Origin of the sequence: Janthinobacterium sp. PLB04 (genome assembly GCF_021165895.1) — a bacterium.
GTDB lineage: Bacteria > Pseudomonadota > Gammaproteobacteria > Burkholderiales > Burkholderiaceae_D > Janthinobacterium > Janthinobacterium lividum.
The window spans coordinates 4219732-4276381 of the sequence record NZ_CP088968.1; the positions used below are offsets into that span (position 1 = coordinate 4219732).

The window sequence follows — 56650 nt, forward strand, 5'->3', positions numbered from 1 at the left end:
GTGCCAACAAGCTATTGCATGTGTACTCGACCATCGTGGGAAGCTTCAAGATCGAAGCGGGCAAATCGACGGATCTGGGCCGGCTGATCGTGACACGCGGCAATTTCGGCGTGCAATACGGCCGTAGCGCCCAGGTGGCATCGAATGCGGAATTGATCCGGCGCTTTGCCCCTGACTACAACGCCATGTTCGGCGCTGCTGCCGCTCCTGGCTGGAGCACGCCACGCCACGCCCAGGACGATGTCGAGCAATTTGCCCGCGCCCACCCGGCTGGGGCCGAGTGCACCACCGAAATGCCCGATGGCCGGGTGGCTGCCGCCAGCCGCATGGGTGCCGTCCTGATGCGCTCGACGCAAGGGCTATGGAGCATCCTCAATGCGCCATCGGTGGAGTCGCTGTCCTGCGTGTTTCCTGTCGACCTGCCCAATGCCGAATTGATTGCGGTAGGCGAATCCGGTTCCCTGCTCCGCAAGGCGCGTGACAGTGAGCAGCTGTCGCCTGTCGATACAGGCAACCTACCGCCCGGCAATCTGCTGCGCATCGGGGGCAACCCCAGGGATGGCTGGTACCTGATGCATCGCAAGGGAGACGAGTTGAACATTTTCCATGCGAGCCAGCTGGACGCTGGCGACTGGCGATCCGTGTACCACGCCACCTTGCCCGGATCCTGGCTGCATGGCCCGGGCTTGCTCTGGACGTGGCAAGATGCGGGCCGCATCGGCTATGCGCTGGAAAGCGGCTTGATCGGCGAACTCGATTACAGCACGGGCAAGTTGACCGAACGCTTTAGTCCGCACAAGAAAAACCTGACGCAATTTACCCATCAACCGAATGGGACGGAAAGCGTTCTGGTAGCGGCTGGCTTGGCGGGAAGATTTCCCGACGCCTATATTTCACGGGATCGCGGCCAGAACTGGAAGACGATCGTTTCGCCATTCAAAGTCCTGATGTCGCCCGTGGCGCCGCTCAATGACGGCAGATTGCTGATGGAAGCGGGCATGTATAACGAGGGCGCACTGCTGGTCAGCAGCGACGATGGTCGAACCTGGGGGCCGTATGCACCATATACATTGCGTCAGACGCCAATGATTTTCCCTTCCGGCCTTGCGCTCAATATCCAGGAAGATTTCAAGGGTCGCGTCAGCATTTACAGTTCCATGGACAATGCCAAAACATGGAAGCTCGAGCATTCAAACCAGGACCTGCTCTCCACGCTGCAACAACTGAAGCAATAGCATGCAGCATCGGCAGCCGCCGGCATGCCATCCGCAAAGCACAACGGCACAGGAATTCCTGTGCCGTTGTGTGGCCCGTATTGGCTGCGGCTTACTTTTTGTCCGTCGGCGGCACTGGCGGCACAAACGGGAAGGTGCCGAACAGATTCTTGCTCTGGCTCTGCATCTGTTCCTGCATCTGCACGAACAGGCTCTTGCTCTGGTCGATGTAATTGTTCATCATGCCTTGCATCATCGGGCCCTGGACATTCATGAACTGGGTCCACATTTCCGGGCTGAATGGCTTTCCTTCGAAACTGCCGGCCGACGTACCCGTGAATTTGTGCTGGATATCGGTGAACGCTTGCACGTTCTTTTCCAGGTAGGATCCCATCATGCCCTGCATGGCGTGGCCATAGTAGCGGATGATCTGCGACAGCACGCTGCTCGAGAACATGGGCGCGCCGTTTGCTTCCTCTTCCAAAATGATTTGCAGCAAGATGCTGCGCGTCAAATCTTCATTGGATTTGGCATCGACGACGGTAAACACCTCATTGTCCAACACCAGCTGCTTGACGTCCGTCAAGGTGATGTAAGAACTGGTTTGCGTGTCATACAGACGGCGGTTGGGATATTTTTTAATCAGGCGGTCTATACTTTTTTTTGCACTACTCATCACAAGTTCCACTTATTGCGCCGCAGCGCATACTGAGTTAATCCGAAAAAAAAGCGAACGTGGGTCCGCTTTCGCACCTGCCTACTTTTTCCATTATAGAGTGGAAAACGGCTCCATTGCACATCAGGGTAGTAGATTCCCGCATTTATTGCAACGCAACTAAGAGTAGATTCTTGACAAGACCGGAGATTACGCCGGTCTTGTCAGGCCAGAAGCTTTTGTAAACTAGTCCGCCCTGACTTTAACATACCGCCCCGGCGCCGGCTCGATTGCCGCGTGGCGTTTGTTGCCCGGCTTGCCCGGCGCCTTGACCTGCGTGCCGCCGTGTTCGGCCAGGAAGGCCGCCCATTCGGGCCACCAGCTGCCCACGTGCTCGGTCGCGCCTTCCATCCACTGCTCGGCGCTCAAGGGCTTGGCTTTCGCCGTGCGTGGCTGGTCATTGCTCCAGTAACTGCGTTTTTTCTTCGACGCCGGGTTGATCACGCCGGCGATATGGCCCGAAGCGCCAAGGATAAAACGGTTGGTTTTCGGTTTTTTCGGGTTCAGCAAGGCCGTGCTGGCGTAAGCCGCGCCCCACGGCACGATATGGTCTTCGCGCGAACCGTAGATGAAAGCGGGCGCGTCGATGCTGCTCAGGTCGACCTTTTCCCCGGCCACCGTCAGCTTGCCCGGCACTTTCAGGCTGTTTTCCAGGTAAGTGTTGCGCAGATACCAGCAGAACATGGGGCCAGGCAAGCCGGTGCCATCGCCATTCCAGTACAGCAAGTCAAACGCGGGCGGCTCCTTGCCCTTCAGATAATTCGACTGCACGTAGTTCCACACGAGGTCGTTCGGTCGCAGGCTGGAGAAAGTGCTGCCCAGGTCGCGGCCCGACATCAGGCCACCCTTGGCCAGGGTTTGCTCGCGCAGCGCCACTTGCGGCTCATCGATAAAGACGTCGAGCGCGCCCGTGTCGCAGAAATCGAGGAAGGTGGTCAACAGGGTCAGGCTGGCGGCCGGATTCTCGCCCCGCGCCTTGAGCACGGCCAGCGCCGTCGAGACAATGGTGCCGCCCACGCAAAAGCCAAACATATTGAGCTTGTCCTGGCCGCTGATTTCCTGCGTAACCTGGATGGCTTCGATCACGCCTTGCTCCACGTAATCGTCCCACGTCAGGTGCTGCATGCTCAGGTCCGGATTGCGCCAGGACATGAGGAACACGGTATTGCCCTGCTCCACCGCATAGCGCACGAGCGAGTTTTCCGGCTGCAAGTCAAGGATATAGAATTTATTGATACATGGCGGCACCATCAGCAGCGGCCGCTGGTGTACCGTGGGGGTGCTTGGCGTGTACTGGATCAGCTGGAACAAGGCATTTTCAAACACCACCGTGCCCGGCGTGGTGGCCACGTTGCGGCCCACTTCGAAGGCCGATTCGTCGGACTGCGAAATGCGGCCCTTGCCCATATCGGCCAGCATGTTGCTCAAGCCCTTGGCCAGGCTTTCGCCCTTGGTCTCGATCAGGGTTTGCTGGGCGTCGGGATTGGTAGCGAGAAAGTTGGCGGGCGACATGGCGTCGACGATTTGCTGCACGGCAAACGCAATCTTTTGCTTCTGGTGCGGCGTCGCTTCCACGGCGTCGGCCATGGCACTGAGAAACTCGGCGTTCAGCAAATAGGCGGCCGCATTGAAGGCCGACAGGGGGCTGGCGTGCCAGGCGGGTGCGGAGAAACGGCGGTCTTTCAGCTCCGGCGCCTTGCCGGCCATAAAGTCGGCCCACAAGCCCGTCAGCTTGGCCACGTAGGCATTTTTCAGTTGCTCGATCGCTTCCGGCTTGATGCTGGCGCCCGCATCCTGCAAAATGCCGGCAATCGGATTGCCCTGGGGCTGCGGTACCATGTTGAACCACGTCTTCCACTGTTCAGGATTGCTGATCTGCGCCATCCATTCCTTGGTCATCATTTGAGGATCGGGCATGTTCATAGCTATATAAATCCATTCAAGAATTGATAAATAATTACTTCCGGGCCACCTGCATGCAAACTCTTACTGACTGCCAATACCAATGATGCTCATGACCGCTGTTGCCTGGATCTATGTCGTCGGCCTCATGGCGCTGACGGAACCGTCCATCGTTGCCGGGGTGATGACCTTCGTGCTGTACTGCGTCATCCCGCTGTCCATCCTATTCTATCTGACGGGCTCAAGGAGACGCAAACGCAAGGCGGCGCGCATCGCGGAACTGCAGGCCCGCGCGCTGGCCTCAGCAGACGATAAAACAAAAACGGCAGACACATAAGTGTCTGCCGTGCAGATTATTTGCGCCAGATCAAGCTGGCCTGTCGTCCCGTGACGCCATCGCGCCGGTACGAGTAAAACTGCGCCGCATCGCTGACGGTGCAATATTCCCCGCCCGCCACTTGCGCCACGCCATCGCGCAGCAGCATGGTGCGCGCCAGCGCATAGATGTCCGCCAGATACTTGCCCGGCTTGCCAGCGATGGCGGCAAAGGCGCTGGACAACACTTGCCGCTCAGCATCATCTCGCGCGCCGTCGCGAAACGCTTGCAGCACGTCGTGTCCCACCTCGAATTGCTGCGGACCAATCGCCGGCCCCAGCCAGGCAAGGATATCCGTCGCACCCTGCGCGCGCATGCTGTCCACCGTGCGCTGCAAGACGCCGTTGGCCAGGCCGCGCCAGCCCGCATGGGCCGCACCGACGACCATACCATCCGTCGAGCAGAACAGCACCGGCAGGCAATCGGCCGTCATCACGACGCACACGGCGCCCGCCTGCGTGGCGATGCTGGCGTCGGCATCGGGCACGCAACCGTCCAGCTTCCCGGCATCGGCCACAGCCACGCCATGCACCTGCGACAGCCAGGCCGGCTGCGCTGGCAAGACGGTCGCCAGACGCGCGCGGTTGGCCAGCACGTGCGCAGGATCATCGCCCACGTGCGTGCCCAGGTTCAAGCCGCCGCCGCCCTGCCCGTCACCATACGGACCCTGGCTGACGCCGCCCGCGCGCACGGTCGCCAGCGCGCCCACGTTCGCGGGCAAGCCTGGCCAATGGGGAGTGATATAAGGCAAGGCAGCCGTCATCAGACCTGTTCCGGCTCGGGAATGCCGGCGGTGGCGATCAGCTGAGCGAAATCATCGGCCAGCGGCACAATCCACTCGCACGCTTCCAGGGTACCCGGATGCACGAGGCCCAGGCGGCGCGCCTGCAGTGCCTGGCGCGAGAAGACGGACACCAGGTGCTGCTTGCCGTACACGTAGTCACCAACCAGCGCAAAGCCCAGGTGCTGCATGTGCACGCGGATCTGGTGCGTGCGGCCTGTTTCCAGGCGGCATTGCATCAGGCTCACGGGACGGCGATCGAGTTCGCCGCTGCCGATCAATTCATAGTGCGTGATGGCAGGCTTGGCGGTGAAATTCTCCGAGACAGCCATCTTGACGCGGTCACGCGGGTGGCGCGCGATGGAGGCATCGATGGTGCCCGCCATTTTCGGCGTGCCCCACACGAGCGCGAAATACTCGCGCTTGACGGTACGCGCCTGCAACTGGCGCACCAGGTCCGTTTGCGAAGCGAGCGTCTTGCCGACGACCATCAGGCCGCTCGTATCCTTGTCCAGACGGTGCACGATGCCGGCGCGCGGCACGCCAGCCAGCTGCGGGCAGTGGTGCAGCAGGCCGTTGAGCAAGGTGCCCGACCAGTTGCCGGGCCCCGGATGAACGACCAGTCCGGCCGGTTTGTTGATGACGATGATATGCTCATCTTCGTGCACGATGTTCAATTCCATCGCTTCCGGCTTAAAAGCCTCGTCTTCCGGCGCGCTTTGCGGCAGAATGACGATCTTCTCGTCGCCATAGGCGGTCATGTTGCGTTTGGCAACTTTTCCATCGACGGTCACGAAACCGGCTTCCAGCCACAATTGCAAGCGGCTGCGCGAGTATTGCGGCACCAGCTGGGCGATGACTTTATCGAGGCGGTGGCCGCAGGCGTCCGGCGTCAGTTCCAATGTAATCGGGGCCATTTCCTCGAAGACGTCGTCGGCGGCAAAATCGCCGTCAAACGCCTCTTCGGCAGCATGGTCAGAAAGGGAGTCAAACGCGGGGTCAGCCAAATTAGGCTTCGGAGTTAATATCACAGCATTCCCATCGGCTATAATCAGCCTATTGTAAAATCTTGGTTAAAACCTTCTTGCAAAACGTCATGCAAAAAAAATTATCGTTGGTAGTCGCTTCAGTCGTTCTGCTCGGCATGTCCGCTTGCAGCTTGTTGCCTGAAAAAGTGGATGAGACCAAAAACTGGTCCGTTACGAAATTATACTCGGAGGCGCGTGAAGAAATGGCCGGGCAGCACTATGAAGCTGCAATCGGCCTGTTCCAGAAGCTGGAGGCTAACTATCCTTTCGGCAACTATGCTCTGCAAGCGCAGATGGAGATCGCTTACGCGTATTATAAGTCGGGAGACCAGGCGCAGGCACTGGCTGCCGTCGAACGCTTCATCAAGTTGCATCCGAACCACGCCAATGTAGACTATATGTACTACTTGCGGGGCCTGATCAGCTTTAACGACCAGATCAGCTTCCTGAACTTCCTGTACGAGCAAGACCCCACCGAGCGCGATCCGAAAGCCACGCGCGAAGCGTTTGCGGCCTTCAAGCAACTGGTCGACAAGTTCCCAAATAGCAAATACGCGCCCGATTCGCTGGCCCGCATGAACTATTTGATCGATGCCATGGCGAAATACGAAGTGCACGTGGCGCGCTATTACTTCCGCCGCGGCGCCTACCTGGCGGCCGCCAACCGCGCGCAAACGACGGTCAGCGACTTCCGTGCCTCGCCGGCCATCGAAGAAGCGCTGTTCATCATGTACCGCTCGTATGACAAGCTGGGCTTGACCGACTTGCGCGACGATGCCTTGCGCGTGCTGACCAAGAACTACCCGAACACGGCATTCCTCAGCCCGGAAGGGGTGAACAAGGAACGCAAGTGGTGGAAATTCTGGCAGTAAGTTGCAATAAAAAACCGGGCTAGCCCGGTTTTTTTACTTATTCGCCAACCTTGCGCCGGAACACCCAGCTCGTATCGTTCGACGCTTCCGGCACGAAACCATAGCCATCGACATCGAATTGCTTCAGTTGCTGCGGGTCGCGGATCTGGTTGACTGCCGCATAGCGGGCCAGCATGCCGCGCGCGCGCTTGGCGTAGAACGAGATGATTTTATACTTGCCGTTCTTCCAGTCCTCGAACACGGGCGCGATGACGGGCACGTCCAGCTGGCGCGGCTTGACGGATTTAAAATATTCTTCGGAAGCAAGATTGACCAGCACTTTCGCCCCCTGCTCCCTGGCCGTGCGGTTCAGTCCATTGGTGATGGTGTCGCCCCAGAACGCGTACAGATCCTTGCCGCGCGCGGTCGACAGGCGCGTGCCCATTTCCAGGCGGTGCGGGTGGATCAGGTCCAGCGGGCGCAGCAAGCCGTACAGGCCCGACAGGATGCGCACGCGCGACTGGGCATAATCGAGCTGGGCCGGCTGCAGGCTGCGGGCCTCGAAACCGGCATACACGTCGCCATTGAAAGCCATGATGGCCTGGCGCGCTTCCGCCAGCTTGGGCGTCCAGGAAGCGTAGCGGGCCACGTTCAAGGCGGACAAGGCGTCGGAAATGCCCATCAGGCTGCCCACTTCGGCAGGCGAGAACTGGCGCATGCGCTCGATCAGCTGGGCGGAATGGTCGAGAAAATCGGGGGTGCTGTGCAACGAGGTTGTTGGCGGCGTCTCCAGGTCGAGACTCTTGGCGGGCGAAAGCACGATCAACATAAATTATCACTACAGAATAGAATTGCCGACATGATACCTGCTCCACAAAAACTCGTCCTCGACACCAACGTTTGCCTCGACCTGTTCGTCTTCAACGACCCGCGCTGGGCGCCCCTGCTGGCGGCCATGGAAAGCGGCGCCGTGCACGCCATCACGCGCGAAGATTGCCGCGCGGAATATCTGGTCGTGTTGCACTACAAGCATCTGCCGCTCGATGAAGCCAGCCGCGCCGTCGCCGCCGCCCGCTTCGACGCGCATATCAGCGTGGTGGCGCCGCCCGTCTCCGGCGTGCGCCTGCCCGTCTGCACGGACAAGGATGACCAGAAATTCCTCGAACTGGCGCGCGACGCCAACGCCGACATCCTCATCACCAAAGACAAGGCCCTGCTGAAACTGGCCCGCAAGACGGCCAAGGCCGGCATGTTCAAGATCATGGTGCCGGAAGGCTGGGCATTGCCAGGCTGAGGCGCCAAAGCCCCACACGCAACGGGGCGCGCTGCGCTAGAATGGGGAACGATTCCACTTTCCGCACCGCGACCCTACCGTTCATGAACAGCCCGTCCCTGCCCTACCCGACTCCCGCCCTGACCACCCGCCTGCCTCTCGTGGGTACCACCGTGTTTACCCGCATGTCCAGCCTGGCGGCCCAGCACGGCGCCGTCAACCTGGGCCAGGGCTTTCCCGATTTCGATTGCGCCCCAGAACTGGTCGACCTCGTCAACGACGCCATGCGCGCCGGCCATAACCAGTATCCGATGATGACGGGCGCCGCCCCCCTGCGCGAAGCCATTGCCGCGAAGATCGCCAGCTTGTACGGCCACAACTATGACGCAGGCACGGAAATCACCGTCACGGCCGGCGCCACGCAGGCGCTCACCACGGCCATCCTGTGCTGCGTGCACCCGGGCGACGAAGTCATCGTCATCGAACCGGCCTACGACAGCTATCTGCCCGCCATCGCGCTGGCCGGCGGCGTGCCCGTGCTGGTGTCGATGCAGGTGGGCGAAGAGGGCTACTGCGTGCCGTGGGACAAGCTGGCCGCCGCCGTCAGCCCCAAGACGCGTTTGATCATCATCAATACGCCGCACAATCCGACGGGCACGATTTTGCGCCCTGCCGATGTGGCCGCGCTGGCCGACATCGTGCGCGGCACGCAAATTTTGATCCTGTCCGACGAAGTGTATGAACACATGGTGTACGACGGCGTGCCGCATGCGTCGCTCTCGCGCAACCCGGAACTGGCGGCGCGCAGCTTCATCGTTTCCAGCTTTGGCAAGACGTATCACGTGACGGGCTGGAAGGTCGGCTATGTGGCGGCCCCGGCCGCCTTGACGGCGGAGTTTCGCAAGGTGCACCAGTACAACGTCTTTACCGTCAACACGCCGATGCAGCACGGCTTGGCCGCCTACATGGCGGACCCGCAACCCTACCTGGACTTGCCCGCGTTTTACCAGCACAAGCGCGACCTGTTCCGCGACGGCCTGGCGGGCAGCCGCTTTACCCTGCTGCCGGCCGACGGCACGTATTTCCAGTGCGTGCGCTACGATGCCATTTCGCAAGAGACCGAAGCGCAGTTCGCCGAATGGCTGACGGCGGAAATCAAGGTGGCCGCCATTCCCGTGTCCGCGTTTTATGCGCAGGGCAAGGAATCGGGCATCGTGCGCTTCTGCTTTGCCAAGAAAGACGAGACCTTGCGCCTGGCGCTGGAGCGCCTGCGCAGCATTTAATGTAAATACGGCACTGCTGCGCTGCGGCGCAGAGAATGACTGAGGAACAACAACATGGTACAGCGTCGCATCGGCCCGGCCGACCTGGTTCCCGGCGAACCCCTGCCCTGGGATCTGTTTCTGGCCGACCATAGCGCCGGCCCGCAACTGCGCAAGGGACAGATCATCACGGATGGCGCGCAACTGGGGCGGCTAATGCAGCTGGGTCTGTATGTGGGCACGCCGGATCAGCCGTCCGTCTTGCGCCTGCTCAACGAGGCGGCGCAGCGCCTGGAACGCTTGCTGTTGGCCTTGCGCAGCGAAAACAATGCCGAGCGCGACGTGCGCGACATCGCCCGCGAACTGCTGCGCGCGCTGGAGCACGATGCCGATATCGCCCTGGCCAGCATCCTGCTCAATCAGATCGCCGGCAGCTACGCCGTGCGCCACTGCATCGAAACGGCCTTGCTGGCCATGCTGGTGGGCCGCAGCATGCACAAGTCCCACGATGAACTGCTGTTGATCGGCGCGGCCGCGCTGACGATGAACGTGGGCATGCTGCGCCACCACGACAGTTTCCAGGACCGGCGCGGCCCCCTGAATGACGACGAAATGCGCATCGTGCGCCAGCACCCGCAGGAAAGCGCGGAATTGCTGCGCTGCGCGGGCGTCGATGACGAGGAATGGCTGAGCTGCGTGCTCCTGCACCATGAAAACGACGATGGCAGCGGCTACCCGCAGGGGCGCACGGCCGACGAAATCCTGCAAAATGCCAAGCTGATCGGCCTGGCCGACCGCTATTGCGCCCGCGTCTCGGCGCGCAACTACCGCCGCTCCATCGTGCCCGACCAGGCACTGCAGCATATCTTCCTCGACCAGGGCGTGCCCATCGACGCGCTGCTGGGCGAACAGTTCGTCAACTTGCTGGGCAAATATCCGCCCGGCACCCTGGTGCGGCTGCGCAGCGGCGAGCTGGGAGTGGTGACGCAACGGGGCGCCGGCCACGTGCATCCGCTCAGCGACCCGCTGGGCGCGCCGCTGGCCCCCGCCGAGCTGGCACAACTGTCTCCCCGCGACACGGCCGACAGCCGCTACGCCATCGTGTCATCACTGCACGAGGACGATGCCGGCCTGCATTTCAGCATGCGGCATGTGTGGGGGGACGAGGCGAGGTTGTAGGCTGGCCGGGCAACGCCGGGCGCCAGGCACGGGGCACTTCACGGTTTCGGCGGGCGGATGCCCGTGTACTGTGCGCTGACCAGCAGCCATTGCTTGTCGACAAGCCGAGCGACATAACCGGCGCGCAGGGCGAAGCTGCGGGCGGCCCCATCCTGGTTGAGACGGTAGGACAGGCGCGCCGAGATGAGTGCCGTATCGCCAAACAGGCGCACCACCGGTTCATCGACCTGGAGCTGGGGACTCGGCCGCTTCTGCTCCGGCGCATAGAAGGCGAGCATTTTTTCACGCCCGTCCACCTCGCCTACCGGCGATATTTCCACATAATTCTCCGCCGTGATGGCGTTCAAGGCCACTTGATCAAAGTTACTCTGCGCCTGCGCATGGCGCTGTACCAAGGCGACCAGTTCGGCATCGGCGGGAGCCGCGTGCGCGCTGCCGATCACGCCCAAGGCGCCCAGCAAACAAGTGGAGAGGACATGTGGAAGGGTCAATTTCATGCGTATTCATCCTGATCGAGGTCATTGAGAAGCATCCGTTGCCTGCCGCGGCAATATCGGACACTCGCTGGCGGGCGGCGCATCGCGAGAAAGCCCACTGTATGCTATCCCCTTGCCCTTTTCTCGCGCCGGCCATTGCGACAAAGCGCTTGAATCGGGGGTTGAAACGCCATTTCGCCGGCCCGGGATGCGCATGGCGATGCCTTCAGATACGCCCGCAAGCCATGCCTCAGTTCGCGCCCGCAGGCGCATCCAGCATCTTCTGTTTCAGGTCGAGGTTGAGCGCCCACTGCTCTTCCACCGGAATGGCGCGCCGCGAGCTGGTCTTGAGGGAACCTTCTTGCGTCCACAGAAACGGATAAAAATTCAGGCAGAGTTCGCCGGGCAAGGGCAATTCGTCAAAATCCTGCGCATCGCCGGGCTGCCGGCCGTAAAACTGCCGCAACTGGCGAGTAAAAGCCCATTCGATGAACGCCGTGTAGCCGATCTCCAGCGCTTCCCACGCCAGGGTCTCGGGGGCGAGGTAATACAGCTTGCCCTGGTCTGCCCCGAGTGCGCCGCCGTTGATGGCAAAAAAACCGCCGAGCACGTCATCGGCCACCAACAGAAAGCCCTCGGCCTTTCCTTCGTTCCACGTAACAATGTTCCGGCCCAGCTTGTCATGGCCGGACCCCAATATCCGTAGCCAGCCGTCATCCACCAGGATGCCGCCGGTTTCATAGGCGATCGCGCCGAGGGGTGAACGCGTGGTGACTTGCAGGCTCAGCAGCACATCCTCCCTGCCGGCCGAGGGCGGCAGCAATTCCACCGGGATGTCGGCCTCGCTGGCCCATTGCCTGATCAGCGGAAACGCCGGGTCTTCACTATCCAATAATTCATTCAATGTACGCATGTCAGCTGACCTTATCGATGACCGCTTCCGGCGGTCGGAGTATGCATGGCGACGCTGGCACTGTCTGGCGGGCGGCGCCCTGCACCCTTCATTTTGCGGACGTCAAATACGCCCGCAATCCATGCGTGAGCACGAAAGGAAACACGCTCGCGTGATCTTCATCCGCGAAGACGCGCAAGCGCGTCTTCAGGCCGGGATACTTGTGCGATGTCAACTTCCCGTCGAACTCGCGCAAGTCGGCCACCATGTCAGCGTCCTCTTCCGAACGCGAACGCTTCTTGCCCGCCGCCAGCTTTTCCAGGCCGCCGATGCCAAAGAATACGGACGCGGGCAAGTCCTTGTGGCTGGCGGCATACGCCTGTTCGCGGTCGAACATGACGCCGGCGTCGTACCACAGCGACGGACTGCCGAGAATGTAGTGCTCGAAGGTGCGCGGTTCCGTCAGCAGGAATTGCAGGCCCAGCAGGCTGCCGTAGGAATGGCCGATAAACACCTTGCGCTGCATGTTGACGCGATAGTTGCTGGCGATGAAGGGAAACACTTCGCCCGAGATGAACTGGCCATACGCCTTCGCTTCGCCGAACGCCGGTTGCCGCCCCGGCATGTCCGAGCGGTAATCATGCTTGCGTGGCGTGGTGGGCGTGTAATCGCGGCGGCGGCTGTACACCCCGCCATCACCGTTGGCGTACGACAAGCCGACCACGATGACTTCTTCCATCCCCGCATGCTTGTTCAGGCGCTGCGCGATATTGCGCACGATGGCAAACGAATAATTGGCATCGACGACAAACAGCACCGGATAGCGTTTATTCCCCTGCCGATAGGAGTCGGGCAAGGCGACATACAGCTGATAATCGCGTTTCAGGGCTTGCGCACGGATATCGCGCACTTCCGTATTGTCCAGAACGTAGCTGGCAGGCGGGCTGGCGGGCGCGGCCACGGCGCTGTTGGCAAGGCAGCAAAGGACGATGAGCAGATGGAGAGGCTTCAATCTAGTTTCTTTCTTTGAGGTAAAAGTTACTTCGCCGTCGCCGCCGTCAGCTGCACCAGCTTGCGCTCGACAAACGCCTGCAACTGGGGAGATAAAGTTTGCAAGCCCTTGGCGCGCTCGAACGCCTGGCGCGCCTGGGCCGGGTGGTTATCGGCTTGCAGGGCGATGCCGAGGCCCATCCACCAGACGCTGTTGTCGGGCGCCGTCTGCAGGGCCTGCTGGTAGTGCTCGGACGCTTCACGGTAGCGCTGTTCGCGCTGCAGCACGCCGGCCAGGAAGGCATGGTATTCGCCGCTGTCGCTGGCGTACGGCAGGCTGCGCGTCAAGGTATCGAGGGCCGCCGCACCGCCGCTGGTCTTGTCCAGCTGCAAACGGGCCAGCATCATGGCTTGCGCCGGCTGTTTCGGGTCCAGCGCCAGGCTCAGCTGCAGCTGGCGGGCTGCCTCGTCCGGGCGCTGCGCTTCGAGCAGCAGGCGCACCAGGGTTTCGCGCGCGCCCTGGTGGCGCGGGTCCATCTGCAGGGTCTGCTGCAAGGCCAGCATGGCGTCGGAGACGCGGCCATCCTGCAACTGGGCCAGCGCGCGCCGGTATTCATTCTCCACGCGCTGCTGCGCGGTGACTTGCTTGCCGTCGATGATGCGTTCGCTGGCAGCGGGCAATGCTGTCCTTACCATCGGCGCGGCGGCGGGCTTGGCGGCTTTTTCCATGACGCGGCGCAATTCGGCGGGCCGCGCCTTGCTCGGTGCGGGGGCGGCCTCCTCGGCCAGGAACACGGGCTCGGGTTCCGCCGCCGCGACGGGCACGGGCGCGGGCGCGGGAGCAACGGCGGCAGGCGCCGGGGCCGACACGGGAGCCGACACAGGAGCCAAAACAGGCGTGCTGGCCACGCTGACCAGCACGGGCGGCACGGCCGGACGCTTCAGGTAAACCCAGCCCAGGGCGATGGCGGCGGCCGTCAGGCCGGCAGCGCCGCCGAAGACCAGCGCGCGCGAAACGCCCCGCTCGCGTTCGGGCACGGAGCGGATGCCGGCCGCGTCGCCGCGTCCATCGGGAGTGCCGCGGGCATCGAGGTCTTGCAACATCTTGTTAATCAGGCTCATCTACAGGCTCATCTTCGTCATCGGTTCAATAAAGTCCAGCTCACGCCGCAGGCGGCGGCCAGCACGCCGGCGCCGGCCAGCCATGGCCACGGCTTCCGCCAAAAGCGGCGCGGCTTGCTGGCCAGGGTATCGCTGGCGGCCAGCGCCACGTGGCGGCCGCTCACCTGCTGCCGCCCTTCGCCATACGCCACCATCAGCGCCTTGTGCGCCATGATGTTGATCAGGCGCGGGATACCGCCGGACGCCTGGTACAGCTTGCCCACGCCGCCACGGCTGAACAGGCGCGCGCCATCGAAACCGGCCACGCGCAGGCGGTGCGCCACATAGAAATCCACATCGTCGCGCGACAGCGGACCCAAGTGGTAGTGAAAGGTGATGCGCTGCGCCAGCTGGCGGATTTCCGGCAGGGCCAGCTTGACGTCCAGTTCCGGCTGGCCGAACAGCACGATCTGCAGCAGCTTGCGCTTTTCCGTTTCCAAATTCGTCAGCAATCGCAGCGCTTCGAGGCTGTCGACGGGTATCGCCTGCGCTTCGTCCAGGCACAGCAGCACGCGCTTGCCTTGCGCCGCCAGGTTGAGCAAGCGCAAGTTGAGGGATTTGAGCAATTGATGCTGATCAGCATCTTTCTCCAGCAATACATCGAGGTCGTCGGCCAGCGCCAGGATCAGCGAACGGGGCGGCAAGTTCGGATTCGGGATGTAGGCCGTGACGAAGTCCGGCCCCAGCGATTGCATGAACTTGCGACACAAAAAGGTTTTACCAGTCCCCACTTCGCCAGTGATCTTGATGAAGCCCTCGCCATTGCGCGCCGCCACCAGCAGGGTGTTGAGCGCCTTTTGCGACTGCGGGCCGTTGAAAAAGAAACTGGTATCGGGCGTGAGGCCGAACGGCGCCTCGCGCAAGCCGAAATGGGCCTGGTACATTTAGCGCCGCTCCGACGGACGGCGCGGGTCGAGCGCCTCGATGCGCTTGCCCGAATCGAGCAAGTCCTCGTTCCAGCTATTGGCGCCATCGACGATGGTCGGCTTGATCAGCACCACCAGTTCGCGCTTCTGGATCACCTGTCCCGTGTTGCGGAACAGCGCGCCCAGCACGGGAATATCGCCCGCGCCCGGCACTTGCGAGCGGTCCGCCGTGGTGGCCTGGCGCATCAGGCCGCCGATGGCGACGATGCGGCCATCCTGGCTGCGCACCATGCTGTCCATCTCGGACGTGCTCGATGCGGCCAGCGGCAGTTTCAGCGAACCGGCGCTGCCCAAGTCGATTTCCTTGCTGATGGTCGACACCTGGCTGACGGATGGGTGCACGTGCAGGAGGATGTTGCCATCCGCATCGATCTGCGGCGTCACGTCCAGCACCACGCCGGAAAAGAACGGTTGCAAGGTCACATTGGGGCTGGTCGTCGCGCCGCTGGCCGTCGTATTCGTGGTGGTCGACACGCCCGTCACGTAAAACTCGTCCGTACCGATCTTCAGCACGGCCTTCTGGTTATTCATGGTGGCGATGCGCGGGCTCGACAGCACGTGCACGGAGCCTTGCGATTCCAGGAAGGAAATCATGGCCGCAAAATTGGCCGTCTGGAAAGCCAGGCCAAACATGGAACCGGCCGAATTCGCCGCCGAACTGAGGCCAAAGCCGCTGCTGGCCGTCAAGCCGCTGCCATTCGTCATGTTGGGCGGCTGGCCGCCATTGAACGGCAGCGGCGCCAGGGTGCCGCCCGGCTGGATGAAGCCCGTCGAAATGCGGTTCGTGTGGCCGCTCTTGATCGAGGCAAACGAGGCCCAGTTGATGCCCGTCTGCGTGTTGTCGTTGAGTTCGACTTCGAGGATTTTCGCTTCCAGGATCACCTGGCGGTCGACGGACAGCTGCGTGGCCTTCAAATACATGTCGACATTGCGCAGCTCTTCCGGCATAGCGCGGATGACGATCACGCCCGACTGCGGGCTGAGCACCACTTGCCGCCCGCCTTCGGCGCTGCCGACGATGGCTTCCAGCGCCGCCTTCAACTCCGGCCAGAAATCTGCCGTGGACGAAGTCGTCAGGTTGCTGCTGTCCAGGGTACGGCCGCCCTGGCCGCCATTCGTTTGCTGGTTCTGCTCGTTGTTGTTGCCCTGATTGTTATTGCCGCTATTTCCGCTGTTGCCCGAACCGCCGGAATTGGTCGAACCGACCGAACCCACCGACGTCGACGAGACGCGCAGGTTGGAACTGCCGCGGCGCGCGCCCGTCAGGTAATTGACGTGGAACAAACGCGTCTGCATGGTCAGGGGCTTGATGTAGATCTGCGTGCCCTCGACCTTGTAATCGTAGCCATACAGTTCGCGCACGGCGTCGAGCGCCTGGAACAGGGTCACGTCCTTCAGATTGGCGGAAATCGTGCCGCCGATGTCGGGATGGACCAGCATGTTGTAGCGCGTGCCGGCCACGATGGAGGTGAAGAACTGGCGCGCCGGCACATTGTTGAACGCCACGTTGAAGCGCTCGTCGAGCGCCGCGCGGGCCTTCGGCAATTGCTGGGCCAGGGCCGCCACGGGCGGCAGCAGCGCCGCTTCCACGGCGTCCGGCTGGGCCGCTGGCGCCGTGGTGGCCGCCGCGCCCTTGACGGCATCGGTGATCGCATTGTAGGTGTCGCGCTTGACGGGCGCGACATTGCAGCCGCCCAGGCCCAGGCTGACGCTGATGACAGCCGCCATCGTACTGATCTTGAACATGCTCGCCTTGTGTTGATTGAGTTGCTTGGCCACTTCTTCTACTCCTGCTTGCGGTCGGTCTTGCGACCGGTCTTATTGTCGGTCTTGCTGCTCGGATACAGCTTGAAGGTTTCCAGTGATTTTCCACGCCGCAACACGACGGCCGTGTCGTGGATTTCCGTCACCACGGCATCGCCCACCTTGCCGCCGACCTTGACTGTCTGGCCATCGATGACGGCCAGGCGGCGTCCGCCCGGCTGGGTGGAGATGAGCACCGATTGCAGCTGCGGCCGGGCCGCGACGACGGGCGCGGCACTGGCCGGCGCCCACAGGGCCGCCGGCGGGCGCGTGGGGTCGTCCAGCGCCTGTGCCTGCGCGCCCGGCCATGCCAGGCTCAGTGCCAGGAAAGGCGCCAGCAGCGCGGGACCGAAGGTCAAAGTGCGATCCATGTATCGTCCATGCTGAGGGTATGTAAGGTCAGGGTCAGGGTGGCGCCCGGGTAGCTGGCAGAATCGAGGTGGGCGGCGCCCCAGAAGACGCGTGTCGGCATCGCTTGCAGCGCCTGCATGTATTGCACCATGTCGGCATAGCTGCCTTGCAGCACCACTTCCACGCCATGCTGGTGCAGCAAGGGTGCCGGGCTCGGTGCCTTGGCAGCGGCATCGCCGTTCGCGGCATCGGCCTGGCGCACGCCCACGGCGCTGGCGGGCAAGGTTTTCAGCGACACCACGCGCAATCCGGCATGCCGGCGCAGCAAGTGCTCGAGCAAGGTGACCATGCGCTCGGGCGCCACCAGGCCATGCTGCTGCTCGCGCAGCGCCTGCGCCAGCGACGCCGTTTCCGCCTGCAAAGCCACCAGGCGCGTGCGCGCTTCCTGGTCGGGATCGGTGGCGTGGGCGAGCATGGTCAGCTCGATTTCCTTGTTCGTCGCGGTCAACAGGCTTTGTTTTTGTGCAATGCTCGCTTCCAGCGCGGCGCGTTTCGCCAACAGGGGGTTGAAGCTCATGAAATAAAACACGAACAGGACGGCGGCCGCAGCGGCGCCAAACACCATCAGCCGCTCGCGCAGGCTGAGGGCATCGAAGGCGGTGGCCCATTTCTTCAGCAAGGGCAGCATCAGCGTGTTCCTCCAGCAACAGGTTTTGCCGGCGTGGCGGCACGATCCGCAGATTGCAGGCTGAACGCGATATAAGGCAGACCAGGCGTCTTGCCCTCGGCCACGGCCGGCTGCTCGGGCTGGCCGATGTCGAGGCTGGCGAAGGTCTTGCCTTTCAGTACCTCCTGCTGGCCCAGGCGCGTGATGTAGGCGGGCAGCAGCGACGCATGCAAGGCGCGGCCCTGCAAGCCGAAATCATTGCCGGCGCCGGCGATATCCACACCCGTCAGCCATACGCCCTCGACCCTGGCCTGCGCCAGCGCGCGGAAATAGCCGGCATAGCCGCGGGTATTGCCCAGCTTGCCGCTTTCCAGCACGTTTGACGCATCCTGCAGCAACTGGCGCTGCGCCTCGACGGCCGCCAGTTCCTGCGCCAGGGCCGGGTCTTTCTTGCGTGGAGGATAATCGCGCAGAATCTGGTCGCGCTTCGCCTCGCCTTGCGCCAGCGCCGCCTTGACGCCCGCTTCGCGCTGCGCCAGGCCGGTCAAAGCTTGCTGGGCCAGCACGCCCACGGCCAGCAGCGCCAGCGCCAGGCCGCCCAGGCCCAGGCTGGCCGTGCGCGCCGACATATGGTGTTTTTTCAGTTCAAACTGGGGATTGAACAGATTGATCTGCTGGCTCATGCGCCCTTCCCTTCGTGCCTGCCCGGGTGCAGGCCAACCTCGCGCAAGCCTGCGCCGATGGCCAGGAAATAGCGCGCCTGCATGGCAGGGTCGCGCAGCTCGGGGGCCTGCGACAAGTCCAGCACCGTGGCCAGGTCCAGCTGCTCGACGGGCATGTAGAGATTGTCGGCAAGATATGCGTGCAAGCCATCGGCCGCGCCCGTCATAAGCATCAATCGGGACAGCGAAATGAAATGGAACTGGCGGTCGAAGTGGTCGAAGGAGCGCTGCAGTTCCAGGGTGACGCGGTCGTAGTACTGGCTGGCGTCGGGCGACTGCAATTGCGTCACAGTCACGTCGATGCGGCGCGCCTGGTACAGTTCGCCATTGAAACTCATGGTCAGCAAGCCGCCGTCGCCATCGAAAGACAGCACGGCGATGCCGCGTCCCGGCGTTTCCAGCAAGGTGGCGATATTACGCTGCGCCATCTCGGGGATATCGATCACGGACAGGCCGATCTTGCATTCCGCGTATAGCGCCTGGCGGCGCGACACGGCGCTGTTGCGCGCGGCGACGGCAAACACGCTGCTGCCCCGCTGGGTACCGTTCGGGTCGCCGGGGATGTCGAACACGTCGATGGTGGCCTCGGCCAGGGGAAAGTCCAGCATGTCTTTCAAACGCCAGCCCACGGCCGTCTTCAGCTCTTCGCGCGGCACGGCCGGCGCTTCCAGCGACAGCAGCTGGTACTCGCCGCCAGCCAGCACGCTGGTGCAGTGGCGCGCTGCCGCCTGCAGCTCCTTGCCCAGTTTTTCCAGCACCTCGGCTGGCGCAGGCCGCGCGGCCGCCTGGTAACTGGCGCCCCGCACGCGCGGCATGCCGCCGGCGGGACGTTCGACAACGACAGCGCTGACGCCTTCGCGGCCAAACGCCGTGGCCAGCCAGCCATCGTACTTCTTTGCTCTTGCGAATAAACCCATGCGAACTATCCAGTGTAAGTGCCTGCCCGATCTTGTCGCGCAGATAATGCATCCAGCCAATTTTAATTCATGAAGCCAACTTTATTGTGTAAAAACAATAAATTAGCGATCTTTTTTTCACCTAGTTGACCTTACTGCGACAACACGGCTTGCAGGCGGCGCTGGACATAATCAGCGTTATTGCCCGCATTCGGACAGCCGGCGGCTCCTGGCTGGTTGCAAGCCGTGGCCGTGATGGTCCAGCTGGTCAAGGTGCCGGGCCCCGTGGCCGTGCTGCATTGCACGGTGACGCTGAAGGCCGACAGCGTCGTGCCGGCCGGCAAGCTGAACGTGCTGGCGCCGAGACATGCCGCGCCAGTGGTCAGGCCCGCGCTGATCTGTTTCTGCAAACCCCATTCGAGACCGGCGCGGGCGGCCTGTTCGGCGCGCACGCCCTGCACGTCCATGGCCGACTCCGTCTGCTGGAAGGTGGAGATATTCACCATCACGGCCGCCAGCGCGGCCAGTACCACCAGCAGGAAAATGGCCGTGACGAGGCTGAAACCGCGCATGCGGCCCGTGCGGTGGCGCAGCAAGTGCGTCATGGCGTGTTCCTCGCCTGCACCTGTTGCACCAGGCGCAGCACGCCCGTATTGCTGTTCGCCGCGCCCAGGCTCAGGCTGATATTCACCAGGCCCCGCTGCACATTGGCCAGCACGGTGTAGCTGAAGGCGCACCCCGTTACCTGGCGCGCCAGCAATGCGCCATTCGCCGCCGCCAGCGGCGCGCTGTTTTCCACCACCGGCTGGGTGGCCTGGATGGCATAGCCCGCGTAACGGGTCAAGGTGCCGGTCGCCAGATCGCACGCATAGGTCACGGGCGTCGACACCACCTGGAAACGGTTCGACGGCGACGGCAGCGGCGCCGGCGCCGTCGCGAAAGGATAGCTGCCAAGCGTGACGACATTGCCGGCCACGCCCGTCACTGCCGCGCGGTTGCAGCCGGTCGCCGCGCTGCAGGAATAGGCGTCGTTCGGCGTGTAAGCTCCCCCCAGGTTGTAGACGACGATCTGGTCGCCCACGCTGATCGCCTGGCGCGCGCCCAGCGCATTGGCGGGCATGGCGCCGACGACGCTAAAGCTGCCCGGAACGCCAGGGGCGGGAGGGGTCTCGAAGCTCAGCACATTGCCCAGGCCGGCCGGGTCGCTGTCGCTCAGGTAGCGTCCGCCCGTCTTGGTCAGCAGCAATTCCAGGAACAGGCCGTTGTTGGACACGCGCACGCTGTTGGGCAGGGCCAGGCGCACGTCGCGCGTCAGGCGCCGCGCCGCCGTATCGGCCGTGTCGGCCAATGCCGCGCGCGCCGCAACATCTATATAGCCCTGCACGGGCACGCGGATGAAGACGGCGACCATGGTGCCGATGATGCCCGTGATGACGATCACGATGACCATCTCGACGAGGGTAAAGCCGCGCGGATGGCGCCTGGCGTCAAGAAAATTTTTCATGGGATACTGTTCGGCGCATAGCGCACGCGATAGCCGTCGAGCACGATCTTCTGGTCGGCATACGGCACGGTCACCTGGATACGCAGGCCTTCCGTGGCGGGCAAACCGTTCAGGGCTGCCTGGGTGATCACCACGGAGGCAACGTATGCCTGGGGGGAGCCGGCAGCCCATACGGCGCCCTGCGCATCCGTCGTGTAATTCGTGGCCGTGCCATACGCGGTCACGTAATCGTTGACATTGTCAAAGGGACGCGGCGTGCCGCCCGTCTCCTGTCCGGGCACTTCCGGGATGGCGCAGCCGGCCGGACTGGTGGCCGTTTGCGCGGCCGGGTCCAGCGGATCGCAATAGGTAAAACGTGCCAGCTGGATTTCTTCCAGCATGCCTTCGGCAATCGCCAGCGCCTGCTTGCGCAGCTGCGGGTCGGCGCTGCGTTGCGTCGTCATGCTCATCACGCCCAGGATGGCGGCCGAGGCCAGGCCGACGATGACGATGAACAGCACCAGTTCGATCAGGGTCACGCCGCGTTCGCGCTGGCGCCGCTGGCTAATGGACATAGCCCGTCTCCCCTTCGACCGTGACGTTGCGCGGCGTGCCCTCGCCCTGGATGCTGATTTTCAGCTGCGCCGGGAAGGTCGATGCGGCAGGAAACACATCGCCGCGCGCATATGGCTTACCCAGCGCGTCGAAATAAAAACCCGCCGTATTGACGGGATCGGTAGAAATGCCGACGCTGGCCGGACGGCCTTCGCACAGCCAGTTGCTTGTCTTGCAATACTTCAAGGTATCCTTGCTGCCGCTGTTACTGCCCGTGGGCGGCACCACCTTCTGCACATCGCCGCAAACCGCATCGAAGCACAGGGCCACGCTGTCGGCATCGATGCTCACAAACACGGCGCGGTTTTGCGCCACCGCCAGCTTTTGTCCGTAGCGCACGATATTCGTCACCTGGTCGGCAAAACTGCGCGCGTCAAAAGTGTCTCGCTGGAAAAATCGGTTGACGGCAACGGTCGCCAGCAAGCCCGCCAGCACCAGCACGGCCACCAGCTCGATCAAGGTAAAGCCGCGCGCAGCCGTACGCCGCAGGGAGCCTGGCGGCCATGCGTGACGATGCGGATGCGGAAAGACTGTCGGTGGCTGCTGCAATGGATGGCCCGTAAAAAAGCCCAACGGGCTGGCGCCTGGGGTTGGGCTGGTGGTGCGCAAGGAAGGCCGGACGTGGCCGGGCTTTCCTTGCAGAATATCCAAAAATTACTTACACGTGGTGGGCGATGCCAGATCGACGGTGCCTGCCGGAGCAGTAGCGGTAGCCGCAGTATAGGTAACCGAGCATCCCGAGCGCGATGCCACTGCATCAGGGGTCACGACGAAACCGGTAGCGGAAATTTCATAGTCCGGTTTGGCGATGCCTGCGGCCAAGCCAATCCCGGCGGCATCGGCCGTAGGATAACCATTGGCCCCGGTAACCGACTGGCCTTCCATCGTGACAGTCTTGGTCGGGTCAGCATTGACCAGCCACTGCGCATGGTACAGCGCAGCTCCCGCCTTGATGGCGCCAGCGGCAGCGTGCATCTTGGCCACGCGCGCATCGGTCGACATGTCGATAAATTTAGGAATCGCCGTGGCGGCCAGGATGCCGAGGATGACGATGACGACGATCAATTCGATCAGGGTAAAACCTGCCTGGGCGCCGCTTTTCATACTACGTAAAGACTTGTTCATTCTTGCTTTCTCCAAAATCAAATAAAAAAACTTCAAAACCAACGCCATGAAACTGTCGCTGCACCGGACCAGGAAGCGCGTCAGTTTGCTGCCGATTCCGGCGCTTTCCACACCACGATATCGGGCTCCTGGGCGAGCTTGTCAAGATCGGCGTCTGCACCCGGCAAGGTTACCTTAAATTTCACTGCATCAACCCCTGTAGTGGGAAAAATATTGCCTTTACTAAACAAATAGATGATTTTTTGTTCTTTTTTGTCGTATAACCAATTCCCTGTCGGCAATTTTTCAAGGTCCGCCTGCGCGAACTCGCCCAGGTAGTTGGCCGGCTTGTCGGCCAGCCAGTCGAACGGGTTTTGCCGCGCCAGCGCCGGCATCCTGTCGCGCCGGTCCGCCAGATATAAATGCAGCACCTGCACCCGCAAACTGGTTCGCAAGACGCCGAGCATCTGCGCCACGGCCACCTGCTGCGCCTGTTGCTGGTAATAGCTGACCCGGTTCAGGAATACCGCCATCAGGATGGCGAACACGCCCGCCACCACCGCCAGCTCGAACAGCGTAAAACCGCGCTGGCGGAGCGGTTTTCTCATCAGTGCAGGGCCGCCCGGCCCAGGTCCCAGATCGGCAGGAAGATGCCCAGCGCCAGCACCAGCACCATGGCGCCGAGGAAGACGATCAGTATCGGCTCGATCTGCGCCGACAGGGTCTTCAGCTCGTAATCGACCTCGCGCTCGTACATGTCGGCGATCTCGTCCATCAGGTCGTCGAGCGAACCGGATTCCTCGCCCACGGCGATCATCTGCAGCACCACGGGCGTAAACACGCCGGCCGCCACCGAGGTGCGCAGGATGCTTTCGCCCCGCTCGACGCCGTCGCGCATCTGCTCCACGCGCGCGCTCAGATACGTGTTGTCGACCGTTTGCGACACCACCGTCAGGGCCTGCACGATAGGCACGCCGCTAGTGCTCGACAGGGCAAAACTGCGCGCGAAGCGGGCCATCGTGCCCTTCAGGATGATCTTGCCGGCGATCGGCAGGCGCAGCTTGGCGCGGTCCCATTTATACAGACCCTCTTTCGTGCGCAGCCAGGCGCGCCAGCCGAAAAAGCCGCCCACGCCCAGCATCAGCAAGATGGGCCAGTACGTCACCGTAAAGCGCGAGGTGCCGATCAGGATGCGCGTCATCAAGGGCAGTTCCGCATGGAAACTGGCAAACACCTTCTCGAACTGGGGAATGACGAAGATATTCACCACCACCATGGCAGCGAGCATGGCGAAGACGACGAAGGTCGGGTAGCGCGTCGCCGTTTTCACGCGCGCGCGCATGTCGCGGTCGAATTCCAGGTGGTCGAACAGGCGCAGGAATACTTCGTCGAGGCGCCCCGTCATTTCACCCACGCGTACCATCGACAGATAAAACGGCGTGAAGATGGCGGGATGGCGCGCCATGGCGGCCGACAGTTCGCGGCCCGCGTCGAGCGACTCGCGCACATCCTTGATGATGCGCCCGAACGCGGGACTGATGGCGGACTCCTGCAAGCCGGCCAGGCCACGCATGATGGGCACACCCGCCTTGAGCAGGGTGTACAGCTGGCGGCTGAACAGCTGCACATCCATGGGCGTGACTTTTTTCTCGGTCAGCCTGGCCCACCAGCCCAGCTGGTTGGCGCCGGCCTTCGTCACTGTCTGCCTGGTGGCGCTGATGTCGACGGGCGTGCTGCCGCCCGCCATCAACTGGTCGGCCACGGCGCCGCTGTCGGCGCCTTCCATCACACCGGTCAGCAGTTCGCCACTGGCGCTGCGCGCCTTGTAGGAGAAAAACGGCACCTCAATCCTCGCTCTGGTTGCTGATGCGCATCGCTTCCATCACCGTCGTACGGCCTTGCACCACCAGCTGCACGGCGTGGCGGCGCAGGGTTTCGCCCGCCATCTGCGCCGTCGCCACCTTCATGAAGTGGGAAGGATCGGCATGGTTGGCGGCGTCAGCCACGGCGCGCGTGATTTCCAGCAATTCGTACACGCCCGTGCGGCCCCGGTAACCCATGCCGTTGCAATGCGAGCAGCCCTTGCCGTGGAAATACTGGTTGCGCTCGACCAGCTCGCCCAGTTCCAGGCGCAGCCATTCGTATTCGTTCGGCGTGGGCGCGTACGGCGTACTGCAGCTTTCGCAGATCACGCGCACCAGGCGCTGCGCCAGCACGGCTTGCAGCGAGCTGCCCACCATGTAGCGGGGCACGCCCATGTCCATCAGGCGCAGCGGCGTGCTGATGGCGTCGTTCGTATGCAGGGTCGACAGCACCAAGTGGCCCGTCATGGCGGCGCGCAGGCCGATTTGCGCCGTCTCCTGGTCGCGCATCTCGCCGACGAGCACGATGTCGGGATCCTGCCGCAAGGCCGAGCGCAGCACGCGTGCGAAGTTCAGCTCGATCTTGTCATTGACTTGCACCTGGTTAATGCCGGGCAAGCGGTACTCGACGGGGTCTTCCACCGTGATGAGCTTTTTTTCCACGGAATTGAGCTCGGACAAGGCGCAGTACAAAGTCGTCGTCTTGCCGCTGCCGGTCGGCCCCGTCACCAGCACGAGGCCGTTCGGACGGCTGACGATGGCGCGAAATTGCGCCACCAGCGCAGGCGGCATGCCGATGGCGTCCAGGCGCAAGGTCGTGCCGCCCTGGTTCAGCAAGCGCATCACCACCGATTCGCCGTACTGCGTCGGCATGGTGGAAATACGCACGTCGATGCGCTGGTTTTTCACGCGGATGGCGAAGCGGCCATCCTGCGGCAGGCGTTTTTCGGAAATGTCGAGGTCCGACATCAGCTTCAGGCGCAGCGCCAGCGAACTGGCGATCTTGCTGTCCGCTTCCGTCTGCAGGTGCAGCACGCCGTCGATGCGGAAGCGGATCTGCAGCCGGCCTTCCTGCGGCTCGATGTGGATGTCCGAGGCGCGCACCTGCGTGGCATCCTCGAACACGGATTGCAGCAGCTTGACGATGGGCGCCTCTTCCAGGCCCGGATTGGCGGCCAGTGCGCCGAAGTCGACGGAAACGTCGCCCAGGTCCTGCTCCAGCTCGCGCGTCAGGGTGGAGATATCCTCCGTACGGCGGTAGATGCGGTCGATGGCGGCCAGCACTTCCGTTTCATTGACGACAGCGAGCTCGATATGGCGCTTGACCAGGCGCGAGATTTCATCGTACGCAAACAGGTCGGTCGGATCGGACATGCCGACCAGCAAGCCCTCGCGGCGGTCTTCCAGCACCAGCGCGCGGAAGCGCCTCGCCTGGGTTTCCGGCAGCAGCCGCACCAGTTCGGGATTGATGTTGAAAAACTTCAGATTGATGTAGGGAATGTCGAGCTGGCGCGCCAGCGCACCCGAAATCTGCTCTTCCGTGACGAAGCCGTGCTCGACAAAAACGCGGCCCAGCTTGCGTCCCGAACGCTTCTGTTCCGTCAAGGCTTGGCCCAACTGTTCTTCCGTCAGCAATTTCTGCTGCACCAAAATTTCACCGAGCCGGACTTTCTCTGGCCTTGCCATGCTTGCTCCTCGACAAATTCTTCAGACGCTGCACGCCAGCGGCGCGCGGGAGTATTTTATTCCAGAACCTGTTGTTTCTTAAAGAAAATATATTCCATCGTTTGATTTTTGCGCATTTCAACACTCCGCAAGGAAACACTTGCCGCCCACCTGCGCCCATGGCAATAATGGGGGTCATTCCCCGTCTTGCTGCCGACTATTACCCCTATGAACGCCTGCGCCATCGAATTCCACAACGTGCATCTGCAGCTGGCGGGCAGCGCCGTGCTGCGCGGCGTCGATCTGCAGGTGCGCGCGGGGGAACTGTTCGGCCTGGTCGGCGTGAATGGCGCGGGCAAGACTTCCCTGCTGAAATGCCTGCTCGACTTTTGCATGCCGGAGCGGGGCGAGATCGCCATTTTCGGCCAGACGCACCGCCACGGCGCGGCGCGCCAGCCCCTGTGTTTTCTGCCGGAACGTTTCCAGGCGCCGTATTACCTGACGGGTGGCGACTTCCTGCGCTACCTGGCGCGCCTGCACCATGTGCGCCCCGATGCGCACGCCGAACAGCAAGCCCTGGACGCGCTGGACCTGGCGCCGGACGCCTTGCTGCGCCCCGCGCGCGACTATTCGAAAGGCATGATGCAGAAACTGGGGCTGGCCGCCTGCTTGCTGTCGGGCAAGCCGCAACTGGTGCTGGACGAACCGATGAGCGGACTCGATCCGAAGGCGCGCGCACAGTTCAAGCAAGTGCTGCGGCAAGCGCGCGCGCAGGGCCGCGGCGCGCTGCTCACCTCGCATGCGCTGGCCGACGTGGAAGAATTGTGCGACCGCATGGCCATCCTGCATGCGGGCCGCATCGTATTTACGGGCACGCCAGCCGAATGCCGCGCGCGCCATGGCGGCGCGACCGACGCCAGCCTGGAACAGGCTTTCCTCAATTGCATCGCGGCATGAACGCCCCGCTCTCTGCGCCGCCCGGACGGCCTTACGCCCCCTCCCCGCACGGCATGTATCTGCGCCATTTCGGCTTGCGCACGGCGCCGTTCGGCATCACGCCGGACCCGGCCTTCTTTTATGCGGGCAATACCCGGGGCGAACTGCTCGATGCGCTGCTGTATGCCGTCACGCAAGGCGAAGGCATCATCAAGCTGACGGGCGAAGTGGGCAGCGGCAAGACCATGCTGTGCCGCATGCTGGCCGAACGCCTGCCGCCCCAGGTCGACGTGCTGTATTTGCTCAATCCCCGCCTGGAACCGGATGACGTCCTGCACGCCATCGCCGCCGAACTGGGCCTGGCGCTGGACGGATGCCGCGCCGATGCCGTGCTGCACGCCCTGCACGGCGAGCTGATCGCCCGGCATGCGGCGGGACGCCAGGTGGTGCTGCTGGCAGAGGAGGCGCAAGCCATGCCGGGCGCCACCCTGGAAGCGCTGCGCCTGCTGACGAATTTGGAAACGGCCAGCCACAAGCTGCTGCAGATCGTCCTGTTTGGCCAGCCGGAATTGCAGCAGACGCTGGACTTGCCCCAGTACCGCCAATTGAAGGAACGCATCACCCACAGTTTCACCGTGCCGCGCCTGCCGAAGTCCTTGCTGGACGACTATCTGGCATGCCGCCTGGCCGCCGCCGGCCGCACGGCGCCGCTGCTCTTCACGCCAGCCGCGCTGCGCCAGCTGGCGCGCGCCGCGCAGGGCATCGTGCGCAGGGTCAATATCCTGGCCGACAAGTCCTTGCTGGCCGCGTTTGCGGACGATGCGCAGGACATCAGCGCGCGCCACGTGCGCCTGGCCATTGCCGACAGCCCCTTCCACCGTCCGCCCTGGCACGCGGGCAAGCTGCTTGCGGGCGTCTTGAGCGCGCTGATGCTGCTGCTGGCCTTTGCTCTGCTGTGGCAATGGCTGACGAGCAACCAGGGTCAGATGCGCCGCGCCGCGCCCGCCGACGCAGCCGCAAGCGCGCTCCAGGCAACCGTTGCGCGCACGCCGCCGCCATTGCAGCCCACGCTGCTCGACAGCAAGCTGGCCGAATCGCGCGACTGGCTGGCAAAGCAAAGGCCGCAGCAACTGGTGCTGCAAATTGCCAGCCTGCCCGCCACCGAAAAGGCCGCGGCGGAAAGCTTCCTGCAGCAGGCGCAGCAAGCCATCGGCCTGCACGACCTCCACGTATTTCGCTTGTCTGGCGCAGCCCCCTCAAATGCCGCCGCGCGCCTGGTCATCGTCTACGGCAGCTTCGCCGACCGGGCCAGCGCCGAAGCCGTGTGGGCCAGGCTGGCGCCCACGTCGCCGCAGAAAATATTGCTGAGCGACATAGATAGTATCCGCACGGAAATGAAAGCCGCAGCGCCGCCACAAACAAGGCGTGGCGCCCCCTGACTTTATTTCGGTATATTGCCTCCCGGGCACGCACAGCGATTGCTTTTAGGCGATCATGCTGGGTAAAATTACAAAAGCACAACACGACTTCAAGGGCGAACTTTTCATGAATCAACACCCTATTCCTGTGCTGGCCTCCTGGGTCGCCCTCGCCTGCAGCACCATGCTGTCCGGCTGCGCCACGCATCAAACGCCGCTGTCGCCTGCCCACATCAATGCCGCGCCCCTCCCGGCCGGCGTCATTCCCGAACCTGTGCAGCAAAGCAGCGCACTGGCCGCGCCCCTGCCGGCGCCCAAAATGGAAACCTACAGCGTCACCGTGCACAAGGTGCCCGTGCAATCGCTGCTGTTTGCCCTGGCGCGCGACGCGGGCATGAATATCGATATCCACCCGCAGATCGAAGGCAGCGTCACCCTGAATGCGCTGAACCAGACCCTGCCGCAACTGCTGGCGCGCATCGGCAAGCAAGTCGACATGCGCTACGAAATCGATGGCAAGAACCTGACGGTGTTGCCCGACGCGCCCGTATGGCGCAATTACAAGGTCGATTACGTCAACATGGCGCGCAGCACCAACAGCAGCGTGAATATCGCCACGCAAATTTCCACGGCAGGCGGCGGGTCGAACAATGCCAGCAACCCCGTTGGCAACACGCAGGGCAGTGGCGGCAACGGCAATAACAATTCGACCACCCTGGTCGTGAATCGTTCGGAAAATAATTTCTGGTACAGCCTGGAAAAGAATATCCGCGACCTGCTGCGCGAAACCACGCTCAACGACGTGCAGGTGGACCCGCTGGCGCAGCTGAACCAGCAATTGACGACCATGCCCGGCCAGCAAGGGCAGCAAGGACAGCAGCAGAACCAGGCCGGCAACGTCCCTGCCGTCGGTGCGACTGGCCAGTACGGCGCCCAGCCGCCGATGCAGTATGGCAACCAGAATGGCAATCCGAATGGAGGTCAATCTGCGCCGGGCCAGCAGGGGGCCAGCCAGAACGCCACGCCTGGCCAGCCGCTGGACGCAAACGGCATGCCGCTGTTAAAACTGGCCAATAAGGGCAGCCCCTCGTCCGTCGTCGTGAATGTGGAAGGCGGCTTGATCGCCGTGCGGGCCACGGGGCGCCAGCATGAAAAGATCGCGGAATTCCTCGACGCCGTGTTGCACAGCGCCAAGCGGCAAGTGCTGATCGAGGCAACCATCATTGAAGTGCGCCTGAGCAATGAATACCAGCAAGGCATCAACTGGGCGCGCCTGACGGGCAGCCTGCAGCTGCGCCAGGGACAAGTGGGCACGGCGGCCCTGTCCAGCGGCGTCACGCCGAACGCCACGCCCGGCATCTTCCTGCTCAATTATCTGAAAGACAGTTTTTCCACCACCATCCAGCTGCTCGAATCGTTCGGCAAGGTGAAAGTACTGTCCAGTCCGAAGATCAGTGTGCTGAACAATCAAACGGCCATGCTGAAAGTGGTCGACAACAATGTCTTCTTTACCATCAAGGTGACGCCTGCCGTGATCAGCTCGACAGGCACCATCACCACGCCGGCCACCTATGAGTCGAAACTGGAAACGGTGCCCGTCGGCTTCGTCATGAGCGTCACGCCGCAGATTTCCGACAGCGATGAAGTCACCCTGAACGTGCGTCCCACCATCACGCGCATCGTGGGCTATGTGCAAGACCCGAATCCGGCCCTCGCCAGCGTGATCAGCCGCGTGCCCGTGATCCAGGCGCGCGAGCTGGAATCGATCATGAAAGTGGGCAATGGCCAGATCGCCGTGATGGGCGGCCTGATGCAGGATTCCGTCGACAACGCCAAGGATGGCGTGCCTGGCCTGTCCAGCCTGCCAGTCGTGGGCAATCTGTTTACCTACCGCAATGAGGCAAGCAGCAAGACGGAGCTGGTGATCTTCATGCGCCCCGTCGTGGTCAAGGATGCCAGCGTCGAGGGCGATTACCGCGACTACCGCTACTTGCTGCCCGGCCAGGCGCCGCTCAACAGCCAGCCATACACGGATGGCCCGCCGGCGCCGGCCGTCCGGCCGCAGGCGCGCCTGCAGGGAGACTTCCCATGAGCTTGCTGATGCAGGCGCTCAAGAAAGCCGAGCGCGCCAAACAGAACAGCCTTTCCGACGAGGAGCTGGAAAAGCCGTCCGAAGCCTACGACCAGGTACTGGAACTGGCGCCGGCCGACGCCCTGCCGCCCCGTCCCGCGCCAGCGCCAGCGCCAGCGACCGTGCAGCCGCCAAGCACCTTGCGCCTGGAACCGCTGGCGGACGCGCCCGCGCCGCAGCCGGCGCAGAATGCGGCCCAGCCAGATCCGCAGCCCGGCTCACAGCAGGGCGCGCAGCCTGGCCCGCCTCCCGAGCCGCCGCGCGCGCGCCCCGAACCGCCGCCCGCCCGGCCACGCGCCAGCCGCAGCAATCCGCCGCCGAAAGGCCCCACGGGGCCCATCAGCGTCGATCCGGCCACCGTGCGCCTGGCCGTGCTGCTGGCGATATTGCTGGTGGTGGCAGGTTCCATGGGATATTGGTACTGGCGCGCCAGCACCAGCCCCGGCGCGGGCGCCAGCCTGCCCGGCGTGCCCATGCCGCTGACGGACGCTCCGGGCACAACCGGCGTTGCCGGCCCCGTGCTGGTGGTGCCGGCAACGGGTGCCGCGCCGCCCGACGCCATGACGCCCACCGCACTGCCGCCCGACTATCCGCGCGACACGCGCCAGCAAACAGGTGCTGCGGAACAGCAGGCGATGATACAGGCGGCGGCCCAGGCCGCCGTGGCGGCGCAGCTGGCGCAGATGGCGCCGCCCGCACCGCCCAGCCTGCCGCCCGTGGCGGCGCCCGACAATAGCCAGATCCAGGTGCAGCGCAGTGTCGCCGCGCCGCAAATCAACCCCGGCGTGCAGCAAGCCTACCAAGCCTTCAACGGGGGCCAGCTGGGTTCTGCTCGTCAGCAATATGAAACCGTGTTGCGGCAGGATGCCACCAACCGCGACGCGCTGCTGGGCCTGGCTGCCGTGGCCTTGCGCGAGCACCAGGGCGCGCAGGCGGCGGCGCTGTACGTGCGTTTGCTGGAAATCAATCCCGACGATGGAGAGGCGCTGGCCGGCCTGATCGGGCTGCGCCAGGGCGACGTGGCGCTCAGCGAGGCAAAATTGAAAGCCATCCTGGCGCGCAGCCCCGACAGCGCCCCCGTGCTGTTTGCATTGGGCAATGTGTACGCCAAGCAGCGCCGCTGGAACGAAGCGCAACAGCAATTTTTCCGCGCCTACGGCGCCGCGCCCGGCAATCCCGACTATGCGTTCAACCTGGCCGTGGGCCTGGACCGGCTGAACCAGCCCCGGCTGGCCGCCACGTATTACCAGCGCGCCCTGACACTGGCGCAAACGACGCCCGCCGCCTTCGACCAGGCCGTCGTGCAAACGCGTTTGCGTGAACTGGCGTCCCCCGCGGCAGCGGCCGAGCCGGCCATCATCACACCCCGTCAGGAATAAGCATCACATGGCAGAACAGGCAAAACTTCCCCTCGGCAAGCTGCTGATCCAGAAAGGCGTGATCAGCGAAGACCAGCTTCGCATCGCCCTGATCGAGCAGCGGCGCAGCAGCGAACCGCTGGGCAAGCTGCTGATCACCCTGGGTTTTGTGACGGAAGCCACCGTGCGCGAGGCCCTCAGCGAAAACCTGAAACAGGTCAGCGCGGATCTGTCCAGCCTGGTGGTCGACGCCATTGCCCTGAAACTGATCCCGAAGGACGTGGCCAAGCGCTACCGCGTGTTTCCCATCGTGTATGAACGGCAGGCGGACAACCTGATCCTGGCCATGGCCGACACGAGCAACATCGTGGCGCTCGACCAGATCAGCGCCATGCTGGTCAAGGGCATCACGATTTCCACCGTGCTCGTCAACGAATCGGACATTTCGCGCGCCATCGACCAGTACTATGGTTTCGAGCTGTCGATCGACGGCATCCTGCACGAAATCGAAACGGGCGAAGTCAGCTATCAAAGCATGGCCTCGCCATCGGACGAGTACAGCCAGCCCATGGTGCGCCTGATCGATGCGCTGCTGGCCGATGCCGTGCAGAACGGCGCCTCGGACATCCATTTCGAGCCGGAACAGTCGTTCCTGCGCATCCGCTACCGCATCGACGGCATCCTGCGTCAGATCCGCAGCCTGCACAAATCGTACTGGCCGGCCATGGCCGTGCGCCTGAAGGTGATGTCGAACATGAATATCGCCGAGGCGCGCGCGCCGCAGGATGGCCGCATCAGCATCAAGTTTTCCGGGCGGCAAATCGACTTCCGCGCCTCGGCGCAGCCCACCACGCATGGCGAAAACGTCGTGCTGCGGGTGCTGGACCGGCAAAAAGGCATCGTCCCGCTGGACGCCCTGGGCCTGGCCGACGCGGAACTGAACTTGTTGAAACTGATGATTGCACGCCCCGACGGCGTGATCCTCGTGACAGGCCCGACGGGCAGCGGCAAGACCACCACCCTGTATTCGATACTCAACCATATCAATACGGAAAGCGTCAACATCATGACCCTGGAGGACCCGGTCGAGTATCCGATGAACATGATACGCCAGACCTCCGTCAACGAATCCGTCAAGCTGGGCTTTGCCGACGGCATCCGCTCGATGATGCGGCAAGACCCGGACATCATCCTGGTGGGCGAGATCCGCGACCGCGAAACGGCGGAAATGGCCTTTGCAGCCGCCATGACGGGCCACCAGGTGTATTCCACCCTTCATACGAGCTCGGCCATCGGTTCCGTCGCGCGCCTGCTCGACATCGGCATCCTGCCCGACATCATGGCCGGCAACATCATCGGCATCGTGGCGCAGCGCCTGGTGCGGCGTTTGTGTCCGCATTGCAAGGAAACCGTCATTGCCGACGACGTCGAGCGCCGCCTGCTGGGCCTGGCCACGGATGAGGCGCCCGTCTCCATCTGCCGCGCCGTGGGCTGCGAGCGCTGCGCGCATCAGGGCTACAAGGGCCGCCTGGCGATCATGGAAATCCTCAAGATGACGGCCGAACTCGATGAGTTGACGGCGCGCCGCGCCAGCAGCCGCGAACTGAAGAACGCGGCGCGCGCGGCCGGCTTCAAGGGCATCGTCGACGACGGCATGCGCCGCGTGCTCGAAGGCGTCACCACACTGGAAGAAGTGGGCCGCGTGGTCGACCTGACGGAAAGGCTGGCCTGATGGCGCAATATGTCTACCGCGCCATGGATGCCAGCGGCGCATTGATTCCCGGCAGCATGGAGGCGGCCAACGTGCAGGACCTGGAAGCGCGCCTGCACCGCATGCAGCTCGACTTGATCGACTGCAAGATCACGGGCCAGTACCTGGTGTTGCTGGGCAAGCGGATCATCCACCGCCGCGACCTGATCAATTTCTGCTTCCACATGGAGCAATTGACGGGCGCGGGCGTGCCCATCCTGGAAGGCTTGAACGACTTGCGCGAAAGCACGGACCACCCGCGCCTGCGCGAAGTCGTCACGGATCTGATCGAAAGCATCGAGGGCGGCTTGCCCCTGTCGGGCGCACTGGCCCAGCATGGCGACATCTTCGACGCCACATTCACCAGCCTGATCCTGGCGGGCGAACAGAGCGGCAGGATCGCCGACGTCTTCAAGAACCTGTCGGAAAGTTTGAAATGGCAGGATGAGCTGGCCTCGCAGACGCGCAAGATCGTCATGTACCCCGTCATCGTGGCCATCGTCGTGGCGGCCGTGACGTTTTTCCTGATGATCTATCTGGTGCCCCAGCTGACGGCGTTCATCCGCAACATGGGCGGCGAGCTGCCGCTGCATACGCGCGTGCTGATCTTTGTCTCGAATGTGTTCATCGATTACTGGTATCTGCTGCTGGCCTTGCCCGTGCTGCTGTTTTTCGGCCTGCGCGCGCTCATCCGCCGCAGCGAGGCGGCCCGTTATGCGTGGGATGGCTTGAAGCTACGGCTGTGGCTGGTCGGCCCCGTGCTGCACAAGATCATCCTGGCCCGCTTCGCCACGTTTTTTGCCCTGATGTATGCCTCCGGCATCACGATACTCGAATGCATCCGCCTGTCCGAAGGCATCGCCGGCAACCAGGTGGTGGCGGCCGGCCTGCGCCGCGCCGCGCAGCTGATCGGCGAGGGTTACGGCGTGACCGCCGCCTTCCAGCACACGGGGATCTTCCCGCCGCTGGTGATCCGCATGCTGAAGGTGGGCGAGGCAACGGGTTCGCTGGACACGGCCTTGCGCAATGTCAGCTACTTTTACAACCGCGAAGTGAAGGAATTGATTGAAAAAGTGCAAGCCATGATCGAGCCGGCCATGACGGTCATCCTGGGCTTGCTGCTGGGCTGGATCATGCTGTCGGTACTGGGGCCGATCTACGACACCATCAGCACGATCAAAACTTGAGATTCGAGACCTGAGGCCGCCGTGTTCCGCAAACAATTACTTTACATCACCAGCGACACCCTGTACGCCTACGACTGGAACCACGGCGTGCTGGGCCCGGGCCAGGCCTTTCCCGCCAGCGCGGCCGGGCTGGACGGTTTCGCCGCGTGGCTGGAAGATCCGCAGGCACAGCGGCAAGACGTGCCCGCCTACCTGCTGACGGACTTGATCGAGGAAGATTTCCAGCGCCATCTGCTGCCCCACGTGCGTGGCAAGGCGGGCCGTGCCCTGCTCGAGCGGCGCAAGCAGCAATTGCACCGTGACACGCCCTACCGGGGCAGCACCCTGCTGGGCCGCGAAAGCACGGGCCGCCACGATGACCAGGTACTGTTTTTCGCCCTGACCAACCCAAGCTTGCTGCAGCCGTGGACGGAGGCGCTCGAGCACTTGCGCGTGCCCGTGGCCGGCATCTATTCGACCAGCCTGCTCAGTATCGCGCTGGTAAAAAAGCTGTCGATCGCGCACGAACACCTGCTGCTGGTGACGCAGCAGTCGGGCGGCTTGCGGCAAAGTTATTATGAAAAAGGCCAGCTGCGCTTTTCGCGCCAGACGGCCACCATCGCGCTCGACGGCGTGGCCGTGAATATCGCGCTGGAAACGGAAAAAACGCGGCAATTTCTCACCAGCACACGCATGCTGGCGCGCGGCGACGTCTTGAATACCGTCATCCTGGCGCCGGCCGCGCAGATCGCCAAGCTCGAATTATTGTGCGACAACGGCGTGGAAGTGGCTTACCACTTCATCGACCTGCAACTGGCCGCCGGGCGGGTCGGCTTGCGCCAGACGCCGACGCTGGCCGACGAATTGCTGCTGACCTTGCTGGGCAAGCATCCGCCATCCAGCCACTATCCACCCGGCGCGCTGGCCCGCTACTACCACTTCCAGCGCGCGCGCAAGACGCTGTATGGCGCCAGCGCGCTGATCGGCGCGTCAGCAGCCCTGTGGTGCGTGATCAATCTGCTTGGGGGCATAGCCGACGGGGCCGGCACGCAGCGCCTGGCGCAGGAAACGGCGTCCTACCAGGAACGCTACCGCAGCGTCATGTCGACGCAGCCGCCGGCGCCGGCCAAGACGCAGAACATGAAAGTGGCCGTGACCCTGGGCCAGATGATCGCCAGCCAGGCGCCGGAACCGGGCCGCCTGCTGGGCATGCTGAGCGCCGCGCTGGACCAGGCGCCGCAGGTTGCGCTCGGCCAGCTGCACTGGCATGCGGGCGGGGCGCCCGCGCGCGCGGCCGGCGGCCAGCCACCGCAGCAGCAGGCTGCGAGTTCGCCGCCCGGCAGCGCGATGGCCGGCATTCCCGTCGCGCCGCCGCAGGCGCTGCGCCTGGAAGCGGACGTGGCCATGCCGAACAATGACTACCGCGCCGCGCTGGCTGCCATCACGGCCTTCGCGCAAACCCTGGCGCGCCAGCCGCGCATGCAGGTGACGATCGAGGAAACGCCGCTCGACCTGCGTCCCAGCGCGGCCCTGTCCGGCAAGAGCGCCGCGCCGGCGCCGGACAGCCAGGCCCGGTTTACCCTCTTGCTGGAGTGGCAGCCATGAGCGGCCCCGTCAAGCAACCGCCCCTGCCCGGCATGCAGCGCGCTGCCACGCCCACGCGCACCCTGCCCGCGTGGCTGGGCGAACTGCGCCTGGTGCGCCGCGCCCTGCTGTGCTTTGCCCTGACCTTGCTGGCCAGCGTAGTGCTGCTCAGTCTGAGCGCCGCCTACCGCACGCGCGAAGCGCAACGGCTGTACCTGGCCCAGCACACGCGCGCGGCGGCGGCGACCCTGTTCAACCACGTGGAAGCGGAAAAGCAGGAAATCCGCGCCTACGAACCGCAATTCCTGGCCCTGCGCCAGCGCGGCCTGATCGGCGAAGAAAACCGCCTGGCCTGGATCGACGCCATCCGGCGCAGCCAGGAACAGCGCAAGCTGCTGCCGATCAGCTATGACATCAGTCCGCAGCAAGCGCTGAAGGTGCCGCTACCCATGGAGATGGGGCAATATCATTTGCACGGCAGCCGCATGCGCCTGCAGATGGATTTGCTGCATGAGATGGATTTGCTGAACCTGTTTGACGATTTGCGCCAGGCCGGCTATTTCGCCGTACAGGATTGCACGCTCAAGCGCCACGGAGCGGCCGGCAGCCAGGCAGCGCCCGCCCTGGGCGCCGAATGCGAGCTGCTATGGCTGACCGTCAACAGCGTGCCCGTGCAGGAGCGGCCATGAAGCGCACCCTGATCCTTGGCGCGCTGCTGGCCGGCGCCGCGCTCTCTGTCGATGCACAGGCACAGCAGCTGGGGCGTCTGTTTCTGTCGCCCGAGCAGCGCACCCAGCTCGACGCGCAGCGCTACGGGCCGCCGCCAGCCGATCCCGCCCTGGCTGCGGCGGCGCCACCACCGCCGCCGCCACCGCCCGCCCCGCCCGTGGAATTGAATGGCGTGGTGCAGCGCAGCAGCGGCCACTCCACCGTCTGGCTGAACCAGGAAGTGCAGAACGAACCGCACAATCGCCTTGCCCTCGGCAAGCCCGGCACATTGACCCTGCGCCTGTCGAACGGCCAGGTGGTGCTGCTCAAACCCGGCCAGCGCTACGATCCGGCCAGCGGCACTGTCACCGAGGTGCAGGAGACGCCGCCATGACGCCACGCCAAGCTCATCGCCACCCTCGTCGCCAGCGGGGCGCCGCCCTGTTGCTGCTGGTGGCCGTGCTTGGCCTGGGCGCGGCCAGCCTGCTGATCAGCGCCTTCGGCCGCGGCACGGGCGAGGCCGAACGCCAGCAGCGCACCCTGGCCACCCTGGCGCAAGCGCGCGAAGCCTTGCTGGGTTTTGCCGCCACGCAAGGCCGGCTGCCACGTCCGGCCGCCTCCGCCCTCGACGGGCGCGAACGGGCAGCCGACTGTGCCGACGATGCCGCATGCAGCGGCTTTTTGCCGTGGGTCGCGCTGGGCGTGGACGGTGTTGATGCCTGGGGCAAGCTGCTGCGCTACAGCGTCACGCCGGAAATGGCGCGCGCGCCCATCGTCTCGTTTTCCGCTGTCGCCAACAGGGTCGTGCTCGAACGCGGCGCGCGCGGCGAATTCGCCTTCGTGGCGGGCCAGGCACAATGCAACGTCAGCGCCCAATGCCTGCCCGTCGTACTGTTCTCGCAAGGCAAGGAGCATCACGGCACGTCCGCCAGCGGCGTGACGCAGATCAATACGGCGCGCGGCAATATCGACGAAGCGGCCAACGACGGCGACAGCCGCAGTTTCATTGCCCGCCCCGCCACCGGCAATGCCGCGCTGCCCGGCGGCGCCTTCGACGACATGCTGACCTGGATTACCTTGCCCGCCCTGTACCAACGCATGCGCGCCGCGCGCAACCTGCCATGAGCGTCCTCCATGCGCGCCGCCAAAGCGGCTTCTCCCTGATCGAGATCGCCATCGTACTCGTCATCGTCGGCCTGATGATAGGCGGTCTGGTCACGCCATTGACGGTGCAGCTGGAGCAGCGCAAGGTGGCCGAGACGCAACTGGCACTGAATGAGGCGAAGGAAGCGCTGACGGGCTACGCGCTGCGCTACGGCTACCTGCCGTGCCCCGCCGCCTCCGCCATGAGTGGCCTGGAAGACCGGCGCGGCACGCGCTGCACGGGCGAAAAACGCGCCGGGTTCCTGCCATGGGCCACCCTGGGGCTGCGCCAGGGCGACAGCTGGAACCATCTGTTCCGCTACAGCGTGACGCCGGCCTTCAGCGACAGCGGCCAGCTTTTCAACCTGACCACACCGCGCGACATCAGCATCGTCACGCGCAATGGCGGCGCCCTGCTGCAGGCGACGGCCTTGAACGACATCCCCGCCATGATCATGTCGCATGGCAAGAACGGTTTTGGCGCCACGGGCGTGCAGGGCCAGCGCCAGGCTGTGCCTTTCGGCAACAATGTCGACGAGCGCAACAATGCATCGAACGCCACCACCTTCATCAGCCGCGCCGCCAGCGGCCCGCAGCAGCCGGGCGGCGAGTTCGACGATCTCGTCGCCTGGGTGTCGCCGAACATCCTGTTCAACCGCATGGTGGCGGCGCAAAGGCTGCCCCGCTGATGCCGATGCTCTTGCCCGCCCTCACCATCGCCCGCTACACGCTGCTCGAAGCGCTGCGCAGCCGCCTGCCGTGGCTGTTCCTGCTGGCCGCCTGCGGCGCCGCCGCCCTGGCCGGCTTCCTGCAGCAACTGGCGCTGACGGAAAGCGGCGCCGTGCAGGCGGCCCTGCTGGCGGCCACCCTGCGCCTTGCCAGCATTTTCCTGCTGGCCACTTTCATTATTACCAGCATGGCGCGCGAAGCGGCCGACCGGGGCCTGGAATTGCTGCTCGCGCTACCCATGCCGCGCGCCGCCTACCTGCTGGGCAAGCTGCTGGGCTACGGAGCGCTGGCGGCCGTACCCGCCATACTCTTCGGCCTGTTGATGGCGCTGTTCGCCGCGCCCGCGCAATGCGCGCTGTGGGCGCTGTCGCTGCTGGGCGAACTGTGGATCGTCGCCGCCTTCAGCCTGCTGTGCGCGGCCAGCCTGCAGCAGGCCCTGCATGCGCTGGCCGCCACCGGCGGCTTCTATCTGCTGGCGCGCATGCTGGGCAGCTTGCAACTGCTGGCCCACGGCCCGCAAGCGGCCGACTCCTGGCCGCAGCGCGCCATGACCGGCGCCATCGACGTGCTGTCCCTGTTGCTGCCCCGCCTCGACGCCTTTACACGCACGGAGTGGCTGCTGTACGCGACGGGCGACTGGCAAGCCCTGGTCAATGTAGCGGCGCAAACCTGCATTTATGTGGCCTTGCTGGCCAGCTGCGCACTGTGCGACTTTTACCGCAGGAACATCTGATGGCGGCGACCACCCAGCGTCCATGGTCCAAGGTGCCGCGCCCCCTGTGCTGGCTGCTGGCGGCATGCATGCTGCTGCAGCTGGGCTGGCGCCTGGCGCAGCAGCATGCTCCCGCCCAGGCGCGTCCGCTGCCCGCCGCGCCGCCGGCTGGCGTGGCGCGCCTGGCCAGCCTGGGCGAACCGCTGGCCATGGCTAAGGCCATGCTGCTGTACCTGCAGTCGTTCGAAGACCAGGCCGGCGTCAGCCTGCCGTGGCGCGAACTCGACTATGACCGCCTGGCCGGCTGGCTGGAGACGGCGCAAACGCTCGATCCGCGCAGCCGGTATGCGCTGGTGGCCGCCAGCGAAGTGTATGCCGGCGTAGCCGACCCGCAGCGCGCGCGGCGCATGCTCAATTTTGTCGCCGCCAGCTTTGCGGCCGACCCGCAGCGCCGCTGGCCCGCCATGGCGCAGGCGGTGCTGGTGGCAAAACACCAGTTGCACGATTTGCCGCTGGCGCTCGGCTATGCGCGTGCGCTGCGCCAGCAGGCGACGGGGCCGCATGTGCCAGCGTGGGTGCGCGAAATGGAAGCGTTCATCCTGGAAGACATGGACCAGCTCGACGGCGCCCGCCTGGTGATCGGCGGCCTGATCGCCAGCGGCCAGATCAGCGACCCGCACGAACTGGCGTTCCTCGCGCGCCGGCTCGACGAGCTTGCCAAGAAGAAAGCAAGGGCGGCGCCATGAGCCGCTGTCCGAAAGGCCATGCGCATCCGGCATCAATTGCAGTAAACTGCCATCTCAAGCTGTCGTACTTTTTTTTCAAGGAAACCCCATGCCCCCACGCCGCCAGCACGGCTTTACGCTCGTAGAAATCGCCATCGTCCTGGTCATCATCGGCTTGCTGCTCGGTGGCGTGCTCAAGGGGCAAGGCTTGATCGACAGCGCCAAGGTGAAAAACATCATCCAGCAATCGAATGCGCTGACGGCCGCCGTCAACGCCTACCAGGACAAGTTCCGCGCCCTGCCCGGCGACGATATCCAGGGCACCGTGCACGTGCCCAATTCGGCCGGCAATGGCAATGGCGACGGCCAGATCGGCGATGGCCAGCCGCGCGAATTCACCCTCGCGCCGCAGCACCTGGCGCTGGGCGGCTTCATTACCGGCTCGTTCAACGGCACTTCGCAATTCATGACCAGCGCCCAGGGCGGCGCCGTCTACCTGTACAACGATGAAGTGGGCGGCCGCGCCGGCAACGGCATCCGCTTCGACAACCTGCCGGAGAGCTACGCGGAGCAGATCGACAGCAAACTCGACGATGGCGTGGCCAGCACGGGCAGCGTCCGGGCGAACATGCCCTACGGTAATGCCGGTGCTATCATTCCCCGCACCGCCGTCTTTTTCTGAGCCTCCAGTCACTATCAAAGGAATACCATGCCACTGCACCGCAAACTCATCGTTTCCCTGGCCGCCGCCTGCGCCTTGCTGGCCGGTGGCGCGCAAGCCCAATACGTGGGACCGACGACCGGCCCGGCCGCGCCCGGCAATGTGGCGGCCATCCTGAAAAATCCCGTCGACGACCAGGCCGTCGTGCTGCGCGGCCATTTGCTGCGCAAAGTGGGCAACGAGAAATACACCTTCTCCGATGGTACGGCGGAAATCCGCGTGGACATCGACGACAAGGTCTTCATGAACCGCAAGATCGATGCCAAGACCCGGGTGGAAATCCGCGGTGAAGTGGAAAAAGACTTCATGGAAAGCCCGGAAATCGATGTCGACGTGCTGACCCTGGTCCAGTAAGCCGCCTTGCCATCCCGCCGCCACGGCGGGATGGGTATTCCCCCTCTTCTGTATGCCTTGCGCAACCTTTTTTCCATGCCGGAAACTAGGCTTGTCAGAACAATCAATTTCGTCTAGCATCTTTTCATTCAACGTCAGCCAGCGCCAGCGTGAGCCTGCCTGTCGATTCATCCATTCTGGGAGCTTTCCGGGTGCAAGATTTGCCTTCGATACGCTCAAGAATTTCATGGCTGGTGCTCGCCTGGGTCATTCCGACGGCGCTGGTATTTCTGCTGCTCGTGGCGCAAAGCTACACGCGTGAACGCGACCATGTCGTCAGCGAAACGGCGCAGGCGGCGCGGGCTGTCGCGGCAGCCGTCGAACGCGACCTGAACGGCGCCCAGATGGCCGCGCGCATCCTGGCCGATTCGCCCGCCCTGCAAGCCGGCGACATCGACGCCCTGCGGGCCATGGCCGCCAGCCTGCTGCAGCCGGGCATGGCCGTCAGCGGCTTCATCGTCTCCGACGCCAAGGGCCGCCAGCTGATCAATACGGCCCTGCCCGCCAGCCAGGCGCCGCCGCCCTTGCCGCAAAAATGGGCCGCCAGCATGGAGCGCACGCGCGACTACGGCAAGCCGCGGCTGACCAGCCTGGCCAAGACGCCCGACAGCATACCGCAGCTGGCCCTGAATCTGCCGCTGCCGCGCAAGCAGGGAAGCGCCTACGTGCTGACAGCCCTGTACCCGCCCGACTACCTGTCCGTGCTGCTGCGCGAGCTGCACCTGCCAGCCTACCTGGGCGCGGCCATCATCAATGCCGATGGCATCAACGTGGCGCGCACCCTGGCGCCGCAGCGCTATGTGGGCCAGCGCACTGCTGCGCCCCTGCTGGAACAGATAAGCCAGGCGCGCGAAGGCGTGCTGCGCCATGCCACCCTGGAAGGCATCGATGTGTATACGGGCTTTCGCCGCGCCCCCGACGCCGCCTGGACGGTGGCCGTCACCATGCGCACCAGCACGGTGGCAGAAGCGCTGCTGCGCTCGGTAGTCACGGGATCCGTCATCCTGGCGCTGCTGCTGGCCGCCGGCTTTGCCCTGGCCTGGCGCGTGGGCGGCCGCCTGGCCCGCACCCTGCAGGAACTGACGCAGCAGATCCACGCGCTGGCGCAAGGCAAACCCTTGCTTTCGAACAAGCACACGGACCGCGAATCGGCCGACATGGCCAGCGCCCTGGGCACGCTGGAGCGCGACCTGCGGCGCCACCGCACGCAACTGGAAAGCCTGGTGGCCGAACGCACGCTGGCCCTGGAAAAATCCACGCGGCTGCTGGAAACCGTGTACGCGACGGCGCCGATCGGCATGCTGTTCGTGGACCTGGACTTGCGCATCGTCATGATCAACCACTACCTGGCCGCCATCAACGGCGCCAGCGTGGCTCAGCACCTGGGCCGTCCCGTGGGCGCCATGCTGTTCGACGACGCCGTGCGCGCGGAGGTGGAACGTTGCGTGCGCCAGGTGCTGGAGACGGGACAGCCCATTGTCGACATCGAATTGAAAGGCCATAGCGGCCAGCAGCGCGAACAGCTGAGTCACTGGATCGTCTCGTATCACCCGATTTTCGGCCCGGAACAGCAGTTGCTGGGCGTATCGGGCCTGTGGCTGGACATTACCGAGCGCAAGCGCAGCGAAGCGGAATTTCGCCGTTCAAAACACCTGTTTGGCACCATCATCGAAAACATCCCGGCCATGGTCTTCGTCAAGCGCGCCGACAAGCTGAGCTTTGAAATGATCAACCGCCACGCGGAGCTGACGCTGGGACGCTCGCGCGAGCAATTGCTGGGCAAGACGGACCACGATTTCTTCCCGCCGCAGCAGGCGTCCGCCTTCGTCAGCGCCGACCGCAAGCTGCTGGCCACGGGGCAGATGGTGGAAATCGAACAGGAAGCGATCAATACGGCCGATGGCACGACGCGCCACTTCACCACGCGCAAGGTGGTCTTGCGCGACGATGCCGGGCGCGCCAGCCATGTGCTGGGGGTGTCGATCGATATCACGGAACGCAAGCGCGCCACCGAAGTGCTGCACGCCGCCACCTGGCGCCTGGAACAGAATGAGCGCTTCATCCGCACCGTCACCGACAACCTGCCCGGCATGGTGTCGTACTGGGGCGCCGATTTGCGTTGCCTATTTGCAAATAAATTCTACAACGAATGGTTTGGCCGCAGCAGCGCCGAGCTGGCCGGCATCCACATGAGCGAATTGCTGGGTCAGGAACTGTTCGACGTGTATGCGCCCCACGTCGAGGGCGTGCTGGCGGGCCGGCCGCAAAGCTTCGAGCGCGACTTGCTCGATCCCGGCGGCCAGGTATGCCACACGTGGACCAATTACATCCCCGATTTCGACGACAGCGGCCGCGTGCGGGGCTTCTTCGTGCTGGCCTCGGACGTCTCCGAACTCAAGCGCACGGAATTGCGCCTGCACGAACTCAATGAACAGATGGTGCGCGCGCGCGACAAGGCCGAGGCGGCCAGCATCGCGAAGAGCGAATTCGTCGCCAACATGAGCCATGAAATCCGCACGCCGATGAACGCCATCATCGGCCTGGCGCGGCTTCTGGAAGAGTCGCCGCTGGAACGGCGCGAGCGCAGCTATGTCGGCAAGATCCAGATGGCCACGCAATCGCTGCTCAATATCGTCAACGACGTGCTCGATTTTTCCAAGATCGAGGCGGGGCAGATGGTGCTGGAACAGCGCCGTTTCCAGCTCGAACGCATGCTCGACAGCGTAGGCGTCTTGCTGGCCAGCAGCGCCTGGGCGCGCGGCGTGGAACCCGTCTTCGTGCTCGCCCCCGGCGTGCCGGACGAACTGATCGGCGACGCCCTGCGCGTGGAACAGATCCTCATCAACCTGGTGGGCAACGCCGTCAAGTTCACCTCGCATGGCGAAGTGGTGCTGGCCATCGGCAAGGTGGCCGAGGATGCTGCCAGCGCCATCCTCGAGTTTTCCGTGCGCGACACAGGCATCGGCATCGGCGCGGCCGAACAGGAACGCATCTTCGACGCGTTTTCTCAGGGCGACAGCGGCACCAGCCGCAAATACGGCGGCACGGGACTGGGGCTCGCCATCTGCCGGCGCATGGTGGAATTGATGGGAGGCACCCTCAGCGTGACAAGCGCGCTGGGCAAGGGCTCCGACTTCCGCTTCAGCTGCCGCTTCGACAAGGTGGCGCCGCCGCCCGAGCCGCCCGGCAAGGGCATGCCCAAGGCCCTGTCGCTGCTGATCATCGACGACAACGCCAGCGTGCGCGCCATGCTGGAAGACTGGTGCGCGGCGCAGGGCTGGCACAGCCGCAGCGCCGACAGCGGCGCGGCCGGCCTGGCGCTGCTGCGCGCCCACGCCAGCGGCGGGCCGGCGCACGATCTTGTGTTGCTCGACGCGGCCATGCCCGGCATGGATGGCATTTCCATGCTCACCGAGGCGCGCGCCGATGCACTCGTGGCGCTGCCGCCCGTGATCATGCTGGTGGCCGACCAGGATAGCGAAAACCTCGAACGCCTGGCCGACAGCCTGATGCTGGCCGGCATCGTCTCGAAACCGGCCACCCCGGCGCGCCTGCTGGCGGCCGTGACGGCCGTGCGCGAAGGCCGCAGCTCGCCTTCCGCGCTGCCCGTGTCCACGCCCTTGTCGGGTTTGCTCACAGGCATGCGCGTGCTGCTGGTGGAAGACAATGAAATCAACCAGGAAGTGGCGCAGTACATTTTGCTGCACTCGGGCGCGCGCGTGGCCGTGGCCGCCAACGGCCGGCTGGCCGTCGACTTGCTCACCAGCACGCCGGACGCCTGGGACGTGGTGCTGATGGATTTGCAGATGCCCGTCATGAATGGCTACGACGCCACCCTGGCCATCCGCGCCCTGGGCTTGCCGGACTTGCCCATCATCGCCATGACGGCCAATGCCATGGACGAAGACCGTCTGCGCGCCATCGCCAGCGGCATGAATGCGCATGTGGCCAAGCCCATCGATGTCGACGAAATGATCCAGACCCTGACCCGGCTGGTGCGCGCGCCCCTGAGCAGCGGCGACGGCGCTGCCCAGGCAGGCAATGCCGCCACGCAGACGCTGGACCTGCCGGCCGCGGTGCCCGGCATCGACCTGGCAGCGGCCTTGCACCGCTTCGGCGGCGACTACGGCGCCTTCCTGGCCCTGCTCAAGCGCTTTGAAAATTCGCAAGGCGACGCCGTCGAGGAAACCCGGCGCCTGCTGGCCGCCGGCCAGGCGCCGCAGGCGGCGCAACTGCTGCACCGCGTCTGCGGCGTGGCGGCCAACCTGGGCGCCACGCAGATCGCCAGCCTGGCCGCCGAGACGGAAAAAACGCTGAAAACGGGGCGATCGCACGCCACGGCAGCCTTGCTGGGCCGCCTGGAACAGGCGATGGCCGAAGTCATCGAAGCGGCGCGCACCCTGCCCTCGCCCCTGCGGCGCAGCCAGCCGGCAGCGGCCGCGCCCGGCAGCGGGCCGCTCGACCTGCACGCCGGCCTGTCCGAGCTGCTGGTCTTGATCCGCAACAACAACCTGAAAGCGCTGGCGCAATTCCACGCCCTGCACCCCGCCATACAACAGTCAGACCGGGAAGCGGCACTGGCGATGGCACATGCGATTGAAACGCTGAATTTTGCCGAGGCGGAAAAACTCGTGCTCGATCAGCTGAAACGAGAGGAAAACAAGTGAGCTGGACCAACCTTGCCATGAACGGGCGCATCCTCATCGTCGATGACGCCATGGAAAACATCCAGATCCTGCACCAGCTGCTGCGCGAGGAACACGACGTGCTGTTCGCCCTGAGCGGTGAAAAGGCGCTGGAAATTGCGCATAATCAACAGCCGGATCTGATCCTGCTCGACGCCGTCATGCCCGGCATGGATGGTTATGCCGTCTGCAGCGCGCTGCGCGAATCGGCGCTCCTGAGCGCCATTCCCGTCATCTTCGTCACGGCCCTGAACCAGCCCGAAGACGAGACGCGGGCGCTGGAAGCGGGCGCCGTCGATTTCATCACGAAACCGTTCAACGCGGCCGTCGTGCGTGCCCGCGTGCGCAGCCAGCTGACCATCAAGCGGCAGGCCGACGCCATGCGCGAACTGTCGCTGACGGACTCGCTGACAGGCGTGGCCAACCGGCGCAGCTTCAACGACACGATGGACAGCGAATGGCGGCGCTGCGCGCGCGACGGCGTGCCGATGGCCATCATCATGGCCGATATCGACCACTTCAAGGATTACAACGATACGTATGGCCACCAGGCGGGCGACCTGTGCCTGCAGCAGGTGAGCGCCGCCCTGCGCCGCTGCGCCGTGCGCCCGCCCGACCTGCTGGCGCGCTACGGCGGCGAGGAATTCATCATCCTGCTACCGCAGGAAACGCGCGACGGGGCCGAAGTGGTGGCACAGCGCATCCTCGACGAGGTGCGCGCGCTGCAAATCCCCCACGCCAGATCAGGCGTCGGCCCGCACGTCACCGTCAGCCTGGGCATGGCCAGCGTCATGCCCACGGAAGGCATGGACCCCAGCGCCCTGATCCGCGCCGCCGACGCCCTGCTGTACCGCGCCAAGCATACGGGGCGGGACAGGTATTGCGCGTCGGAGGGGGAGTGATCAGGGATAGCAGCGCATCAAAAACTCCGCCACGCACACGGGTTTCGTGTCGCCTTCCCGCTCCATGGTGACGGCCCAGTTTACTTGCGCCCCTTCCGGCAAGTCGTCGACGGAGAGGATGTCGAGCCGCGCGCGCAAACGGCTGCCGACAGGCACGGGGGCGGGAAAGCGCACTTTATTCAGGCCATAGTTGATGGCCATGCGGATGCCGGCCATGTGCAAGGCGCCCTGCAACATGGCGGGCAGCAGGGATAAGGTCAGGAAGCCGTGCGCCACGGTGCAGCCGTACGGCGACTCGCGCGCGCAGCGCTCCACATCGACGTGGATCCACTGGTGGTCGTCCGTGGCGTCGGCAAAGGTGTCGATGCGCTGCTGGGTGATGGTGAGCCAGTCGGAAACGGCCACGTGCTGCCCCGCCAAGGCATGAAAACCGGCGATGCCGGCGATATCACGCATGATTTTCTCCTGCGGGACGGCGGCCGAACATGCCCATGCCTTCGACGGTGGTCACCACTTCGCCATGCTGGTTGCGCACGCTCCACACGGAAATGACGATGCCGCGGTCCGGCTTTGACGTGGATGGACGCACTTCCTTGACCTGGTAGGTCAGCTGCAGGGTGTCGCCCGCACGCACGGGTTTGAGCCAGCGGATGCTGTCCAGGCCGGGCGAACCCATGCTGGACGAATGCTTGAGCAGGTTATCCACCACCAGGCGCATCATCATGCCGCAGGTGTGCCAGCCGCTGGCAATGACGCCCTTGAAGATGGTCTTTTCGGCGGCCGCATGGTCGACGTGAAACGGCTGCGGATCGAAATCCGTGGCGAAGGCGATGATTTCCTTTTCCGTCACATGGCGCTGGCCCAGGTCGATTTCCAGGCCTTGCGTAAAGTCTTCGAAATACCAGTGTTTCGGTGCGATAGCAGTCGATGCGGTCATGCGGTCTCCGTCGGCAAGAAGCCCGGCTGGGCGATAAAGCGCTCGATATGGTGCTCCACGTCGCCCAGGGTCAGGGCGATCATGGAGAGGCGCTTGAAATGGTGGGCGGCGGGCAATTCGTCCGTGACGCCCATGCCGCCATGCAAATGCACGGCTTGCTGGCCGACAAAGGTGGCGGCCAGCCCTATCCGCGCCTTGGCGGCCGAGACCGTGCGTCGCCGCTCAGACGCATCCTCGCTGTCGACCTTGGCGGCGGCCAGCATGGCCATCGAACGGGCCTGCTCCAGATGGATGAACATGTCGGCCATGCGGTGCTGCAAGGCCTGGAACTTGCCGATCGGCGCGCCGAACTGCTGGCGCGTCTTCAGGTAGTCCAGAGTGGCGGCGAAGATGGCGTCCATGGCGCCCACGGCTTCCGCGCACAACAGGGCGGCGCCATAGTCGAGCGCCGCGTCCAGCACGGCCCAGCCCTGCCCCGCCTGGCCGATCAGGGCCGCGTGACCCAGCACCACTTGTACGAGGGTGACGGTGGCGGCCCGCTGGCCGTCGATGGTGCGGTAATCGCGCACGGAAACGCCCGGCGCGTCGGCGGGCACGAGGAACAGCGAAATGCCATCCGTGTCCATCTGGCTGCCACTGCTGCGCGCCGAGACGATCAGCGCGCCGGCCTGTGCACCATGGATGACGACGCTTTTCTCGCCGTCGAGCACGAAGCCGTCGCCGCTGGCGGTTGCCGTGGTGGCGATATCATGCATATCGTGGCGCGACTGCCGTTCGCCCAGCGCGCAAGCCAGTTTCAGGCTGCCGCTGGCAACCTGCGCCAGCACAGCATCGTGGCCACCGGCCAGGGTCAAAAAGCGCGCACCCAGCACGGTGGCCAGGTAGGGCTCGACCACCAGGCCGCGGCCCAGTTCCTGCATCACCAGCAGCATGTCGACGGCCGTGCCGTCGAAGCCGCCAGCGCCGGCCGGCAGCGGCAAGGCCGTCATGCCCAGCTCGGACAGGGTGGCCCAGGCGGCATCGGACGTGCCGGTGGCGGAATGGATGATCTTTTGCCGCGTCTCAAACGGGTAATCCTTGTCGACCCAGCGCCTGAGCGCGTCGGCAAATTGCTGCTGTTCCTGATTAAAATGGAAGTCCATGTCGTCTCCTTCTGGCTTACAGGCCCAGGATCATCTGCGTGATGATGTTTTTCTGGATTTCATTCGAGCCGCCATAGATCGATGTCTTGCGGTAATTGAAGTAGTACGCGGCCAGCGGCGCGGCCAGGTCGTCGCCGCCAGCGCCGTGCGGCGCGCTGCCGTCAAGGAATGCCGGGTCGAACGGCAAGGCTTGCGGGCCGATGGCTTCGACCATCAGTTCCGTCAGTTGTTGCTGCAGTTCCGAACCGCGCACCTTCAGCATCGATGCCTGCGGTCCCGGTCCCTTGCCTTCTTCGCTGATGACGCGCAAGACCGTCATTTCCAGCGCCATCAATTCGATTTCCAGGTGGGCCACCTTGGCCGCAAAGGCGGGATCGTGCAGCAGTGGCGCGCCGCGCTTGCTCTGCTGCATGGCCAGTTGCTTGAGGAAAGTCAGCTCGCGCTTGGAGCGGCCCACGGCGGCGATGCCCGTGCGCTCGTGCCCCAGCAGATACTTGGCGTAGGTCCAGCCCTTGTTTTCCTGGCCGACCAGGTTGCTGACGGGCACGCGCACGTTGTCGAAGAAGACTTCGTTCACTTCATGTTCTTCATCGAGCATGATGATGGGGCGCACGGTGATGCCCGGCGTTTTCATGTCGATCAGCAAGAAACTGATGCCTTCCTGCTTGCGCACCGTGCTATCCGTGCGCACCAGACAAAAGATCATGTCCGCGTGCTGGCCCAGCGTCGTCCAGGTTTTCTGGCCATTCACGATGTAGTGGTCGCCGTCGCGCTGGGCCGTGGTTTTCAGGGAAGCGAGGTCGGACCCGGCGCCCGGTTCCGAATAACCCTGGCACCACCAGTCGTCGCAGTTCAGGATGCGCGGCAGATAGTATGCTTTTTGCTCGGCGTTGGCGAAGGCCATGATGACGGGCGCCACCATGTTGATGCCAAATGGCAAGATCGGCGGCGTGGCGGCGCGCGCGCACTCGTCTTCCCAGATGTGGCGCTGCACGGACGTCCAACCCGTGCCGCCATGTTCGACGGGCCAGGCCGGCGCGGCCCAGCCTTGTTGCGCGACAATCTTGTGCCAGCGCACGTAATCGTCGCGGTTCAGGCGCAGATGCTGGCGCACCTTGCGCTGCAAGTCCGCCGGCAAATGGGTGTCGAGGAAGGCGCGCACCGTGTCGCGGAAGGCGCTCTCCTCGGCCGTGTAATGCAGGTCCATGTCTGTCTCCTTGTTCTTATCGGTTGCCGTGATGACTGCACGCAAGGAAGCTCAGCGCACAAAAAAGCACGACCGTTCTCAAGGATTGTACAACAGATTGGGAGGCGCGCCAGGCCTTTTACACAGGCTGGCGCGCAAGGGAAGCGGGTGGAATTGGCTGACTGCTGGCCTTGGGACCGCGTCTAGGTGTGCGACAGGATATTAATGAGCTTGCCGAAAGGGTCGCGCACGAAAAACCGCCTGACACCCCAAGGTTCATCGGCAGGACCATATTCAATGGGAAACCCTGCTCCACGCATGCGTGCCAATGCGGCATCCACGTCATCGACTTCAATGGAAAGGTCGGGCACAGCGGTATTCGAGCCGCCTTCCGTCGCGAAGCTCACTTGCACGCTCATCTCGCTTTGCGAACCATACGTCATGATCCAGCCGTGGTCCATCAACAGGCTCAGACCCAGCACGTCCTGGTAAAACGTCCGCGCCAGGCCCGGATCCGACGCCGGGAAATTTGCAACGATACGCTTGACTTGCATATTTTTCCTCCATGTCTATATAAGTCCAACCCTGCTCAATATCGCCCTCCACGTCTCCAGACGTGTCCGCTTCTGGCGTGATGGCCACTTGACGCGATTACCTGTCAAGCAACATCCCCCGTAACAGCAATTCCAATGCCGCCACTCCATTTATCAGGCGCGCATTGCCTTCCTCACCTTCTGCGATCCAGAACGCCGCTTCTGCCAGACTGCCGTAGATCAGCGAAGCCAGTGCTTCTGGGCAAGCGTCGGCCACGATGCCTCGGTGAATCAGCTGCTGGATAAGCTTTTGCATCGACTCGAGGCAATGGCGCTGCGAGTCCGGTGAAGCGCCACCGAGGACCGCCCTCGCATCGCGTAAGACGATGCGCTGAATCTCCGGTTCCAGGGCCATCTCCAGATAGGCACGGCAGCGGCTGCGAAAGCCTTCCCACAAGTCTTCGGCGCCGTCGGAGATGGCTTGCAGGCGGCCATCCATTTCCGCGTCGATCTGCTCCACTACCGCCAGCAGCAAGCCCTTCTTGTCGCCGAAGTGATGATACAGGGCCCCACGCGTCAGGCCGGCCTGCGCGGTAAGGTCGTCCATTGACGTGTCGGCATAACCGCGCTCGCTGAACACTTTGCGGGCCGTGGCCAGCAACGATGCTCGGGTTTCTTCCATTTCCACACGGGTGCGGCGAACCATTGCTTCCTCCTTGCATACGTAGCGCATGATTGTTTACATACAGTGCGTATGAATATATACTATTCATACGCGATGTATGTATTATCACTGCGACGTATCTCCATTGCAAGCAAGGCATGCGCCGTTTATCGAATGATCACATGAAGGATATGAACCATGAGTACGTCTGCCTGCGCTGCCGCACAACCCCGTGTCCGCCACCCGTGGCTGGCGGTCTGCGCCGTCGGCATGGCCACCTTTTCGGTCGTGACGACGGAAATGCTCCCGGTCGGCCTGTTGACGCCGATTGCTGACACCCTGGGCACCTCCACGGGAACCGCCGGCCTGATGATCTCGCTGCCGGCATTGCTGGCGGCCATGTTTGCGCCGCTGGTCGTGGTCGCATCGGGCAGCCTGGACAGGCGCAAGATTCTCTGTGGTTTGCTGACACTATTGGTGATCGCGAACATTGCCTCGGCCCTGGCGCAGAACATGGCGTGGATGCTGGCTGCCCGTGTTCTCGTCGGGTTTTGCATGGGCGGCATCTGGGCCATCGCCGGCGGCCTCGCTTCCCGCCTGGTTCCTGCGCGCTCGACCGGCCTGGCAACGTCGATCATCTTCGGTGGCGTGGCGGCCGCTTCCGTGCTGGGCGTGCCGCTAGGCGCACAAATCGGCGACGTTGCGGGATGGCGCTGGGCCTTCGGCGTCATGGCGCTGTTCAGCAGCCTGGTACTGGCGCTGCATCTGGCCGTCATTCCCGCACTGCCCGCTGCCGGTGCGGCGACCTTGCGCCAATTCGGCAAACAGCTGCGCAACAGGCAGTTGCAAGCGGGGCTGCTTCTGACCCTGTTGCTGGTGACCAGCCATTTCATGGCCTTTACCTTCGTGCGCCCGCTACTGCTGTCCATGTCGGGGTTTGATACGCAATGGCTGGGCGCGCTGCTGTTTGCCTATGGCTGCGCGGGCATCATTGGAAACTTCCTGGCCGGTGTCGTGGCGGCGCGGCGCGCGGTGACTACCATCGTCGCCATCTCGGGCGGCCTGCTGCTCACGCCGCTGCTGTTCCTGGCTGTCGGCGACTCCGGCATCGGCGGCGGCGTGGTGCTGCTGGCCTGGGGACTGGCCTACGGTGGCGTATCGGTCGGCTTGATGACCTTGATGATGAAGGCGGCGCCCGGGGCCGTGGAGATCGTCGCCGCGCTGTATGTCGGTGTCTTCAATATCGGCATTGCGCTCGGGGCGTGGACCGGCGGCCAGGCCGTGGACAAGCTGGGCCTCTCGGCCAACCTGTGGCTTGCCGCAGGATGCGCCGCTGCCGCCTTGCTGCTGTCTTTTGGCATCCGCTTGGTTGACGCCGACAAGCAGCCTGGCCCTGCAAGAGACTGACTGTGGCCGCAATCAGCCGTACAGATGCAGCAGCACCTGCACGGCAACGATCTTGACGATGGTCATGCTGGGGAAAATCATCGCGTAACCGAGGTTCGGGCGATCCGACTTGGCCAGGCGGTTGGCGAACACCAGCACGGCCGGGTTGCCCGTGGCGCCGGCCGCGATGCCCAGCAATTCAGGAAACGGCAGGCGCAGGAAGACCTTGCCCAGGATCACGACAAGGGCCACCACCACCAGCACCGTCACGGCGCCCAGCGCCAGCATGGGCAAGCCGTCGGCGCCCACCTGCTGCACGAAGGGCAAGCCGGACGCCATGCCGACGGAAGCGAGGAAAATCGTCAAGCCATAGTTGCGCATCACCAGGTTGGCCGACAGCGGCAGGCGCCAGCTGATCCGGCCCACCCTGCCCAGGCGGCCCAGGATCAGTGCCATCACCAGCGGCCCGCCGGCCAGGCCCAGGCTGAACGAACCGATCCACGGCAAAGGGATCGGTACCAGGCCCAGCAGAACGCCCAGCACCATGCCCATGCCCAGCGAGACATAGCTGAACTCGGCCGTGGCCGTGATGGAATTGCCGAACAGCTTGCGCACATCGGCCGCATGTTTCGCAGGCGCAATGGCCATCACCCTGTCGCCGAATTCCAGGGTCAGGAACGGATGCGGCAGGATCATGGCGTCGCCGCGGCGGATGAACGCGATCTGCAGGGGGAAATCCTTGGACAGGTTCAGCTCGCCCAGAGGCACGCCGACGATTTCCGCGTCCGACACGAACACTTCCGTGCCATCGAACGCGCTGCGGTCCTTCATCAGCCGGCCCGGGTCCAGGTGGCCCAGCGCCGTGCGCGCCGCATCCACCCCCGCCACCGTGCCCGACACCATCAGCGCGTCCCCGACGCCGAGTACGAGGCCAGGGTCGGGCAAGCGGTTCTGGTGCCCCTGGCGCACGCCGATCACTTGCACGCCAGCCAGGGGGCCGTCGGCCAGTTCGGACAGGGCCGCGCCCGCCAATGTTGCTGCATCGATGGTAATTTCGGACACGACGATGGGTGCCGGCGGCGGCGTCAGCACGGGTTTCAAGATGCGCCCGGCCAGGTACAGGCCCAGCATGGGGCCGACGACGCCGAACGGATACGCGACGGCATAGCCGACGGCCGCGTCGCCATTGCCGTGCGACGCCTCCAGCGCCGCCTGCAAGGCAGCCGTGCTGGTCATGGCGCCGGCAAACACGCCGCTGGCCATGCGCAGAGAAATGTCAATCCACTGCCCGCCCCAGACAGACACGGCCAGGCCGCCCATGACGGCAATAAAAGCGATCACATTGTGTTTCTGCCCCGCACCGCGCAAGCCGGCGAAAAACTGCACGCCGTACTGCACGCCTATGCCATATAGAAACAGCAGCAGGCCGATGGAGCCGACCATCGGCGGCGGCACGGAGCCGGGAGCAAACGCGCCCAGCGCCAGCCCCGCGAACAGCACGCCGCCCACGCCCAGAGAAAAGCCGAACACGCTGATGCGCCCCAGCGCATAACCGGCGCCGATGACGAGAAACAGGGCGAGAATGGGCGTGGACTCCAGCGTGTGGCGAAATAATTGAAGCATCAGGCAACCTTGGTCTGGGGAAGGCCCAGTTTAGCATGCACAAAAGCAACACGATGGCGATGATGACAAGCAAGCGTGCGCAGGTTTGTACCTGAAAAACGGGCAAAAAAAAGCCCGCTATGGAAGCGGGCTGAATCTAATTCCTGTGAGGAAGTAGAGGAGACAGGTGAATGATGCCGCATCGCAGCATATCATTCCAATTGCATGTTGTGATGATGGAAATATGATTTATCAATATCTGCTCGCCTCCTCGCGCAGCGCCTGGTGCACGGCGGGACGCTCGCCGACGCGCTCGATCAAGCGCCTCACGTGCGGGAAGGCCGACAGATCCACCTGCGTATGCGCCGACCAGCCGAGGATGGTGTACAGATAGGCATCCGCGATGGAATAGCGCTCGCCCAGCAGATACGGCCCGCCGGCCGCCAGTTGCCGCTCGACATAATCGAGGCGTGCGGCCAGGCGCGAGCGGGCCACGTCCTGCGCCTGCGTGCCGTATTCCGGGTGGAACAGCCAGGGGCTGAACACCTTGTGCAGCTCGGTGGCAATAAACCCCAGCCACGATTGCAGCTGCACGCGTGCCAGGGAACCCGGCGGCGGCGCCAGGCCGCTGTCCGGCGACAGATCGGCCAGATATTGCACGATGGCCGTGCCCTCCAGCAAGACGGTGCCATCGTCCAGCACCAGCGCCGGCACATACAGGTTCGCATTCACTTGCGCGTAGTCGGCGCCCGTTTCCGTGACGCGTGGAATCTTGCGAATATCGACTCTTTCCAGTTCCAGCGCGATGCCCGCCTCGATGGCCACGATGTGCGGCGACAGGGAACATGTGCCCGTTGCGTAATACAGTTTCATGATTACTCCTCGAAAAGTTACACGGACGCGGGATCAAGTTTTTCCACGTCGATGCCGTATTTGGCGATGGCTACGCCAATCTTGTTGCGCGGCAGCTGGCCCCCGTCAGCCAGCGCCGTCAGGGCGGCCAGCACGATGAAATGGCGGTCCACTTCAAAGAAGGTGCGCAAGGATTCGCGCGTATCGGAACGGCCGAAGCCATCCGTGCCCAGGGCAACGAAGCGCCGGTCGTGCACGAAGGGGCGCACCTGGTCCGCCACGATCTTCATGTAATCGGTGGCGATCACCAGCGGGCCTTGCCGGCCGGCCAGGCATTGCGCGATATATGGAACGCGGGGTGCGCTGTCCGGGTGCAGCATGTTCCAGCGCTGCACGGCCAGGCCGTCGCGCCGCACTTGCGTCAGGCTGGTGGCGCTCCACACGTCGGCCGCCACGCCAAAATCCTGCTGCAGCAACACACTGGCGGCCAGCACCTCGCGCAGGATGGAACCGCTGCCCATCAGCTGCACGCGCGGCGTGGTTGCCGTGGGTGCTGCCGGGCTTTCCTGCAGCAGATACAGCCCCTGCAGGATGCCCGCCTCGGCTCCTTCCGGCATGGCCGGGTGCGGATAGTTTTCGTTGAGCAAGGTGATGTAATAGAAAATATCTTCTTGCTCAGCAAACATGCGGCGCATGCCGTCGTGGATGATCACGGCCAGCTCGTAGGCATAGGTGGGATCGTAGGAGATGCAGTTGGGAATCACGGACGACAGCACGTGGCTGTGTCCATCGTCGTGCTGGAGTCCCTCCCCCATCAGTGTCGTGCGTCCCGACGTGGCGCCCAGCAAGAAGCCGCGCGTGCGGGCATCGGCCGCCGCCCAGGCCAGGTCGCCCACGCGCTGCAAGCCGAACATCGAATAGAAGATGTAGAACGGGATGGTGGCCAGGCCATGGTTGCTGTAGGACGTGCCGGCGGCGATCCAGGAGGAAATGGCACCCGATTCGTTGATACCTTCCTGCAATATCTGCCCATCCTTGGCTTCCTTGTAATAGCTGAGCTGGCCCGCATCCTGCGGCGTGTACAGCTGGCCCA

56 protein-coding genes (2 of these 56 running past the window's edge) are annotated in these 56650 nt (G+C 64.0%); 24 read left to right on the forward strand and 32 right to left on the reverse strand.

The genetic code is table 11. The features are described from left to right. A protein-coding gene (locus LSO07_RS18545; RefSeq protein WP_151096232.1) for a hypothetical protein crosses the window boundary here: on the forward strand, window positions 1-1235 show its 3' portion. Its footprint begins 361 nt before the window's first position; only the last 1235 of its 1596 coding nucleotides appear in the window; its start codon lies beyond the left edge, outside the window; the stop codon is at window positions 1233-1235. Between the two features lie 91 nt (window positions 1236-1326). Here the strand turns inward: LSO07_RS18545 and phaR are convergent, their stop codons facing one another. After that, entirely contained in the window at window positions 1327-1890 is a 564-nt protein-coding gene (phaR, locus tag LSO07_RS18550) for a polyhydroxyalkanoate synthesis repressor PhaR (protein WP_010399000.1), read from the reverse strand. 225 nt (window positions 1891-2115) lie between these two features. Then, complete coding sequence (gene phaC, locus LSO07_RS18555) at window positions 2116-3852, reverse strand: class I poly(R)-hydroxyalkanoic acid synthase (RefSeq protein ID WP_191909722.1); 1737 nt, start codon at window positions 3850-3852, stop codon at window positions 2116-2118. A gap of 82 nt (window positions 3853-3934) precedes the next feature. Here phaC and LSO07_RS18560 point away from each other — a divergent pair, with 82 nt between their 5' ends. Further along, a complete protein-coding gene (locus LSO07_RS18560; protein ID WP_306558479.1) occupies window positions 3935-4168 on the forward strand; it encodes a hypothetical protein in 234 nt (77 codons plus the stop codon). Between the two features lie 16 nt (window positions 4169-4184). On the opposite strand, the gene pgeF is transcribed toward LSO07_RS18560, so the two are convergent. Further along, complete coding sequence (pgeF, locus tag LSO07_RS18565; RefSeq protein WP_151096233.1) at window positions 4185-4970, reverse strand: peptidoglycan editing factor PgeF; 786 nt, start codon at window positions 4968-4970, stop codon at window positions 4185-4187. After that, window positions 4970-5995 carry an RluA family pseudouridine synthase gene (locus LSO07_RS18570; protein ID WP_034781141.1) on the reverse strand — a complete coding sequence of 342 codons (1026 nt, stop codon included), beginning with the start codon at window positions 5993-5995 and terminating at the stop codon, window positions 4970-4972. The genes pgeF and LSO07_RS18570 overlap by 1 nt, the downstream gene beginning before the upstream one ends. Before the next feature lie 89 nt (window positions 5996-6084). Between LSO07_RS18570 and LSO07_RS18575 the strand changes: the two genes are divergently transcribed. After that, window positions 6085-6888, forward strand: a complete 804-nt coding sequence (locus LSO07_RS18575; protein WP_034781139.1) for an outer membrane protein assembly factor BamD — start codon at window positions 6085-6087, stop codon at window positions 6886-6888. Window positions 6889-6925: 37 nt separating this feature from the next. Here LSO07_RS18575 and yaaA read toward each other — a convergent pair whose 3' ends face one another. Next, entirely contained in the window at window positions 6926-7696 is a 771-nt protein-coding gene (gene yaaA, locus LSO07_RS18580; RefSeq protein ID WP_070281999.1) for a peroxide stress protein YaaA, read from the reverse strand. A 30-nt stretch (window positions 7697-7726) separates the two neighbouring features. Here yaaA and LSO07_RS18585 point away from each other — a divergent pair, with 30 nt between their 5' ends. From LSO07_RS18585 to LSO07_RS18595, 3 genes are all read left to right on the forward strand, one after another. After that, window positions 7727-8161, forward strand: a complete 435-nt coding sequence (locus tag LSO07_RS18585) for a putative toxin-antitoxin system toxin component, PIN family (RefSeq protein WP_034781135.1) — start codon at window positions 7727-7729, stop codon at window positions 8159-8161. 83 nt (window positions 8162-8244) lie between these two features. Further along, on the forward strand, window positions 8245-9423 hold the full coding sequence (locus tag LSO07_RS18590; protein ID WP_151096234.1) for a pyridoxal phosphate-dependent aminotransferase: 1179 nt from the start codon (window positions 8245-8247) through the stop codon (window positions 9421-9423). 54 nt (window positions 9424-9477) lie between these two features. Then, on the forward strand, window positions 9478-10581 hold the full coding sequence (locus LSO07_RS18595) for an HD-GYP domain-containing protein (RefSeq protein ID WP_034781130.1): 1104 nt from the start codon (window positions 9478-9480) through the stop codon (window positions 10579-10581). A gap of 38 nt (window positions 10582-10619) precedes the next feature. Here the strand turns inward: LSO07_RS18595 and LSO07_RS18600 are convergent, their stop codons facing one another. From LSO07_RS18600 to LSO07_RS18685, 18 genes are all read right to left on the reverse strand, one after another. Continuing rightward, window positions 10620-11078 carry a nuclear transport factor 2 family protein gene (locus LSO07_RS18600; RefSeq protein ID WP_081345643.1) on the reverse strand — a complete coding sequence of 153 codons (459 nt, stop codon included), beginning with the start codon at window positions 11076-11078 and terminating at the stop codon, window positions 10620-10622. A gap of 229 nt (window positions 11079-11307) precedes the next feature. Continuing rightward, window positions 11308-11970, reverse strand: a complete 663-nt coding sequence (locus LSO07_RS18605; RefSeq protein ID WP_151096235.1) for a DUF2625 family protein — start codon at window positions 11968-11970, stop codon at window positions 11308-11310. 88 nt (window positions 11971-12058) lie between these two features. Continuing rightward, window positions 12059-12961 (reverse strand): alpha/beta hydrolase, encoded by a 903-nt coding sequence (locus LSO07_RS18610; RefSeq protein WP_151096236.1) that lies wholly within the window; start codon window positions 12959-12961, stop codon window positions 12059-12061. A gap of 26 nt (window positions 12962-12987) precedes the next feature. Then, complete coding sequence (locus LSO07_RS18615) at window positions 12988-14061, reverse strand: tetratricopeptide repeat protein (RefSeq protein WP_225317350.1); 1074 nt, start codon at window positions 14059-14061, stop codon at window positions 12988-12990. 17 nt (window positions 14062-14078) lie between these two features. Beyond that, complete coding sequence (locus LSO07_RS18620; RefSeq protein WP_034781117.1) at window positions 14079-14984, reverse strand: ExeA family protein; 906 nt, start codon at window positions 14982-14984, stop codon at window positions 14079-14081. Then, window positions 14985-16772, reverse strand: a complete 1788-nt coding sequence (mshL, locus tag LSO07_RS18625) for a pilus (MSHA type) biogenesis protein MshL (RefSeq protein WP_151096237.1) — start codon at window positions 16770-16772, stop codon at window positions 14985-14987. A gap of 38 nt (window positions 16773-16810) precedes the next feature. Beyond that, window positions 16811-17200, reverse strand: a complete 390-nt coding sequence (locus LSO07_RS18630) for an MSHA biogenesis protein MshK (protein WP_151096238.1) — start codon at window positions 17198-17200, stop codon at window positions 16811-16813. Beyond that, the gene (gspM, locus tag LSO07_RS18635) at window positions 17185-17868 is read right to left on the reverse strand and encodes a type II secretion system protein GspM (RefSeq protein ID WP_151096239.1); all 684 of its coding nucleotides are present in this window, start codon (window positions 17866-17868) and stop codon (window positions 17185-17187) included. The genes LSO07_RS18630 and gspM overlap by 16 nt, the downstream gene beginning before the upstream one ends. Then, the gene (locus LSO07_RS18640) at window positions 17868-18530 is read right to left on the reverse strand and encodes a PilN domain-containing protein (RefSeq protein ID WP_151096240.1); all 663 of its coding nucleotides are present in this window, start codon (window positions 18528-18530) and stop codon (window positions 17868-17870) included. The genes gspM and LSO07_RS18640 overlap by 1 nt, the downstream gene beginning before the upstream one ends. Continuing rightward, complete coding sequence (locus LSO07_RS18645; protein WP_099388077.1) at window positions 18527-19486, reverse strand: agglutinin biogenesis protein MshI; 960 nt, start codon at window positions 19484-19486, stop codon at window positions 18527-18529. The genes LSO07_RS18640 and LSO07_RS18645 overlap by 4 nt, the downstream gene beginning before the upstream one ends. 131 nt (window positions 19487-19617) lie before the next feature. Beyond that, on the reverse strand, window positions 19618-20070 hold the full coding sequence (locus tag LSO07_RS18650; protein ID WP_151096241.1) for an agglutinin biogenesis protein MshP: 453 nt from the start codon (window positions 20068-20070) through the stop codon (window positions 19618-19620). Beyond that, entirely contained in the window at window positions 20067-20969 is a 903-nt protein-coding gene (locus LSO07_RS18655) for a prepilin-type N-terminal cleavage/methylation domain-containing protein (RefSeq protein WP_151096242.1), read from the reverse strand. The genes LSO07_RS18650 and LSO07_RS18655 overlap by 4 nt, the downstream gene beginning before the upstream one ends. Further along, entirely contained in the window at window positions 20966-21523 is a 558-nt protein-coding gene (locus tag LSO07_RS18660) for a type IV pilus modification PilV family protein (RefSeq protein WP_151096243.1), read from the reverse strand. The genes LSO07_RS18655 and LSO07_RS18660 overlap by 4 nt, the downstream gene beginning before the upstream one ends. Then, window positions 21513-22172: a pilus assembly FimT family protein gene (locus LSO07_RS18665; protein WP_225317351.1), complete on the reverse strand. Its 660-nt coding sequence runs from the start codon at window positions 22170-22172 to the stop codon at window positions 21513-21515. Before LSO07_RS18665 ends, LSO07_RS18660 begins: the two co-directional genes overlap by 11 nt. 45 nt (window positions 22173-22217) lie before the next feature. After that, window positions 22218-22736 (reverse strand): pilin, encoded by a 519-nt coding sequence (locus tag LSO07_RS28395; RefSeq protein WP_269450098.1) that lies wholly within the window; start codon window positions 22734-22736, stop codon window positions 22218-22220. Window positions 22737-22768: 32 nt separating this feature from the next. Next, window positions 22769-23275 carry a type II secretion system protein gene (locus tag LSO07_RS18675; protein WP_151096244.1) on the reverse strand — a complete coding sequence of 169 codons (507 nt, stop codon included), beginning with the start codon at window positions 23273-23275 and terminating at the stop codon, window positions 22769-22771. Further along, window positions 23275-24510 carry a type II secretion system F family protein gene (locus LSO07_RS18680; protein WP_034781100.1) on the reverse strand — a complete coding sequence of 412 codons (1236 nt, stop codon included), beginning with the start codon at window positions 24508-24510 and terminating at the stop codon, window positions 23275-23277. Before LSO07_RS18680 ends, LSO07_RS18675 begins: the two co-directional genes overlap by 1 nt. A gap of 1 nt (window position 24511) precedes the next feature. Continuing rightward, window positions 24512-26215, reverse strand: coding sequence for a GspE/PulE family protein (locus LSO07_RS18685; protein ID WP_034781098.1), 1704 nt, complete (start codon window positions 26213-26215; stop codon window positions 24512-24514). Window positions 26216-26422: 207 nt separating this feature from the next. On the opposite strand from LSO07_RS18685, the gene LSO07_RS18690 reads away from it, so the two are divergent. The 17 genes from LSO07_RS18690 to LSO07_RS18770 all read left to right on the forward strand — a co-directional run bounded on the left by LSO07_RS18690 (window position 26423) and on the right by LSO07_RS18770 (window position 47255). After that, entirely contained in the window at window positions 26423-27151 is a 729-nt protein-coding gene (locus tag LSO07_RS18690) for an ABC transporter ATP-binding protein (RefSeq protein ID WP_151096245.1), read from the forward strand. Then, window positions 27148-28569 carry an ExeA family protein gene (locus LSO07_RS18695; protein WP_225317352.1) on the forward strand — a complete coding sequence of 474 codons (1422 nt, stop codon included), beginning with the start codon at window positions 27148-27150 and terminating at the stop codon, window positions 28567-28569. The genes LSO07_RS18690 and LSO07_RS18695 overlap by 4 nt, the downstream gene beginning before the upstream one ends. 106 nt (window positions 28570-28675) lie before the next feature. Continuing rightward, entirely contained in the window at window positions 28676-30640 is a 1965-nt protein-coding gene (locus LSO07_RS18700) for a type II secretion system protein GspD (RefSeq protein ID WP_151096246.1), read from the forward strand. Continuing rightward, window positions 30637-32058: a tetratricopeptide repeat protein gene (locus LSO07_RS18705; protein WP_151096247.1), complete on the forward strand. Its 1422-nt coding sequence runs from the start codon at window positions 30637-30639 to the stop codon at window positions 32056-32058. The genes LSO07_RS18700 and LSO07_RS18705 overlap by 4 nt, the downstream gene beginning before the upstream one ends. Before the next feature lie 7 nt (window positions 32059-32065). Next, entirely contained in the window at window positions 32066-33769 is a 1704-nt protein-coding gene (locus LSO07_RS18710; protein WP_034781094.1) for a GspE/PulE family protein, read from the forward strand. Then, on the forward strand, window positions 33769-34974 hold the full coding sequence (locus LSO07_RS18715; protein WP_151096248.1) for a type II secretion system F family protein: 1206 nt from the start codon (window positions 33769-33771) through the stop codon (window positions 34972-34974). The genes LSO07_RS18710 and LSO07_RS18715 overlap by 1 nt, the downstream gene beginning before the upstream one ends. Before the next feature lie 21 nt (window positions 34975-34995). Next, window positions 34996-36558 carry a hypothetical protein gene (locus LSO07_RS18720; RefSeq protein ID WP_070281980.1) on the forward strand — a complete coding sequence of 521 codons (1563 nt, stop codon included), beginning with the start codon at window positions 34996-34998 and terminating at the stop codon, window positions 36556-36558. Then, window positions 36555-37226, forward strand: coding sequence for a hypothetical protein (locus LSO07_RS18725; protein WP_225317353.1), 672 nt, complete (start codon window positions 36555-36557; stop codon window positions 37224-37226). The genes LSO07_RS18720 and LSO07_RS18725 overlap by 4 nt, the downstream gene beginning before the upstream one ends. Beyond that, complete coding sequence (locus LSO07_RS18730; protein ID WP_151096249.1) at window positions 37223-37639, forward strand: hypothetical protein; 417 nt, start codon at window positions 37223-37225, stop codon at window positions 37637-37639. Before LSO07_RS18725 ends, LSO07_RS18730 begins: the two co-directional genes overlap by 4 nt. Beyond that, window positions 37636-38370: a hypothetical protein gene (locus LSO07_RS18735; protein ID WP_151096250.1), complete on the forward strand. Its 735-nt coding sequence runs from the start codon at window positions 37636-37638 to the stop codon at window positions 38368-38370. The genes LSO07_RS18730 and LSO07_RS18735 overlap by 4 nt, the downstream gene beginning before the upstream one ends. Continuing rightward, on the forward strand, window positions 38367-39077 hold the full coding sequence (locus LSO07_RS18740; protein WP_151096251.1) for a prepilin-type N-terminal cleavage/methylation domain-containing protein: 711 nt from the start codon (window positions 38367-38369) through the stop codon (window positions 39075-39077). Before LSO07_RS18735 ends, LSO07_RS18740 begins: the two co-directional genes overlap by 4 nt. Continuing rightward, the gene (locus LSO07_RS18745; RefSeq protein ID WP_191909723.1) at window positions 39077-39850 is read left to right on the forward strand and encodes an ABC transporter permease; all 774 of its coding nucleotides are present in this window, start codon (window positions 39077-39079) and stop codon (window positions 39848-39850) included. Before LSO07_RS18740 ends, LSO07_RS18745 begins: the two co-directional genes overlap by 1 nt. After that, a complete protein-coding gene (locus LSO07_RS18750; protein ID WP_151096252.1) occupies window positions 39850-40575 on the forward strand; it encodes a hypothetical protein in 726 nt (241 codons plus the stop codon). The genes LSO07_RS18745 and LSO07_RS18750 overlap by 1 nt, the downstream gene beginning before the upstream one ends. Before the next feature lie 88 nt (window positions 40576-40663). Then, window positions 40664-41236, forward strand: coding sequence for a prepilin-type N-terminal cleavage/methylation domain-containing protein (locus LSO07_RS18755; protein ID WP_034781076.1), 573 nt, complete (start codon window positions 40664-40666; stop codon window positions 41234-41236). 27 nt (window positions 41237-41263) lie between these two features. After that, on the forward strand, window positions 41264-41629 hold the full coding sequence (locus LSO07_RS18760) for a YgiW/YdeI family stress tolerance OB fold protein (protein ID WP_151096253.1): 366 nt from the start codon (window positions 41264-41266) through the stop codon (window positions 41627-41629). A gap of 233 nt (window positions 41630-41862) precedes the next feature. Continuing rightward, the gene (locus tag LSO07_RS18765) at window positions 41863-46335 is read left to right on the forward strand and encodes a PAS domain-containing protein (RefSeq protein WP_151096254.1); all 4473 of its coding nucleotides are present in this window, start codon (window positions 41863-41865) and stop codon (window positions 46333-46335) included. Beyond that, window positions 46332-47255 (forward strand): diguanylate cyclase domain-containing protein, encoded by a 924-nt coding sequence (locus tag LSO07_RS18770; protein WP_034781074.1) that lies wholly within the window; start codon window positions 46332-46334, stop codon window positions 47253-47255. Before LSO07_RS18765 ends, LSO07_RS18770 begins: the two co-directional genes overlap by 4 nt. Here the strand turns inward: LSO07_RS18770 and LSO07_RS18775 are convergent, their stop codons facing one another. The 6 genes from LSO07_RS18775 to LSO07_RS18800 form a co-directional block, all read right to left on the reverse strand. Beyond that, window positions 47256-47711: a MaoC family dehydratase gene (locus LSO07_RS18775; RefSeq protein WP_151096255.1), complete on the reverse strand. Its 456-nt coding sequence runs from the start codon at window positions 47709-47711 to the stop codon at window positions 47256-47258. Continuing rightward, window positions 47704-48192, reverse strand: coding sequence for a MaoC family dehydratase (locus LSO07_RS18780; RefSeq protein WP_034781070.1), 489 nt, complete (start codon window positions 48190-48192; stop codon window positions 47704-47706). The genes LSO07_RS18775 and LSO07_RS18780 overlap by 8 nt, the downstream gene beginning before the upstream one ends. Further along, window positions 48189-49334, reverse strand: coding sequence for an acyl-CoA dehydrogenase family protein (locus LSO07_RS18785; protein ID WP_151096256.1), 1146 nt, complete (start codon window positions 49332-49334; stop codon window positions 48189-48191). Before LSO07_RS18785 ends, LSO07_RS18780 begins: the two co-directional genes overlap by 4 nt. A 16-nt stretch (window positions 49335-49350) precedes the next feature. Further along, window positions 49351-50541 carry an acyl-CoA dehydrogenase family protein gene (locus LSO07_RS18790; RefSeq protein ID WP_151096257.1) on the reverse strand — a complete coding sequence of 397 codons (1191 nt, stop codon included), beginning with the start codon at window positions 50539-50541 and terminating at the stop codon, window positions 49351-49353. Window positions 50542-50723: 182 nt separating this feature from the next. Further along, entirely contained in the window at window positions 50724-51074 is a 351-nt protein-coding gene (locus LSO07_RS18795; protein WP_034781067.1) for a VOC family protein, read from the reverse strand. A gap of 97 nt (window positions 51075-51171) precedes the next feature. Beyond that, entirely contained in the window at window positions 51172-51759 is a 588-nt protein-coding gene (locus LSO07_RS18800; RefSeq protein ID WP_151096258.1) for a TetR/AcrR family transcriptional regulator, read from the reverse strand. 156 nt (window positions 51760-51915) lie between these two features. Between LSO07_RS18800 and LSO07_RS18805 the strand changes: the two genes are divergently transcribed. Beyond that, window positions 51916-53124, forward strand: coding sequence for an MFS transporter (locus LSO07_RS18805; RefSeq protein WP_151096259.1), 1209 nt, complete (start codon window positions 51916-51918; stop codon window positions 53122-53124). A gap of 12 nt (window positions 53125-53136) precedes the next feature. Here the strand turns inward: LSO07_RS18805 and LSO07_RS18810 are convergent, their stop codons facing one another. The 3 genes from LSO07_RS18810 to aceE all read right to left on the reverse strand — a co-directional run. After that, window positions 53137-54726, reverse strand: a complete 1590-nt coding sequence (locus LSO07_RS18810) for an aspartate:alanine exchanger family transporter (RefSeq protein ID WP_151096260.1) — start codon at window positions 54724-54726, stop codon at window positions 53137-53139. A gap of 231 nt (window positions 54727-54957) precedes the next feature. Then, complete coding sequence (gene gstA / locus LSO07_RS18815; RefSeq protein ID WP_151096261.1) at window positions 54958-55578, reverse strand: glutathione transferase GstA; 621 nt, start codon at window positions 55576-55578, stop codon at window positions 54958-54960. A 17-nt stretch (window positions 55579-55595) separates the two neighbouring features. Further along, window positions 55596-56650 carry the end of a pyruvate dehydrogenase (acetyl-transferring), homodimeric type gene (gene aceE, locus LSO07_RS18820; RefSeq protein ID WP_151096262.1) on the reverse strand. The gene runs 1621 nt beyond the window's last position, so 1055 of the gene's 2676 nt are visible here — the last part of the coding sequence; its start codon lies beyond the right edge, outside the window; the stop codon is at window positions 55596-55598.

Bases quoted from the DNA above. Each gene is read 5' to 3' on its own strand.
- phaR (WP_010399000.1), bottom strand. From the start codon at position 1,890: ATGAGTAGTGCAAAAAAAAGTATAGACCGCCTGATTAAAAAATATCCC.
- phaC (WP_191909722.1), bottom strand. From the start codon at position 3,852: ATGAACATGCCCGATCCTCAAATGATGACCAAGGAATGGATGGCGCAG.
- LSO07_RS18560 (WP_306558479.1), top strand. From the start codon at position 3,935: ATGATGCTCATGACCGCTGTTGCCTGGATCTATGTCGTCGGCCTCATG.
- pgeF (WP_151096233.1), bottom strand. From the start codon at position 4,970: ATGACGGCTGCCTTGCCTTATATCACTCCCCATTGGCCAGGCTTGCCC.
- LSO07_RS18575 (WP_034781139.1), top strand. From the start codon at position 6,085: ATGCAAAAAAAATTATCGTTGGTAGTCGCTTCAGTCGTTCTGCTCGGC.
- yaaA (WP_070281999.1), bottom strand. From the start codon at position 7,696: ATGTTGATCGTGCTTTCGCCCGCCAAGAGTCTCGACCTGGAGACGCCG.
- LSO07_RS18585 (WP_034781135.1), top strand. From the start codon at position 7,727: ATGATACCTGCTCCACAAAAACTCGTCCTCGACACCAACGTTTGCCTC.
- LSO07_RS18590 (WP_151096234.1), top strand. From the start codon at position 8,245: ATGAACAGCCCGTCCCTGCCCTACCCGACTCCCGCCCTGACCACCCGC.
- LSO07_RS18595 (WP_034781130.1), top strand. From the start codon at position 9,478: ATGGTACAGCGTCGCATCGGCCCGGCCGACCTGGTTCCCGGCGAACCC.
- LSO07_RS18600 (WP_081345643.1), bottom strand. From the start codon at position 11,078: ATGAAATTGACCCTTCCACATGTCCTCTCCACTTGTTTGCTGGGCGCC.
- LSO07_RS18605 (WP_151096235.1), bottom strand. From the start codon at position 11,970: ATGCGTACATTGAATGAATTATTGGATAGTGAAGACCCGGCGTTTCCG.
- LSO07_RS18615 (WP_225317350.1), bottom strand. From the start codon at position 14,061: ATGAGCCTGATTAACAAGATGTTGCAAGACCTCGATGCCCGCGGCACT.
- LSO07_RS18620 (WP_034781117.1), bottom strand. From the start codon at position 14,984: ATGTACCAGGCCCATTTCGGCTTGCGCGAGGCGCCGTTCGGCCTCACG.
- mshL (WP_151096237.1), bottom strand. From the start codon at position 16,772: ATGTTCAAGATCAGTACGATGGCGGCTGTCATCAGCGTCAGCCTGGGC.
- LSO07_RS18630 (WP_151096238.1), bottom strand. From the start codon at position 17,200: ATGGATCGCACTTTGACCTTCGGTCCCGCGCTGCTGGCGCCTTTCCTG.
- gspM (WP_151096239.1), bottom strand. From the start codon at position 17,868: ATGCTGCCCTTGCTGAAGAAATGGGCCACCGCCTTCGATGCCCTCAGC.
- LSO07_RS18640 (WP_151096240.1), bottom strand. From the start codon at position 18,530: ATGAGCCAGCAGATCAATCTGTTCAATCCCCAGTTTGAACTGAAAAAA.
- LSO07_RS18645 (WP_099388077.1), bottom strand. From the start codon at position 19,486: ATGGGTTTATTCGCAAGAGCAAAGAAGTACGATGGCTGGCTGGCCACG.
- LSO07_RS18650 (WP_151096241.1), bottom strand. From the start codon at position 20,070: ATGACGCACTTGCTGCGCCACCGCACGGGCCGCATGCGCGGTTTCAGC.
- LSO07_RS18655 (WP_151096242.1), bottom strand. From the start codon at position 20,969: ATGAAAAATTTTCTTGACGCCAGGCGCCATCCGCGCGGCTTTACCCTC.
- LSO07_RS18660 (WP_151096243.1), bottom strand. From the start codon at position 21,523: ATGTCCATTAGCCAGCGGCGCCAGCGCGAACGCGGCGTGACCCTGATC.
- LSO07_RS28395 (WP_269450098.1), bottom strand. From the start codon at position 22,736: ATGGCGTTGGTTTTGAAGTTTTTTTATTTGATTTTGGAGAAAGCAAGA.
- LSO07_RS18675 (WP_151096244.1), bottom strand. From the start codon at position 23,275: ATGAGAAAACCGCTCCGCCAGCGCGGTTTTACGCTGTTCGAGCTGGCG.
- LSO07_RS18685 (WP_034781098.1), bottom strand. From the start codon at position 26,215: ATGGCAAGGCCAGAGAAAGTCCGGCTCGGTGAAATTTTGGTGCAGCAG.
- LSO07_RS18690 (WP_151096245.1), top strand. From the start codon at position 26,423: ATGAACGCCTGCGCCATCGAATTCCACAACGTGCATCTGCAGCTGGCG.
- LSO07_RS18695 (WP_225317352.1), top strand. From the start codon at position 27,148: ATGAACGCCCCGCTCTCTGCGCCGCCCGGACGGCCTTACGCCCCCTCC.
- LSO07_RS18700 (WP_151096246.1), top strand. From the start codon at position 28,676: ATGAATCAACACCCTATTCCTGTGCTGGCCTCCTGGGTCGCCCTCGCC.
- LSO07_RS18705 (WP_151096247.1), top strand. From the start codon at position 30,637: ATGAGCTTGCTGATGCAGGCGCTCAAGAAAGCCGAGCGCGCCAAACAG.
- LSO07_RS18710 (WP_034781094.1), top strand. From the start codon at position 32,066: ATGGCAGAACAGGCAAAACTTCCCCTCGGCAAGCTGCTGATCCAGAAA.
- LSO07_RS18715 (WP_151096248.1), top strand. From the start codon at position 33,769: ATGGCGCAATATGTCTACCGCGCCATGGATGCCAGCGGCGCATTGATT.
- LSO07_RS18725 (WP_225317353.1), top strand. From the start codon at position 36,555: ATGAGCGGCCCCGTCAAGCAACCGCCCCTGCCCGGCATGCAGCGCGCT.
- LSO07_RS18730 (WP_151096249.1), top strand. From the start codon at position 37,223: ATGAAGCGCACCCTGATCCTTGGCGCGCTGCTGGCCGGCGCCGCGCTC.
- LSO07_RS18735 (WP_151096250.1), top strand. From the start codon at position 37,636: ATGACGCCACGCCAAGCTCATCGCCACCCTCGTCGCCAGCGGGGCGCC.
- LSO07_RS18740 (WP_151096251.1), top strand. From the start codon at position 38,367: ATGAGCGTCCTCCATGCGCGCCGCCAAAGCGGCTTCTCCCTGATCGAG.
- LSO07_RS18745 (WP_191909723.1), top strand. From the start codon at position 39,077: ATGCCGATGCTCTTGCCCGCCCTCACCATCGCCCGCTACACGCTGCTC.
- LSO07_RS18750 (WP_151096252.1), top strand. From the start codon at position 39,850: ATGGCGGCGACCACCCAGCGTCCATGGTCCAAGGTGCCGCGCCCCCTG.
- LSO07_RS18755 (WP_034781076.1), top strand. From the start codon at position 40,664: ATGCCCCCACGCCGCCAGCACGGCTTTACGCTCGTAGAAATCGCCATC.
- LSO07_RS18760 (WP_151096253.1), top strand. From the start codon at position 41,264: ATGCCACTGCACCGCAAACTCATCGTTTCCCTGGCCGCCGCCTGCGCC.
- LSO07_RS18775 (WP_151096255.1), bottom strand. From the start codon at position 47,711: ATGCGTGATATCGCCGGCATCGCCGGTTTTCATGCCTTGGCGGGGCAG.
- LSO07_RS18780 (WP_034781070.1), bottom strand. From the start codon at position 48,192: ATGACCGCATCGACTGCTATCGCACCGAAACACTGGTATTTCGAAGAC.
- LSO07_RS18785 (WP_151096256.1), bottom strand. From the start codon at position 49,334: ATGGACTTCCATTTTAATCAGGAACAGCAGCAATTTGCCGACGCGCTC.
- LSO07_RS18790 (WP_151096257.1), bottom strand. From the start codon at position 50,541: ATGGACCTGCATTACACGGCCGAGGAGAGCGCCTTCCGCGACACGGTG.
- LSO07_RS18795 (WP_034781067.1), bottom strand. From the start codon at position 51,074: ATGCAAGTCAAGCGTATCGTTGCAAATTTCCCGGCGTCGGATCCGGGC.
- LSO07_RS18800 (WP_151096258.1), bottom strand. From the start codon at position 51,759: ATGGTTCGCCGCACCCGTGTGGAAATGGAAGAAACCCGAGCATCGTTG.
- LSO07_RS18805 (WP_151096259.1), top strand. From the start codon at position 51,916: ATGAGTACGTCTGCCTGCGCTGCCGCACAACCCCGTGTCCGCCACCCG.
- LSO07_RS18810 (WP_151096260.1), bottom strand. From the start codon at position 54,726: ATGCTTCAATTATTTCGCCACACGCTGGAGTCCACGCCCATTCTCGCC.
- gstA (WP_151096261.1), bottom strand. From the start codon at position 55,578: ATGAAACTGTATTACGCAACGGGCACATGTTCCCTGTCGCCGCACATC.